Origin of the sequence: Pseudoalteromonas sp. CnMc7-15 (assembly GCF_022347925.1) — a bacterium.
Taxonomy (GTDB): Bacteria; Pseudomonadota; Gammaproteobacteria; order Enterobacterales; family Alteromonadaceae; genus Pseudoalteromonas; species Pseudoalteromonas ruthenica.
In genome coordinates this window covers 1-56,139 of record NZ_JAKRFT010000008.1, presented here as the reverse complement: position 1 = coordinate 56,139, position 56,139 = coordinate 1, and the positions used below count along the sequence as shown (strand labels likewise).

Here is a 56,139-nt window from a genome sequence, read left to right as displayed (position 1 = left end):
CGGGGCTACGGGTATCAATATAAAAGGACAGTGATTCATCTTTAAAAAGTCGATCTGTACTATCAACTTGACTACCTATAGTACGCGTGTTGATTAGCTTATTATCACGTAAATGAAACGCTTTGAGGCTGTCTATTAATGGGTTATCAATGGCAATAATATACACGCTGGGTGGGTGTTGGTGAGAGCTTAAATTCACCCGCAGCCAGCCATAACGCACTTTGTTGCCCAAGTTGATAAACGGCTTATTAAGGGGTTGCCAATGGGGTGAATTTTGCGCTGTTGCTAAGGAGTCTGCTTCGGTATTGATACTCATGCTTGAGGCGAGTGCTGAGCACGACCACAGCAGCATCATCGCCCAAGCAAGCACACGCATAACTAACGCAGCTCCACATTAAACAATTGGCTAAAATTATGTTTGGTCTGCGCGATGATCTCTGCTTCAGTGCATGCGTAGCGTTGAGCTAAGTGGGTGACTACGTAGCCAAGGTGATGGGGTTCACAGCGCCGTGACTTTGGTTTTGGCCGTATTGTCCGAGGCAAGAGGTAAGGAGCGTCAGTCTCAACTAGTAATCGCTCCCTAGGAATATGCGCCAAGGCTTCATTGAGCGCTTGCGAGCGACGTTCATCACATACCCAGCCTGTGATCCCTAAATACAGGCCCAACTCAAGATAGTGCTGAGCCTGTTCAGCATTGCCGGTAAAGCAGTGCAAAATTCCACGCGGTTGGTACTCTCGCAGCAGTGCTAGCATATCCGCACTAGCATCACGTTCATGTAAATACACGGGCAGCGCTAATTCATTTGCCAAAGCTAGCTGGCGAGCAAAAATCTCGCGCTGTACAGGTCGCGGTGAGAAGTCGCGGTTGTAGTCGAGGCCGCATTCACCAATAGCCAGTACTTCACTTTGACTGGCTAGCTGGGCGATAACTTGCTCGAACTCGGCGCTTGCATCTTTTGCATTGTGGGGATGAATACCGGCGGTGCAAAACAACTGATGGCGACGTGCCAGCTCAACTGCATGCTGGCTATCGCGCTCGTCACAACCAATCACTACCATATTGGTGATACCTGCGTCGCGAGCACGAGCAACCACAGCGTCAGTATCTGCTGCAAATTGGCTGCTTGTGAGATTGACTCCGATATCTATCATGGCAGCTACTTAATCAACGCGTTTAACACGGATAGACTTATTTGCACCTTGTTTTTTCAGTAGGAAAGAGTTGAACATGCCACGGCTAATAATCACTGTATCATTGCTATTCAAACGAAAATGTTCGGTGCCAATTTGGCGCCATTTTTGGCCGTTGTCTAGAGTCAAAATAAGCTCACCATAAGGGGCTTCATCAACTTGGCTTACACGCGCGCGAAGCTCGTTATTATCGTCTTTTTGTTCTTTTTCTTTTTTATGCTCTAGGCCAAAGTCTGCTTTATTGACTTTGCTATGTTTTGCTGGCGCACCGGCAACACTTGCGGCTTGCGCTTTTTTATTACTTTGCGGTGCAGCGTTGGTGTTTTTCACTTCGCCTTTAGGCATGGCATCAATAGGTTTGCCGGCCATGATGTTGTCGTAGCACAGCAGGCGACGAAAATCATTTTCAATAAAGCTACAGGCCTTTAGCGCTTGAATATTCACGCCGTCATTGGCTATGGCTGCGGGAGAAAGTGTTCCCACCCAAGCGGTGAGCACGGCGGATACTAAATATTTTTTCATTGTTTTTCTTCCTGTGGTGATTTAGCGCTATAAAAGGCGGCCAAAATCAGGCCGAGCTCAAATAATAACAGCATCGGTAAGGCGAGCAAGGTCTGTGATAACACGTCGGGGGGCGTTAGAAACATCGCGACCACAAAAGCCCCAACCACGATATAAGGGCGCTTTTGCTTTAAACTCGCGGTGGTCGTTGCCCCACTCCAACAAAGCAGCATGATGGCTACCGGGATTTCAAAGGCAATACCGAAGGCGAAAAATAGCTTTAATGCAAACCCTAAATAGCTGCTGATGTCTGGCGTCAGCGTCATAACCTCAGGGCCAATACCGGTAAAGAAGCTGAGTACGATGGGTAGGACAACGAAGTAACAAAAAGCGATACCACCGTAAAAAAGTAAGACGCTTGAAAGCAAGATAGGGATCAGCATGCGCTTTTCGTGTTGATACAGTCCCGGCGCAATAAAAGACCATACTTGATGCAAGATAAAGGGGATGGCAGCAAATATGGCAACAAAAAGTGTAAGCTTAAAAGGCGTAAAAAACGGTGCGGTAACATCGGTGGCGATCATCTGGCTGTTTGCTGGCAAATGTGCAAGCAGAGGCGCTGCAACAAAGGCGTAAATGTCGTTGGCAAAATACACGAGCGCAACAAACACCAACAATACGCAAAGCAATGAGCGCATCAAGCGATTACGTAATTCGACCAAGTGGGCAATAAAGCCGCTCTGTTGGGGTTCACTCATCTTTGTTACTGCTGTCTTTTTTTGGTGCGTTGTCATAACTGCGAGTGACTGATTGCGCCGCTTTATGCAGCTCTGCCACCGAGTCTTTTACATCGTCAGGAAGGTTTTCCATATTTTGCTGCTCAGCCTTTTTAAGGTTCTGATGTAGCTCATGTACACGCAGTTCCTCGTTGACCTGTGCAGAAATATTGTTGGCCATGCCTTTGGCTGTTTTTACCCAGCGGCTTACCGTTCGAATGGCCACAGGTAAGCGTTCTGGACCAAGGACAATAAGACCTACTACGAACACCACCAATAATTCCCACATGCCCATGGGTGGCTACACCTTATCTTTGTCTTTTTGACTAGGGTTTTCTTCAGCCTGTTGTTTCGATTCAGAAATTTTAGCGTCATCTGATTTTGCATCGAGCTTATTATCGTCATCCGATACCGCTTTTTTAAAGCCTTTTACAGCATTACCTAAATCACCGCCTATATTACGCAGCTTTTTAGTGCCAAAAAGTAGCACGATGATCGCCAATACGATCAACAACTGCCAAATACTAATACCGCCAAAACCCATAACTGTCTCCGAAATGTCCTACTAAACTGTGGCGAAGTATACCGCGCACAAAGATGATGTCATAGTGCTGTTAGCCTTTACGCCAAGCAGCAAACAGCGCTGCAAACCCGGCGACGGCACTGACTGCTGAAAATACAGGATGTTGCGCAAGCGCGACTAAACAAGCAACGATCAGTCCTGTGCAGCCAGCTAACGCTAAAATAATCGCTTTGTGATTGGTTGCTGGTGGCGCAGGAGGATGCTGTTGACGCCTCAAATTATGGTAGATCAGATCCGGTAGCTCAGGAAACTTCTCTGCCCAAAATGGTAAGTTGGCGTACATTTGTTTGGCGACCGCCCAAGGCCCTACTTGTTGTTTAACCCAGTCTTCTAAGAAGGGTTTGGCGGTTTTCCACAGATCTAGCTGAGGGTAAAGCTGCCGCCCTAATCCTTCGACATAAAGCAGTGTTTTTTGCAGTAGTACGAGCTGTGGCTGCACTTCCATATTAAAACGTCGAGCGGTATTGAATAAATTAACCAATACATGACCAAACGAAATTTCCGCTAGCGGCTTGTTAAAAATGGGCTCGCAAACAGTGCGAATAGCAAATTCAAACTCTTCAATACTGGTATCGGCAGGGACCCAGCCGGAATCCACATGCAGCTCAGCAACCTTACGATAATCACGATTGAAAAAGGCGATAAAGTTTTCCGCTAAATAGCGTTTATCTTCTTTATTTAAGGTACCAACAATGCCACAGTCGATGCCGATATATTGCGGGTTGTGAGGGTTATCAAAGGAAACAAAAATATTGCCAGGGTGCATATCCGCATGGAAAAAGCTATCGCGGAATACTTGGGTAAAAAAGACCTCAACGCCACGTTCCGCCAATAGCTTCATATTGGTACCTTGCTTTAATAAGGCATCGGTGTCGGATACGGGAATGCCATATATACGTTCCATAACCAGCACATTGGTGCGGCTAAAATCGCTATACACAAAGGGGATATAAAGTGATTCCGAGTCTTCAAAATTACGTCGTAGCTGAATCGCATTGGCGCCTTCGCGCATCAGGTCGAGTTCATCGAGAAGGGTTTTCTTATACTCCTTAACAACCTCCACCGGACGTAAACGGCGGCCTTCTTTAAGTAGTTTGGCGACAACTCGGGCGCATTGCTGCATCAGCGCTAAATCGGCATCTATTTGCTTTTTGATGTTAGGACGAATGACTTTAACGACCACATCTTGGTGGTCACCGTCGTTGTCAATGAGAGTGGCCGTATGCACCTGCGCAATTGATGCGGAAGCCAAGGGAGTCACATCAAACTCACTGAACACGTCGCTGATATCATTAACTTCCAGTGCTTGCTCGATAATGGCTTTGGCCTGATCACCTGCAAAAGGAGGAACTTGGTCTTGTAGCAGAGCCAGCTCACTGGCGATTTCCGGTGGTAGCAAGTCACGACGGGTAGAGAGCATTTGCCCAAACTTAATCCACACCGGCCCTAATGTTTGTAGCGCTAAACGTAAACGCACGCCTGCGGGTTTATCCTTATGGCGATTACGTAACCAAAAAATACTGCGTCGAGCCAATTTGGCAAACCAAGGAAGCTTCTGCTGTGGCAGCAGTTCATCGATGCCATACTGCAATAAGGTTTTAGTGATGAAATACAGTCTTGCCGCAGACAAAGGGCACCTCTTTACTGTGTTTGCTGAACGTGCGTCAACAACGCATCTATACGTTGTTCAAGATGCTGGACGTCGGATTTTAGCTGGCGACTCTGGCGCGTGAATTGTTCTAATTCTAGCGGGTGAATACTCACTTTAAGCTCATCCTGCAAGAGCGTGAGCACGATATGGTCGAGTTTAGTGAGGCTCTGCTGAGCTTGCGCTTTACCTTTACTGAGAGTTTGCCATAGCAACTGTGCTGGCGCATCACCGATATATTTAGACCAGTGCTCGGGCCAATCAATATCCAAATCATTAAAGGCTTGGCTGTAGGCTTGGGCCAGATGAATATCGCCTTCAAGGTCGAGCTTATCTTGGCGGATGAGCTGGGTGAGCAAAGAGGGATCCTTTAGCTTCATTAATGTATCAGTATCAGCGCTAATAAAGCATTGGTGTTGCTCGGGTGCTTCATTATGGGCTTGCAGCATTAGCCCTGCATCACCATAGTGAACACTTACATACTGCTGCCAGTCACGAATGTGCAGTACCAGCACTTGAGTGTTTATCTGTTGCAGCCTTTGCTGCAACTGCGGATCAAGCAGTATCAGTCGATTAGCCAGCTTTTCAGCGCTGGCTACAGCAAAGTGAGAGAGCATATTTGCCTCTTAAAATTTAAAGCCACGGTGGAGGGCAACAATGCCCCCGGTCATATTTTGATAACTGGTTTGCTCAAAGCCCACTTCTTTCATCATGGCTTCCAAGGTGTCTTGGTCCGGGTGCATACGGATTGATTCTGCTAGATACTTGTATGACTCACTGTCATTGAGTACCGCTTTACCGACCTGCGGTAAAATGTTGAATGAGTACATATCATACAGTTTAGTAAGCACTTCATGTTCAGGCTTGGAAAACTCAAGAATCAGTAATCGTCCACCGGGTTTTAATACGCGAAACATCGAAGCGAGGGCTTTGCTCTGATCAGTCACATTACGTAAACCAAACGCAATGGTGATCACATCTATGCTGTTATCGGGAAATGGCAGCGCTTCGGCGTTCATTTGTACATATTCAATGTTGCTGACTAGGCCTCGGTCGCGCAGTTTATCGCGACCCACTTTAAGCATCGAGTCATTGATGTCGCCGAGAATCACCTTGCCAGTCTCGCCCACTAGTTGGCTAAACTTAGCGGTTAAATCGCCTGTACCACCGGCCAAATCTAGTATGGTTTGCCCTTTGCGGGCTCCTGAACTGGCAATGGTAACCCGTTTCCACAAGCGGTGGATGCCAAAAGAGAGCAAGTCATTCATTAAATCGTATTTGGCAGCAACAGAGTGGAAGACATCCGCTACATGGTTAACTTTGTCGCTTGTAGCAACCGTTTTATAGCCAAAGTGGGTGGTTTTTTGCTCAGCTTCTTTCATCTAATTTAAGCCCAGAGGGAGAGTTTGTCATAGTGTACTTGAGGCCCTGTAACAGCTCAAGGATTAAGCCGTTTTTAGCAAGCGCAGAAGCTAATGAGTGGATGAGACGAGGGCGCTAAAGTTAGGTTCTTGCTGGCGATGTATGGTTTGGCATTGAAACGCCACACCGGGGAGCTGTTTACCACTGCGTGAACTTACAAAGCGAAGCTTACTGATGCCGGCTTGTACTTTTTCGGCAATGAGGTCCACGGTTTGTGCCTCGACGTCGGCCATCATAATGGTAAATTGCTCATTTTGGGTGCGCCCGCAAAAACCACTTTCTTTGACATATTTGTCTATTTTGGTGGCCACTTTTTCGAGCATTAAATTACCAATGCTGTCGCCGTAGTCATGACAAAACTGTTGATAGTTTTCGACATCAATACGGATCAAAGAGATTTGATGCTGCTTCTTGGCCCAATACTCAAATTTTTTATCGAGATAATGACGGTGATAAAGGCCGGTGAGTGGGTCGAGATGGTGTTTGTCTTTAAGGCGTTTTAGTTGCGATTTAGTACTAAGGTATTGCTGTTTTATTTGTTCCAGTAGTTGCTTAAACTTTTGCATTTGCCCTTTTAACACTAGGGTATGCTCGGCTAACTTACGCAGCTGGTGTCGGCTTTTATCAACATCATGTTCATCTAAAGCGCGAGCACAACGATCAATTTCGAGGTGGTAATGGTCGATGTGTTTTTGATTGCTTTTGCTATTGCGCTCTAGATTACCTATCAATTCGCTAATACGTTCAACCATAGCGGTCTGCTTTTGATGATCCGGTGTGAGATATTGTATATACAACTCTTCCATTAACACTGAGTCAATGGTGCGGCCTTCGGTTACAGCAGCTTGTAAGGCCTCACTCAGTGCACTTTCGCCTTCACTCACATGCTGGTACAGCACATGGTAATTTAAAGGTGTTGGCGGCAGCGCATGCAGTTCGAGCAAATGACAGACTTGGGTCATTTTCTCTTGCGCGTTGGCCATGGAGTCATGGAACATCATAATCACAATCACCAGGTTGAAATGGAGGTGCAGCCAATCCTAGCTTGCTTATACATCCCTTGGCGGTATTAAAAAGCAAATTGTTCTCTTTTGGAATACTCTGGTTACATAATTGCGACCAAGCGCCCACTTTATGCGCAGAACCGACATTTGGACGCTGGTCGCAAGCGGTTGGCTCGCGCGCTGTGGTAGGCTAGAGTATGGCGAAATGCACAATCAATGAGAATAAAGCATGAACCTAGGAACACATATTAAGCAACTGGCATTGGCCTGTGCGATTCCCCTTGCTTTGAGTGGCTGCGCAAGCTCAGCACACAAGACCAATACCAATAATCAGTTCACCACATTGGCTGAGCAGGTTGTCAGTTATCGAGAAAGCGTCAACCCGTATAAGCAAGAGGTTGACGGGTATTTGCTCCCCAATTTATCGCCTGAATTCTTAGAGCAGCAATACCAAGATAAAACAGCATTATTGAATAAGCTTAAAGCTATCGATAAAAGCACGCTCAGTGAAGAGAATCAGATCAATCTGCAAATATTGACTGCGCAGGTGCAAAACAGTGTCGATGAGTATGTGTTCAATGCGCACTATATGCCCCTTACCTCCGAATATGGTTTTCACTCATCCTTGTCATTTATGGTGCAGCGTGGAGATTACAGTTCTGCTCAAGGGTTTGAAACCTACTTAGCGCGCCTGCGCCAAGTGCCTCGGTTCTTTGAGCAAAACATCTATTGGATGAAAAAAGGGCTCGAAACAGGGTTAACGCAACCTAAAGCCGTGCTTGCCGGCTATGAGGAGTCGATAAGCGCGTACTTGGTCGATGATGTCACCGAGTCTGCGTTTTATGCTCCTTTCAAGCGTAACACTGCAGGGGTGAGTGATGAGGCCTTTGCTGAGCTGCAAGCGCAAGCTAAGCGCGTTATCGGTGCACAGGTATTGCCAGCATACCAAGGCTATTACGATTTCTTTACGCAAACCTATCAGCCAGGTGCACGTGAATCGATAGGGATTTCTGAAGTGCCAAATGGCAAAGCGTATTATGCTAATCGAGCGCGTCATTACACCACCACGCAGATGACTGCGAAAGAAATTCATGAGCTCGGTCTGCAAGAAGTGGCTCGTATTCGCGGCGAAATGCAGGCGATTATTGATGATTTAGGATTCGAAGGCAGTTTTGCTGAGTTTATTGAATTTTTACGTACCGACCCACAATTTTACGCTAAAACACCGGAAGAGCTATTGAAAGAAGCCTCATTCATCGCCAAAAAGATGGATGCGCAGCTGCCTAGACTATTCAAGCAGTTACCACGCAAACCTTACGGTGTCGCTCCGGTGCCAGCGAGTATTGCGCCAAAATACACCACAGGTCGTTATGTGGGGGCAAGCAAAGATGATGAGCCTGGTTACTACTGGGTTAATACCTATGCACTGGATAAACGGCCATTATATGTTTTAGAAGCTTTGACCCTACACGAAGCCGTACCGGGTCACCATCTACAAATTGCCCTCAATGCTGAGCTTGATTACCTACCTAGCTATCGACGCGACGCCTATTTATCGGCCTTTGGCGAAGGTTGGGGGCTGTACAGTGAGTATTTAGGCTTAGAAGCGGGCTTCTATCAAGATCCCTACAGTAATTTTGGTCGTCTTACTTATGAAATGTGGCGTGCAGCGCGTTTAGTGGTCGATACAGGCATGCACATGTTCGGTTGGAGCCGTGATAAAGCGCTGAACTTTATGCGTGATAATACCGCGCTGTCGCTGCATAATGTGAAAACCGAGACTGATCGCTATATCTCATGGCCGGCCCAGGCGCTGTCATACAAAATTGGTGAGCTCACCATTAAGCGCTTGCGCGCTAAAGCGGAAAACGCTTTAGGCCATGATTTTGACGTGCGCGAGTTCCACTATCAGGTCTTGCGCCATGGCTCAATTCCTCTTAATGTACTGGAACAACAAATAGATAACTATATCGACGAGGCACTTGCTAACAACCAAAACGGTGCCAAAGCGAAGTAAGGGAAGGGCGCAACTGCGCCCATAAGTATACTAATAAGGCGAGCTATGCCGATTATTTTAAAGCGTGTGCTACTGACGATACGCAATCATATTGACCAACTTAGTTGGCAGGTTGTGGTGTTTGTCACCTTGGCACATATGGCACTCACTTGGGTGCTATTGTCAATTGCTGGGGAGCATGCGCTTACCTCTGCGAATGCCTTTTTTTATTATTATGTCGTGACTACCTCAACGGTGGGTTACGGCGACTTTAGTCCGACTACAGAGATGGGCCGCTTATTGGTGGCTTTGGTTCAGATCCCCTTCGGTTTGGCCTTGTTCGGCATGTTGCTGGGTAAAGCAGGGCAGTCCATCACACATTTAATAAGGCGCGCTATGACAGGTGAAAAAGACGTGACTCATTTTGCTAATCACATCATTATTTTTGGTTGGCACCCAGTGCGTACCAGAAAAATGGTGCGCTATATTCTTGCTGATGAAAAACGGGTAAAGCGTGAAATTGTACTCGCGGTAACCGATGATATGGAGCACCCGTTTTTCTCTGAGCCCGATGTCAGCTTTGTTAAGCTCAGTAGTTACACCGATGAAGAGCAACTTAAACGCGTAGGCATTGCCACAGCAGATAAAATAATTGTTGAGGGAGCCGATGATAACCAAAGCTTCACTACGGCGCTAAAGATTAGCAAGCTGGTAAAGGAAAGTGCCCATATTTGTGCTTATTTTGATGATGAAAGCAAGGCACAGATGCTAGGTGAACATTGTGCAAATGTGGAGTGCAGCTCTAACCGCACAGCGGAAGTCTTAGTGCGCTCTATGGAGGACCCAGGGGCGAGTCGGGTGCAACAGGAAATTATGTCTAGCCTGCATGGGGATACCCATTTTTCTATGATGATCCCCAACGATGTCGGCCAGTTTACCTACAACGATATTTTTACGGTATTCAAACACCAATACGACGCCACTATTTTAGGGATTGCTCATAATCGCAGCGCCTTAGATATGGATTTAAATCCGCCGTTGGATTATGCCATCCAAGGTGGCGATATCATTCACTACATTGCCCCTGAACGGGTGTTGGCATCCGAGGTTAAATGGCCTTAACTATTGCTTGTACTCATAGCAGTTCTCGCTGTTGTACAAGTAAATAGCTGCCAATATTGGACTGCGGGCCCGGCCCCATGGGCTCGCGGTTGACGCTCTTTCCCCTAATGCGCTGAGCTGTATCGCTTGCTGTGAGAAGGGATGTATTTTCATCGCGGTGATAAAGCTCACTGCAACTCGCACTTTCGCTAAATAAAATGACGTCTACGGAGAAGGATATTAGCCCTGCACCCCATGCTTTGTTAGCTGAGTGGGCCGACATGGCTGATGTGCGTGCTTACTATTGGCTTTTGCGCTACACGTTTATATGAGCGATAGCGGCAATCAAGCGTTATTTATTTTCAATATACGTGAACCTTTGTAAGCCATAGCGCGTCTTGCTAATAAACACCTGGAAAAGCTATGAAACAATCTTATACGGCATTGCTGGTCTTAGCGGCGCAGGGCGGTGATAAGCAGGCGTTTAACGAATTATGCGAGCTTCACTATCAAGCGAGTTATCGTTTTGCTTATAAGCTGTGCCAATCTCCCCAAGATGCTGGTGATATTACTCAGGAAGTATGGAGTAAGGTAGCCAAAGATATACGTTCGTTGCTGGAGCCCGGAGCATTTAAAGCTTGGTTATTTCGTGCTATTTACCGGCGCTTTATTGATGTAATACGGCGTCAGTACAAAGAGCAGGGTATAGCCGAAGCACCGTTAGTGGCGGCGCAACCTATAAGTTTGGAGCAAAGCCTAGATATGTTGAGTCTGATAGCCAGACTGCCCTGGGGGGAGCGTCATACAGTGTATTTGTTTTACCTTGAAGAGCTAGCCATTAGCGACATTGCAGTGGTGTTGGATATTCCTCAAGGCACAGTGAAGTCACGCTTGCACAAGGCCAGAAAAAGATTAAGCCAATGGGCACAGCAATAGGAGAGAGCGTTATGAGTGTTGAGCAACAAATTAAAGCGAGTTTACACAGTGAGCAAGCGCAGTTAGATCAGATTTTATCTCGTGAACAGGGCTTATTTAATCGCCTTGGGCACATCTATAGTGGCTCTATGCGCCGCTGGGTTTGGCTTTCGACGCTGCTTGCACTACTCGCGACGGCGGCTTTTATTTATGCTGGTTACCGATTCTACATGGCCACCGTTATCAACGAGCAGGTATTTTGGGGAGTGTGGTTTATCGCTGGGCTGTTGGTGCAAATAGCCATCAAATTGTGGCTATTTATGGAAATGAACCGCACTTCAATATTACGTGAAATAAAGCGCAGCGAGTTAAACTTGCAGAGCGCGGGCGCGGCGTCGCCACAATCAAACTAATCACTGTGCATGCGTCGGCAGGGCATGTGTGAACGGTTCAGGTAATACAGGCCGACTGGGCGTCGGCCTGTGAGTGCGGTTAGTCTAGTGCTTTAAAGCGAATGGCGGTGCCGCCGCTTGGTGCCAAGCGCAGGGTTAAGCTATCTTGGCTGCTCACGTTTTCGGTGTGAATGTCCATGCTGTAGGGGTTGTTTACCCACTCAGCATCTTCACCATCGGCATATATCTGCGCTTCAAAACGCTTCCCTGGCTCAAGGAAGTCAAGTTTAATAGTGATGTCTCGAGCTTGCTCATCGGTGATAGCACCGAGGTACCAATCCTTGCCAGAGTGGTTATCGCGTTGACGCTCTTTACGAGCAAAAACCACATATTCACCCATTTCGCCAGCAATGGCTTGGCTCTTTTCCCAGTCGGTCGGTACATCTTGGATAAATTGAAATGCTGCTGGTTTGGCGAGATAGTTCCGTGGCAAATCGGCGGCCATTTGAATCGGGCTGTATAACACCACATACAGTGCTAACTGCTTTGCCAGCGTTGTTTGCGGACGATTAGTGTCAGCCCCTAAGCCGTTGAAGCCCATATCGAAAATGCCCGGTGTAAAATCCATAGGTCCGGCGAGCATACGCGTATAAGCCAGCATCGGCGTGTGCGCGGGGGGGTTGGGCGGCGTTCCCCAGGCGTTAAACTCTTGGCCTCGGGCTCCTTCGCGAGTAATCCAGTTTGGGTAGGTACGGCGCAAGCCGGTTGCTTTAATTGGCTCATGGGTATTGATACTGAGCTGATACTCTGCGGCAAGTTTAATATTGTGGAGATATTCATTGACCATAAATTGGCCGTCATGCCACTCATAGCGAGCAATGCCTTGTTCATCAAGGCGCTTAATATTGCCACCATCGGCAACATAACCGGTTTTGATCTGGCTAACACCATGGCGCTGATAGAGGGCGAAGGCGGCGTCCATTTGCTGACGATAGTTACTAACATTGCCTGAGGTTTCATGGTGACCAATCAATTTTACGCCACGCTTTTCGCCGTATTTGGCAATGGCCTCAATGTCAAAATCATCGTAGCTCTCGGTAAAGCTAAATAAGTCACCGTTATAGAACCAATCACCATCCCAGCCTTGGTTCCAGCCCTCAACCAACACTCCATCAAAGCCATACTCACTGGCGAAGTCCATATATTTGCGGGTGTTTTCGGTGGTGGCTCCGTGCTTGTCGCCACTGCCCCAGGTGTTTTCATTGATGTGCATGCCCCACCAAATACCGACATATTTACCGGGTTTAACCCAAGACACATCACCGAGTTTATTGGGCTCATTGAGGTTTAAAATCAGGTGTGAGTTGAGTAATCCAGTGGCTTTATCAGCAATTTGGATGGTCCGCCAAGGAGTGGTGAAACCATTTTTTGTTTTCACTGCGATGCCATCGGACCAAGGAGTTAAATCGGCCTTGAACGTGCCTGGTCGGCGTTGGTTCAAAGTCATGCCCGCGTAGTCGACCAGTGCTGCCTCGTGAATACTGAGGTGAATACCGTTTTGCATTTTTACAGTGAAGGGGGTGTGTACATGGGCGGCTTCAGCAGTGTTAGTGCGGTTGTAAACGTATTCATAGCGATTCCAGCCTCGAGCTGGGATCCACAGCGCTTCATTGTCTTGGCCAGCAAGGGCAAATTCGGTGAGCTCATCGGTAATACGGTAATCTGGGCGCTCTTTACCGGTAAGCTCATAGCGAAATCCAAGGCCGTCATTAAACACTTTTACGCGTACGGTATAAGACTGCTCAGCTGCTTCTGGGTCGCTAAAAGTAACCGCCAACTCATTATGGTTATCGCGAATTAAACGTTGCTCACCCCAGGGTTGCTGCCAGGTGATGTCGGCACTGTGGCGTTCGCTGTGGCTAATAGTTAAGTCATCACTTAGCGGGGCGGCATGGGCAAAATAAAAACCCAGTTTAGATGAGTTTATCACCGCTTTGCCAGCGTAACTCACATGATAATGTGGCGCCCCTTCGTCGCTTAATGTAAGCGTGATTTTGCCATCGGGAGAGCTAACATCGACTGTTTTTGCCAACGCCAAAGGTGAGGCCAGTAGTAAGGGAAGTAATAATCGCATCAACCTATCCTGCTTGTTATACCCGAGGCTAAAGCGATGGCTGTCACGTGTGCTGGCAAACGCAGGCCTACAGGTACTTGTATTGGAAGCATTAAGAGTAAGGGGGTTAGCGATGAAATACACGACTCTGCATACGTATTCACATATTACATAGTGAGAGTCAGGGCGAATAGTCGCCCATCTGATTAGCCTTGCTGATTGAAGGCCTTGGTCATAAAAGGTGGCTCCGCGAGCGCACCTTGGTGTACGCCCGGCGTGTAATATAAGGTGTTGAGGGCGTCAGGGTCACAGGCTCTAAAGCCGTCAAAACCCAGGCCTTTGCGTGCTAAGGTGACTGACCACAGCCCCGATGGGTAAATCGGCTGTGGAAAAGGCAAGGTTTGCAACGCGCCGAAACCAACCTGCTTGATGGCCGCTCGCATTTCCAGCAGCAATGGCATATGCATAAGTGGGCTTTCACTTTGTTGCACCAGCACACCGCCTGGACGTAATGCTGCAAGGCAACTTTGATAAAAAGCATGATTAAACAAGCCTTCGCCGGGGCCTACAGGGTCAGTGCCATCGACAATAATGACATCAATCGACTCGGCTTGCGCATCGCGCATGTATTTGATGCCATCATCAAAGAGCAAGGTGGCACGGGGGTCATCATTGGCACTGCACAACTCAGGGAAATATTTCAGCGACATCTCAGTGACAACTTGGTCAATGTCGATTTGCGTGACAGTTTCAACACTGTCATGTTTTAGCACTTCGCGCAGGGTTCCGCAGTCACCACCGCCGATAATCACCACGTTTTTTGGGTTCGGGTGGCTAAATAGCGCTGGGTGGGCGATCATTTCATGATAAAAGAAGTTTTCTCGGCTACTGACCATAGTGCAGCCGTCGATCACCATCAGGTTACCAAAATCGGTGGTTTCATACATTGCCACGTGTTGAAACGGAGACTGTTGCTGTTCAAGCAACTTATTAATACGCAGTGAGAACGCGCTACCGTCACGGTCGCTTACCTCGGTAAACCAGTGGTTTTTATCTAAACTTGTCATGTGCTCAATAATCGCCAGTAAAGTGGAGGGACAATTTTGCCAGTGAGCGTCATAATGCTCAATGAAATTTTAGCCCAATCCGTACGATTTTCTATTCGCTAGGAACACTTTAAGGTATTACACTAGCGGCAAATTCACAGGTCAATATTGAGAGTGCTTTATGCAATGGGGTTACCAGGCTGCTCAGGCCGTATATAACGTAAGTCACTGGAGCGACGGTTACTTTGAGATTAATCCGCAGGGCGAGCTCGTGGCGTACCCGGATGGCGATCATAGTCGCCCAGGTTTGCCTTTAAATAAGCTGGTGGAAAGCTTTAAAGACCAAGGTCTGACGTTACCGGTATTAGTGCGCTTCACCGATATTCTGCAGCACCGAGCCTCACGGCTTATTGGTGCCTTTGCTAAGGCGAATGAGGCGAAGCAGTATCAAGGCGGCTATACCTGTGTTTACCCAATTAAAGTGAATCAACAGCGCTCGGTGGTGCATAAGTTATTGGCCCATGATAGCAACCAAGTCGGTTTAGAGGCGGGCTCTAAGCCAGAGTTAATGGCGATATTGGGACTGGCACAAAAAAATATCACCATAGTGTGTAATGGCTATAAAGATAGTGAGTTTTTGCGTCTCGCATTAATTGGTCAAGCCATGGGCCACAAGGTTAATATTGTTATCGAAAAGCTCTCTGAATTGGATGCCTTACTCAAAGAAATGGCGGCCATGAACCTTGAAGCAGCAATAGGTATACGTATTCGCCTCAACTCTGTGGGTAAGGGCAAGTGGCAAAATACCGGCGGCGAAAAAGGCAAGTTTGGCCTGACAGCCTCGCAGGTACTGCAAGCTGTCGAACTGCTACGTCAACAAAGCAAGTTACATTTGCTGGAACTCGTGCATTTTCATATTGGCTCACAGGTTGCCAATATTCGCGACATTCAACGCGCGCTCAAAGAGTGTGCACGCCACTACGCGCAACTATCGCAAATGGGCGTGCCGCTAAAAACCGTTGATGTCGGTGGTGGTCTAGGTGTGGACTACGAAGGTTCGGGGTCGCGCAGCAGCTGCTCTATGAACTACACCGTGGAAGAATACGCGCGCAATGTGGTGGCCGCATTTAGTGAGGTAAGCGACAGCCATGATTTAGCACATCCACATATCATTACCGAGTCAGGACGAGCACTGACGGCTCATCATGCCGTGCTGATTACCGATGTGGTGGACGTTGAGCGCATCCCAAATAACGATGTAGCCATCGACCAGTACCAAAATTTGCCTTCTGTAGTGATAGAAATGCAGCACACCTGTGAAGCGGTGAGCAGTCGTATGGCCTTGGAGAGCTATCACGATGCCATGCACTTATTTAGTGAGGCTCATAGCCAGTATGTTCATGGCATGCTGGGCATTATGCAGTGGTCGTTAGTGGAGCAGCTTTACTTCCGCACCTTACATAAAGTACGTGATTGCTTACGGGATTCGGTGCGTGCCCATCGCGAGGTATTGGATGACCTTAACGAAAAGCTCGCTGATAAGCTATTTGTGAATTTCTCGCTGTTTCAATCACTGCCTGACGTGTGGGGTATTGGCCAATTATTCCCGGTACTACCCATAGAAAACTTAGATAAGCCATTGGAGCAGCGTGTGATTATCCAAGACATCACTTGTGATTCCGATGGTCAAATTCGCGATTATGTTGACGGGGCGGGGATTGAAACGAGCCTGCCGATACCGCGTTATGAATTCGGCCAACAGTATCATGTCGCTATGTTTATGGTGGGTGCGTATCAAGAGATTCTTGGCGATCTCCATAACCTTTTCGGTGATACCGACTCGGTGCATGTGCACAGTGATAATGGCGAGTTTAAATTAAGTCATAAACTCAAGGGCGACAGTGTTCAGGACGTATTAAAATTTGTGCATTACGATAGCGATGACTTAGCAGCAGTCTATCACCAGCGTATCAACGCGCTTGATATCGATAGTGACATCAAAAAGGCGTATATTGAACAGCTACAACAAGGTCTGAGCGGATACACCTATTTCGAAGATTAACTTTGTTGTTAGTAACACCAACAGATCGGTTTTCTGTTGTCGATAAAAAGCGCTATTATTAGCGCTTGTTTTTTATACCTATATAGGAAAGTCGTTTTGCGCGCTGTAGTAGCTGTAGTTAGGCAAGTTTTAAGTGTTAGTTTGTACACGATTAACACTCTGTTTTGGTTTTTCCCCATTGTGCTTTGCGGGTTACTGAAATTATTGCCAATCAAGCCTTGGCAAAAGTTAATGAGTGCGGCGGCAAAAGCCATGGCAGGGTTATGGGTGGGTGGTAACTCATTGAATCAAAAATTGCTCACTCCCTATAAGATGACAGTGAGTGGCCTTGATAAGCTACGCAAAAAAGATTGGTATCTCGTGATTGCCAACCATCAAAGTTGGGTCGATATTTTGGTGATGCAGCGTATCTTTCGGGGCCGCATACCATTTTTGAATTTCTTTTTGAAAAAAGAGCTACTGTACGTGCCTTTTTTAGGCCTAGCTTGGTGGGCATTAGATTTTCCTTTTATGAAACGCACCAGCAAGTCGCAATTAAAGAAAAACCCTAAACTGCGTGGTAAAGACATCGAAACCACACGCAAAGCCTGTGAAAAGTTTAAAGAAATGCCGGTGTCTATTGTCAACTTCGTAGAGGGAACGCGCTATACCGAGGACAAGCATCAGCGCCAACGCAGTCCGTTTAAGCATTTACTGAAGCCTAAAGCGGGTGGTGTCGCGTTTGTGCTGCAAGCGATGGGAGAGCAGATCAGTAAGATAGTGAATGTGACCATTCATTACCCCGGCGGCATCCCCACATTTTTGGACTTGGCTGCAGGCAAAGTGAAAGAGGTTGCTGTGCATGTTGAGGTACTCCCGCTTGATAAAAAGTTGGTGGGTGACTACAGCAATGACAATGAATTTCGGGTATCTTTTCAGCAGCACCTTAATGATATGTGGCATGACAAAGACCGTGTATTTGACGATTTAGCAAAGCATAACAGGAGTTAACTATGCTCAAGCGATTTCTACCCAATTGGTTAGCAGGGATTTTAGCTGGCTGTGTGTTGCTAGTGAATACACTGGTGTGGGGAGTAATCGTATTCCTCTTAGGCTTAGTGAAGTTAGTGTTGCCTCTGCATGTAGTAACCGTATTATTACATAGCGCCTACAATGGCTGGCGTGGTGGTAATCGTTTAGGGTTAAAGATCGGCTGTGAGAACTTTGATGTGTCGTTCAACGGTGAAGTGCAAAAAGGCGCTTGGTATTTACTGATATCTAATCACCTTAGCTGGCTTGATATCGTTGTACTTAGTGCGGTGAATGAGCTACCCGCACCGAAGTTCTTCCTCAAAGATGAGTTAAAATATGTGCCACTGATTGGCAGCGGTGCATGGGCTATGGGTATGCCCTTTATGAAGCGTGCGAGCAAAGAGCAAATAGCCAAGAACCCAAAGCTCAAAGGTATGGACGTAGAGCGAACCAAACGCAGTTGCCATAACTTTAAACAGTATCCATCGTGTATCGTTAATTTTGTCGAGGGTTCACGTTTCACTGCGAGTAAACATCAACGCCAAGAGAGTCCATTTCGCCATTTGCTAAAGCCCAAGGCTGGCGGTATCGCCTTTGCACTGCAAGTGCTAGGGGAGCAATTTGACGGTCTCTTAGATGCAACGTTGCACTACCAATCACAGGGCAGCCATATCTGTCGCGATTTTTTAACTGGCCGACTTACTCATATTGAACTCTCAGTAGAGGTGCGAGAAATTGCGCCACAACTAGTGGGGGATTATCAGCAAGACAAAGCCTTTCGCGTTGAGTTTCAAAAACACCTCAATGTTATGTGGCATCAGAAAGATGCGTTGATTGCTCACAATCATGCGCCTGTCACTGAGGTGTGTCCTGATGTTGCGAACTCAACAGGTGAACTATGAATGAGAGCCAGTTACAAACCCTAGTCGAGCCTTGGTTTGAGGGCATGGAGCAAGCCAGTTTATTCAGTGCGATTACCGCCACAGGTTTGGGGATGCTGGCGATTCTGTTGCTGTATTTTTTCCTGCGCAGCTTGATGTTGCCAGGTGTACAGTCGCTGGCCGCCAAGTTATCACCAGAGCGCATTACTATGCTGGCGCCGTTGCTACAAAAGCTGAATCGTCGCGTCGCCGGTATTATTTGCTGTGTGGTGTTTTTAGCCTTTTTCCAGAACGTTTTTCCAAGCACCGAGCTGGTGGGTGGCGTTGTACGGACCTTAGCGCAGATAGCGCTTATTGTTTATGGCGGCTTTATCGTCAGTAGTGTCGTCAGTGTTGGTGGTGCTATCTATAATCAGTTTGAGTTTGCCCGAGAAGTCCCGATTCAAGGTCTTATCCAGCTGGTAAAGCTGGTGACTTTTATAATCTGTGCCATCTTAATCTTCTCATTACTGCTGGAGAAGTCTCCCACCTACATTATCTCTGGCTTTGGTGCTATCGCAGCGGTCACTATGTTGGTGTTTAAAGACACGATTTTGGGCTTCGTTGCCAGTATTCAAATTGCCGCTAATCGCTTGGTTACCTACGGAGATTGGATTCAGGTTGATAACTACGGCGCTGACGGTGAAGTTATCGATCTTGGCCTGAACACCGTTAAAGTGCGCAATTGGGATAACACTATCACCACCATTCCAACTTATATGCTGGTGGCCGGCTCATTTAAGAATTGGCGCGGTATGCAAGAGTCTGGTGGTCGCCGGATAAAGCGCTCGCTGAATATCGATATGAACAGTATTCGCCTCGCCGACGAGGCATTGCAGCAACGTATCAGCGACAGCATTAATATTGATGATTATGTCAAAGCCAGTAACTTGCCGGAGCAGGTCACTAACCTAGGGTTATTTCGCCGCTATGCCGAAGGCTACTTGAAGCAGCATGAGCGCATCAACAATGAACTGACCTTAATGGTGCGCGAGATGCAGCCACTAAACCACGGCCTGCCTATTGAATTTTACTGCTTTAGTGCCGATAAACGCTGGATCTCTTATGAGCACTTGCAGGCTGAGATTATGGATCATTTGCTCGCGATGCTGCCTGTGTTCGAATTACGCCCATATCAGAGTATTACTGGGCAAATGAGTAGCCCAAACTAACCGGCGGTTAGGGCAACTTTGCCAGCAGTAGCCCTAGCGCTGCAAAACTGGCGATTACCATAAGTATTGGCGGTTTATACTGGCGCAACACCCACAGCCCGATAATGGCAAAAAGACCATACCACCATTGGCTTATGCCTGCGGGGATGATCGGGTTGTATAAAGCGGCAGCAATAAAGCCCACCACTGCAGCATTAATGGCTTTGCTTACCCCAGCAACGAGTGGGTTGCTCAATAACGACTGCCAGTGGCGATGAAAGCCGATAACCAACAAAAAACCAGGCGTAAAAATGGCTAAGGTGGCTAAGGTAGCACCTAGCAAAGGCGCATGCGGTGTCATGATAGCACCAAGGTACGTAGCAAAGGTAAACATCGGCCCAGGAATAGCCTGAGCGGCTGCATAGCCGGATAAAAATGCATCGCTGTCAACATCCGTTAGAATAGTGTCTAACAGCGGTAACACCACATGGCCGCCGCCAAATACCAAAGATCCCGCTTGATAAAACTGCCCAGCCAGTTGCCAATAGCCAGAAGCCGCGCTAAAGGTAAGTAAAAACAGCACTGAAAAGAGCAGTAAAGCCGGCCAGTTAAGTCGTGTAGGCGACTCGGACTCGGCGCACTCCATCGGTTTTAATAACCAAGCACCGGTTACGCCAGCTACGGCTAAAATGGCCAGTTGAGTGTAAAGGGAAGGAACAAAAATAAGTGCCAAGGCACTGAGCAATGCTAACGCTTTTGTTTGCCAGTTAGGGCAAAAGCTTTTAGTCATCGTTATCAGTGCATCAGTAACAATGACGACTGCGAAAAGTTTTAGGCCAATGATCAACCCAGACAGCCCCCAGCCTAATTGCTGCGCGCCAACAGCCAATAACACCATAATCAACATAGAGGGCAAGGTGAAGCCAACAAAAGCAACGATGCCACCAAGCACGCCCGCATGGTGTAAGCCAATTGCGAAGCCTACCTGCGAACTGCCGGGACCTGGTAATAGCTGGCTGAGCGAGATCAAGTGCCCGTACTGCTGCTGTGATAACCATTGCTTGTTTTCAACGAAGTGGCGTTGAAAGTAACCTAAATGTGCTGCTGGGCCACCAAAGCTAGTGCAGCCGAGGAGGAAAAACTGGTAAAATAACGATAAAAGTTTCATCGCTAAACTATACTTCGATTAGTTGTCATTAATATGACAGTACAGGCACAGCGGTGTTAGTTGCAAGGGGCACAGGTGGTAGTAAGAACACGCGTCTTTTTTTTGCTGATAGTTACGTTGGTATATTCGCTTTGTGCCAGTGCTCGCACGGTTGTTAGTGTGGCCGTCGATCATGCGCCGCCGTATAGCAATACCGAATCGAGCGCACCTAAAGGGCTGATTATTGATATCCTGCGCCCTATAGCACAAGAGCTAAACTTCGATATCAACGTAATTGCATGCCCGTTTTCTCGCTGTGTTTACTTACTCACTCATAATGAAGTCGATATAATGGGCGGGCTAATACGTACCCCTGCTCGTGAACAACAACTGCAGTTTGTTACGCCAGCTTACATGGCATTGCACTCATCATTTAGCTTTTATTCACTAAAGACACCCAGCTTTAACATCGAGCACTACAACGATTTGTATGGGAAACGTATTGCGGTGATGCGCGGAGCGGCGCACTTTGCGCGCTTTGACAATGATGAAAAGCTGATAAAAGTACCAGTGACGTCAGAGCAAATCGCTTTAGATATGTTACTTAAAGACCGCGTAGACCTGTTTATTGGCGTTGAAGCGACGGCAGAACATGCCATGGGCGTACTGCAACGTCCGGCACATCAACTTATGAAGCACCCATATAGGTACCAAGACGCCATTTATGGTCATATGGCGTTTGCATCGCGTTTTGCTGGCAGCACACTGGCTGAGAAAATTAATCAGCAGTACCAGAAAATGCTTAACAGTGGCGAGTTAAGTGCGTTGGTCAAACCTTATGCGCTACCTCCAGTGATGCCTCAAAACGGAATTAATTAGCACGGTTTTAACCTCTAGTTCATTAATCTTTGCTAGTATCACCCGCATACCCAACTATTTAGGAATTCACAATGGTTAAACGTATGACTCGTTTTTCTACAGTGGCTACAGCAGTAGCGGTAACAGTGGTGTTGTCAGGTTGCCAAGCAACCAATACGCAAAAAGGTGCAGGTATCGGTGCCGGTATTGGCGCCGTACTAGGTAAAGCGACGGGCGACCATGACGACAAGCGTATTTTTATCGGTGCCGCCATTGGTGCCTTAGCGGGTGCTGCGGTAGGTGACTACATGGATAAGCAGGAGCAGGCTTTTCGAGATGAATTAGCGGGCTCGGGCGTGGAAGTGGTACGCGAGGGCGATAACATCCGTTTAGTGATGCCTTCAAATATTACCTTTGCCACCGATCAATCTTATATCTCTAGTGGTTTCCACCGTACTTTAGACGCAATTGCCAGTGTTATGAACAAGTACGAGAAAACCTACCTGAGCGTTCAAGGTCATACCGACAGCACCGGCGCCAGTGATTATAACCAACGTTTATCTGAGCAGCGTGCTCAGAGCGTTAAAAATTACTTGGTGAACAAGCAAATTTTAGCGGCGCGTGTGAGCACTCAAGGCTTTGGCGAAAGTCGCCCTGTTGCGGATAATTCCACGGCTAACGGTCGCGCCTTGAACCGTCGTGTAGAAATCCAAATCGTGCCTAACGTTAAGAACTAGATAACTGCGAAGGCTGATTAAATTGCAACTCGCATAGGCGCTGATACAGCGCCGATTGTTGCAATAATGTCGGGTGGTCACCAACGGCCACCACTTTACCTTGGTCCATGACCACGATGCGATCCGCATGCATCACCGTACTTAAACGATGGGCAATAATTAGCGTTGTGCGGGATTGCATGAGTCGGGTCAGCGCGGCTTGCACATGAAACTCACTTTCGGCGTCTAAAGCGCTGGTCGCTTCGTCTAAAAGTAAAATATTAGGGTCTTTTAAAATCGCACGAGCAATGGCAATGCGCTGTTTTTGCCCTCCCGATAGGCGCACCCCCCGCTCCCCCAAAAAGCTACTGTAGCCATCAGGTAAGTCGTTTATAAATTCATGTGCATAGGCTTGCTTCGCGGCAGCGATAACTTGGGCTTGTGTGGCGTCTTCGCGCGCATATGCGATATTGTGATAAACATCGGCGCTAAACAGCACTGGATGCTGGGCCACCATGGCCATTTCGTCACGAAGCGCGTGTAAAGACAAAGTGCTAAGTTCTTTGTTGTGCAACTTAATTTGGCCACTGCTCACGTCATAGAAACGCTGTAACAACTCAAACAAGGTGCTTTTGCCCGCCCCCGAAGGGCCGACAATTGCAATGGTCTCGCCAGCGTTAATGGTTAAGTTAAAGCCATTCAGTGCGGGTGTGTTTGGTCGCGAGGGGTAGCAAAAACTCACCTCATTAAAAGCTAAGATGGCCGTTTCGCTTTGCTTGTTATCAAAGCGGGCCGGATTAGTTGGGTCGATTATATCGCTGCGTACTTGCAGTAGTTCTACTAGGCGCTTAGCGGCCCCTGCTGCGCGTTGCAGTTCGCCATATATTTCCGCCACTGTGCCTACCGACATCGCCACCACCACAGCATAAAAAACAAAGGCTGCCAGCTCACCGCCTGTCATAGCGCCATTGAGAACATCCACGCCGCCGCTGTAGAGCATAAAACTGATCCCCGAGAAGGTGATAAAAATCACGAGGGCTATCAGGATGGCGCGCTGAAGTATTCGTCGTTTGGCGACTGAGAAAGCTTTATCTACTTCACCATTAAAAGCGTTTTGCTCCATCGCTTGGCGGTTAAAACTGTGAACAGTTTTGATGTTTTGCATGACCTCGCCAGCATAGGTGCTGATATCAGCGATAGCGTCTTGGGAGCTACTTGCTAACGTGCGTACGCGGCGGCCGAATAACTTCATAGGTAAGAGCACCAGCGGTACACACAGTAGTACGATCAACGTCAGCTTCACATTAGTGATAAACAACATAATGATGCCGCCGATAAGCATCAACGCACTGCGCAGTGCCATGGATAAAGACGAGCCGACGATGCTTTGCAGTAAGGTGGTATCGGTGGTTAGGCGCGACATAATTTCGCCGCTGCGATTCTCTTCAAAGTAACTTGGGTGCAGGGAGACAATACGCGCGAACACCGCCTTGCGAATATCGTTACTAACGCGCTCACCTAGCCATGACATCATGTAAAAGCGGCAGAAAATTCCCACCGCCATGATCGCGATTAAGGCAATAAGCACCATCACAGATTGTCGTAGCTGAGTAATTGAACCAGCAATAAAGCCGTCATCAATCACTTGCTTGAGCCCCTGTCCCAACGAAAGGTTAATACCTGCGGTCAGTAGTAGCGCTGCGAGGGCGGCGATAACCACCCACTTATAAGGCCACACAAATTTAAAAATAGGGCGGAGGTAGCGCAAAGCGCTTTTTTCGTTAGCGGCTGTGTTCATATGCGTACTTTGCTGCGGATTAAGTGCTCAGTGTATCAAACCTGTGCACTGGCGCCATGGTTGCTATGATACCAACGTTGCGTTGTTGGTGGTTTTTCTATACAACTAGAGTACAAGGACTAACCAACAGGAAGCCACCATGCAAGCAACAGGAACTTTTACCGTTAAATTAAACCCGCAACAAAGTTATGCCACTGGGGTAGACGGTATTGATTTAGGAAGAATGTCGATAGATAAAACCTTTAGTGGTGAGCTCCACGGTATTAGTCAGGGTGAAATGCTCAGTGCCCGCACGCCAGTGCAAGGCTCTGCTGGTTATGTCGCCTTAGAGCAGGTCACTGGGACACTGGCTGACAAAAAAGGCAGCTTCGTACTCCAGCACTTCGGTACCATGAACCAAGGCAAAGATACATTGATCCTTGAGGTGGTGCCGGATTCAGGTAGCGGCGAATTGCGAGGCTTGAGCGGGAAAATGACCATCAATATGGACAATGGCGCTCACCATTACGTATTTGACTACCAGCTAGGTAGTACTAATGAGTAGTGAAACGATTTTACACAGCGCGCAATTTAACCCCAAAGTGAAACAATACTGGTTGGTCTTGTGGTTATTGGTTGCCACTGTGACCTTGTTTGGTATTGTTTTTATCCCCGTTATTGCCATTGTTGTGTGGCTCGTATCAGGGCGTATGTTGGCGGCTATGTCGGCAACCTTGAGTGAAAAAAAGCTGTTTGTTAAACGCGGTATTTTGGTGCGCACTGAAAAAACCATTCCCCTTGATAAAATTACCGATGTGGGGTTAACGCAAGGGCCATTGATGCGACTGTTTGGTATTCATCAATTGAGTTTTGAAACAGCGGGCCAGTCGGGTACCGGTGCGTTAGTGTCACTCATTGGAGTGGTGGATGCACAGCAGTTCCGTGAGGCCATTTTGGCGCAAAAAGAGCGTTTAGCTGAGCACCAACAAACACAATCAGAGTCTATGTCACAACCTAGCGACCAAGCGCTGTTGGCACGCTTGGTCGAAGTTGTAGAACGGATTGATACGCGACTCAAGCATCTTGAGCAGCGTTCAGATTAACTTATCAGCTGACGACTACCGGCATTCACCGATAACTGCTTTGAACGTGTTGAAAGCACTTGGTAATTGCTGTCTTTTACCGTGTTGATGTAATGCCACTGCGCCTGTGCCTGCTCGGCGGTGAACGTCACCGTAAGATAACCCCGATCCACTAAGTTATTATAGGTAAGGTCGTCAATCAGCAAGGTGATGACCTGCTCTATTTGTGCTACTGCCTGCGGATCCTGAGTGTTCAGGGATAAATAACTTTCAAGTCCAGGGGAAGAAACCGAAGCGGTGGCAAACTCAACGCCAGCCGCTTGGTTAGCAGCAATGGGGTTAGTGGCGTCGGTTCGCAATTGACCTGCCCAACCATTATGGGTATCGCCAGCAAGTACAACTAAATCCTTTTGCGCAGCTACGGCGCTGGCGAGTAATATCTCGCGCTCATAAGCGTAACCGTCCCAGGCATCAAGGTTGTAGGGTACTTTGGTTTCTACCCGGGCGCGCTCGTTGGTACTGACAGTGGGATCCCCAGCTAGTATGCGTGTTTTTATTTGCGCCAACTCAGCGAACAATGCATTGGCTTGGGTGAGCAGGGCGCTTGTATCTTCGCCACTAGCCAAGGCTACTTGCAGGCTCCCGAGCAGCTGTAATACTTCCACCGGCATATGCATCTTCGTCATCAGTACCTGCTGTGCGAGTACTTGCCATTGGCAGTCAGAGGTCATAATGCCATCTTGTAGCCAAGTTAATTGCTCGCTACCTAAAAGAGCCCGTGATGAGGAGCTAATAGCACTGGCAAACTGCGCTTGTCCTGGGGCGCTAGCAAGATCAAAATCAGCAAAGCTAAGTTGCTCATCGCGGGCCAGTACGCGGGTATCCAGCATGTACAAAGACACTAGGTTAGCAAAATCAAAACGACGATAAATACGCTCTTTGTCGGCCACATTACGTATGGGCATCCATTCGAAGTAAGCTTGTAAGGCATAAAGCTTACGTTGAGTGAAATCCCCTTCGTCCTCACTATGATTTTGGGCACCATCACGCCAGGTATCATTGGTTATTTCATGGTCGTCCCACACCACAATAAATGGACAATGGCTGTGCGCTGCTTGCAGGTCGGTATCTGTGCGGTAGTGTGCATAACGTTTACGGTAATCTTCAAGCGATAACATTTCTGTGCTGTTATCTTGCGGTAGTAGGCGCCCAAGGGCCGCTGCATCGGCAGTGGCATAACCGTCATTACCGTACTCATAGAGGTAATCGCCAAGGTGTAATACCGCGTCTAAGTCGGGTTGTTTGGCAACCTCGCCATATACATGAAAATAGCCAGCAGGGTAGTTTGCGCATGAAAGCACGGCGAACTTAACTTGCTCGATATTGCCTGTTGGCAGCGTTTTCCCCTTACCCGTAGGAGAGGTTTTGCCATATGCCTTGAAGCGGTAATAGTACTGAGTGTTAGCATCGAGACCTTGTAAGTCCACTTTCAGTGTAAAATCACTGTCGGCACTTACCTGCGCCTCGCCATCATGGCTGATGTTGATAAACTCGGGATCGGTCGCCGCCTGCCATTGCACTTTGAGGCTGCTAACTGGCTGTTGCGGTGTTACTCGAGTCCAAATAATGAGGGCATCGCTGAGTGGGTCGCCGCTGGCGACACCGTGATCAAAGCTCACATCGACGCTATCGTCATCGTCACTATCGAATACACAGCCACTGAGGCCGAGCGATAAAACGGCAGCACCAAACCCGGCTGCCGATGCCTTTAAAAAACTTCTCCGCGTTAACGTCATTACTCTGTACCCATTAACCTAAAAATACAGAGCATATCGGAGTCATGTTACTGTTAGGTTAAAACACCTGACAAATATGATCGGCCTTACAGGTTATGACGGTGACATTTTTGTAGCCAACGCGCGTGAGCTGCTCGGCACTTAGTGTCGCCCGCGCACTGCTGGCACAGTGTAAGTAGATAGGGCGGTTGGCGTCTTTTTCAATTTCCATCAGCTTCATTTCCAATAGCCCCCGAGGAATATTAATAGCGCCAGTGGCGGCTTTGGTTGCATGCTCGGCGGGTTCGCGTACATCAATCAATAAGCCATGATTATCACTTAGCTCCGCTTTCGCTTGCTCGGCGCTAATGCGGCGTTGATTAGGGGTGATGGTTTTTAGTAAATCTGGGATTGGGGTCAGCATATTATTCCTCCATGCCTAGCTTTTTTAATATATACATCATAGGACACCAACCGCTAAATGCTGATTGGATAAGATTAAGGGCAATAAATACAGTAAAAAATAGCCAGTTAGAGTCGACGAAATGCGCCAGCAGTAAGGATATCAGGACCATAACGCCAGCAATCAGTCGCAGCGCAGCAGATATATTCATAGCAATACACCTTGTTAGAGATGAGAGACTATATTCAGTATATTAGTAAAATCTAAATTAGCAACAATTAATATTAGACAAGGCTAATATTCCTTTCTATACTTCTGCCATTCTCAGTTCACAACAAGAGCGACACGTGGATTTCAGTAAAATAGCCGACAGCGCTGAGCAGGCACAAAGCCTGCTGAAGATTCTGGCAAATAAAAACCGTCTAATGATCCTATGCAGTTTGCAGCAGGGTGAACTCAGCGTATCCCAGCTCAATGATGCAGTGCCGTTAAGTCAGTCGGCATTGTCACAGCACCTCGCTGTATTGCGTAACGAAAACATGGTGACCACGCGGCGTGAGAGTCAGACCATTTACTACCAGTTGTGTGATGATAACGCTAAGGCCATTTTGCAGACTTTATACACGCTATTTTGTCAGGAGTAGGCTGTGAACGCCTTGGATAAAACAGTAAAAGCGAGTTTGAACGGCCCTTTTGCGTTGGTGGTTTTCATTGTGGCCTTAGTGCTTGGTGCCTTGGCCTTAAGCTATACCCCGCGTGAGGAAGAGCCACAGATCACCGTGCCTATGCTTGATATCACGGTGGCCGTGCCCGGAATTGAGGCGCCACAAGTCGAACGGCTGGTGACCATCAAACTAGAGAAGCTGCTGGCGCAAATTCCAGGGGTTGAACACATCTATTCCACCACGGCTAATGAGCAATTAGTGACCACACTGCGTTTCGAGGTAGGTCATTCCCGCGAGCAAGCTTTGATAGACACTTATGCAAAATTATATGCCTATCAAGACACCATGCCTCAGGTGGTTAAGCAGTGGCAGATTAAGCCCATATCGGTCGATGATGTGGCCATTGTGATGTTGGGCTTATATAGCGAGGCACCGCAGCTCTATAACGATTATGACCTCACCCGCATGGCCCAGGAGTTAGCCACCAATTTACAACGCTTGGCGGATACGAGCGAGGTAAAGGTGGTCGCTGGGCGTAAACGCAGCGCCTATGTTTATCTCGATATCAGCGCGCTCAATGCCCATCAAACCACGGTACAAGATGTTCTCTATGCGCTAGAGGTATCAAATCAGCTGCATGAAGTGGGTCGAGTCAACGATGCTCAAGGCCCATGGCGGGTGCATGTTCAAGCCGGTGATGCATTACGTGATCAAGCGCAGCTCAGTGAGTTAGTGGTTAATGTTGTCAATGGTCAGGCAGTGCGCTTAGATAGCGTCGCCGAGATCACCGTCGGCCCCAGTGAGCCCAGTCATTACCAGTGGTTACAGCACGGCGATCACCAGCAACTGCCCTTAGTGACCTTAAGCGTGGCAAAGCAAGGGGGTAGTAATGCGGTAGCGGTTGCCGATGCGGTGCATCGAGAAATGGCGCGTTTGCAACGACAGCTGTTGCCGCCAGAAGTCAAAGTGGTGACGCTACGCGACTATGGCCAAACAGCGAATGACAAAGTCAATAACCTCGGCGCCAGCCTGGCTTTTGCCATTATTACCGTGGTGCTCTTTATTGGCGTGTTTCTAGGGTGGCGTCCAGCGATCGTGATCGCCTTGGCCTTGCCTATTTGCTATGGCCTCACCCTCACCTTAGATTGGGCATTTGGTTACACCATTAACCGCGTCACCTTGTTCGCGCTCATTTTAGCCTTGGGGCTATTAGTCGATGACCCAATCACCGGAATAGACAATATCAGTCGCTACCTTAATCGCTCTGGTGATCGAAAAGATAACATCGTCGCTGCCATCAGCGAAATTCGCACGCCGCTGTTGATGTCAACATTGACCATTATGGTGGCCTTCTTTCCACTTGCCTTTATTACCGGAATGATGGGTCCCTATATGGCGCCCATGGCGTTTAACGTGCCAATCAGTGTCGCGCTATCGACGCTGGTGGCATTTTTCGTAACGCCATGGCTAGCTATGCGTATCCTCAAGCCAGAGCAAGGTCTGGCGCTCAGGGAGCCAAGCAAAGCGATGCAGAAATACACGCAATTGCTGGGTTATATCCTTAGCCAACCACGCAGAGCCAAATGGGTGCTGTATACGGTTTTAGCGTTATTTGTATTCAGTGCCAGCTTACCAGTGATGCGTGCCGTACCGCTGAAGTTACTGCCCTACGATAATAAAAGTGAGGTGCAGGTGCTCATTGACATGCCCGAAGGGACGGCATTGGAGCATACTGCGGCGGTAACCCGGCAGGTTCAGCGCAAGGTGTGGCAGCTTAATGAGGTCAAGGCCATTGCCGCGTACGTCGGCCAGCCTTCGAGTATGGACTTTAATGGTATGGTGCGAGGTTATTACCGCCGCGTTGGCGAGCATCAGGGGGAGTTACGGGTATTACTACACGATAAATCGCAACGCCAGCATCAGTCCCATGCCGTGGTGTTACGGCTGCGTGATAAGCTGGCCGAATTTAATCAAGACGGGATCACTATTAAAGTGATTGAGGTGCCGCCCGGACCTCCGGTGCTGAGTACTTTGGTCGCCGAGGTCTATGCCAAACCGTTTATTGATGCGCAACAGCATCGTGAGGCCGCACGCCAAGTGATGGCGCGGCTGCGCCAAGAGCCCCATGTTGTTGAAGTTGACAGCTCCATGGCCGCCGCGCAAACACAGCTGCGCTTTGTTACCAACACTAGCAAAGCGGCACTGTCGGCGGTAGCCAGCGCCGATATCGCTACGGCGCTAAGGGTGGCATTAAAAGGTCAGCAGGTCGGTCAACTTTATGTTGATGATGAAATCAACCCGCTGCCTATCGAGGTGACGCTGCCATATCGCCACCGTACGCAAACACATGTTGGCGCCCTGCAGGTGAAAGGTCAGCGCAATATTAGCCAAAGTAGCTCGGAGCTTGGTTTATCTAGCGCTCCTCAGCCTATGGTGGCGCTGTCCGAGTTGGGCGAGTTTAACTCATTAGCGCGACCCCAGCCCATTGTGCGCAAAGACTTACAACGGGTTATCTATGTCATGGCTGAACTCAATGGCCGTACCCCGGCGGAAGTGATTGCCGATGTCAGTGCCGATAAGGACGTGACAGAATTACAAAGCATCCCTTGGCAGCAGCGTACTTTTGTTGATTCGGGTGGCACTCAAGCATGGCACCTTGGCGAGGGGATTGATGTATCTTTTAGCGGCGAAGGGGAGTGGCGCATCACCATTGATGTGTTTCGCGATATGGGCATTGCCTTTGCCTTTGCGTTGGCGGCCATTTTAGTGTTGTTGCGGGTGCAAACAAAATCCATGAGCTTGGCATTAATTATTATGTCGGCCATTCCGCTTACCATTATTGGGATTATGCCCGGCTTTTGGTTACTGAATCAATTGGGTGAGCGCGCTATTGCCGGCGCGCCGGAGCCGGTGTTATTTACCGCCACGGCGATGATTGGCATGATTGCCCTGGCCGGTATCGTCATACGTAATTCACTGATCCTCGTGGAGTTTATTGAACAATCACGACGCCAAGGTGAAGCCATTAAAACGGCGCTTATTAACGCTGTGCAGGTACGTATGCGGCCAGTGCTGTTAACCGCTGGGACCACCCTGCTGGGCAATATAATGATCATTTTTGATCCCGTCTTTAGCGGTCTCGCAATCGCGATTATTTTCGGCATTCTCGCCTCAACCCTATTCACTTTGCTGGTCGTGCCTTTGGTGTATTACCTAGTCTTTGCAAAAGAGGAAGCAAACAATGCGAACTAAGTTAACAGCGGCGCTCGTCATAGCTATTTTAGCCGCCGTAATAGTGTGGTTTTCTGGGGTGCTTACTCAGCATATTGCGCCAGGAGTTAAAACCGATGAACAATCATACCGAGGCGCCACCCATCAGGTTGAGCTTAGTGCCATAAATGTGGCAGAAGTGGTGCCAGGGCAGGTTATTGCCAAGCAAAATACCCAAGTTTCAGCACGGGTATTAGCACAGATTGAGCGCTTTTTAGTGCGTGCAGGCGACACCGTAAAGCAAGGACAAGTGGTGATTGAGCTTGATAAACAGGCGCTACAAAGTCAAGTGCAGCAAGCCAAAGCGCAAGTAAATGCATTGCAAGCGTCATTGACGCAGGCCAGTAAACAGCTTCGCCGTGCTAACGAGCTATTTGCACAAGGGTTGATTTCGCAAAACGATATTGATGTAGCTACCGCCAAGCATGACAACCTCAAAGCCAGTGTTGAACAGGCCCAACAAGCGTTGCAACAAGCGCAGATTGCCTTACAGTACGCCACCATTAAAGCACCTATTGCTGGACGCGTGGTCGAGCGTTTCGCTGAGCCGGGCGATACCGCCAGCCCAGGGCAGGCGCTACTGGCCATTTACAACCCGCAGCAACTACAGCTTGAGTTTGCGGTACGTGAAGGCCAGGCATTAACCTTGGATATTGGCACACAGCGACGAGTTTCAATCGCCGCGTTAGCGCTACACGCAGACGTGCCGTTGGTGGAGGTGGTCCCCGCAGCGGACAGTGGTTCGCGCTCACTGTTGATGCGCTTTGCGGCGCCACAAAGTGCGAAGCTGCTGCCAGGCTTGTATGCGCAGCTGGAGCTGCCAGCGTCTTCACGCCAAGGAGTGCTGGTGGCCCGCGAGTGGGTGCACCAACATGGTCAGCTGGACATGGTCATGGTGGTAAAGCAAGGACAATTGCAGCGCCGTTATGTTCGTTTGGGGCAAATTGTGGATGATCAGGTCGAGGTGCTTTCAGGGCTGAGCCCCGGTGAGATAATAGCCACCGAAGCGCAGCCCGCAGCGCTATAAAAATGTTGCTATCTCAGTCAGCGATTTTTTCTGTAAAGCGTGGTTAGGCACCGTGGCATCGTCACTTGGGTAGCCAACCACGATAAGCATATAGGGACGTTCATTGTCCTTGTTACGGCCGCAAATTTCGCTCAGGAAGCTCATCGGCTTGGGAGTGTGCGTGAGGGTGGCTAGCCCGGCGCGATGTAAGCCTTGAATTAAAAAGCCTGTAGCGAGCCCAACAGACTCGTGAACATAATAATTGGGTTGCTGCTCATCGGTGTGTAAACCGCCTTTTTTCTGGCTAAATACCGCGATTAACCAAGGCGCATGTTGTAAATATGGCTTTTGCGCATCGGTGCCCAAAGGTTTGAGTGCATCTAGCCACTGCTGCCCAGCGCGGCCCTCATAAAACGAGCGCTCTAACTGCTCTGCTTGCTCGCGAATTTGCTTTTTTACGGCTTCGGAATTGATAGCGACAAAGTGCCAGGGTTGGTGGTTAGCTCCACTCGGCGCTGTGCCTGCCGCCTGAATGCAGGTTTCGATAATGCGTTTATCAACCGCACGGTCGCTAAAACTACGAATACTGTGGCGACGTTTGGCGGTGTCTAAAAACTCCTGCGCACGCGTCAGCATTTGCGCGGCAGGGTACTCAATAAAGTCGGTTAACGGGGTATGTTGGTGGGGCTGCATAGTGTACTCGCTCAATGGTGGTGGTGATTTTAGCCTAGGTCCGAATGGTATTTCTGTCTACATCATATTTACTTACATATTAACGTTGCGTTCATCTTTGTACCCGCTTTCCCCTGTGGTATAACCCTAGGCACTAATAATAAATATAAAAAGGAATACCCCGTGCTTTCGATTCAAGGCCTTACCAAAACATATGGCAATGGCGTGCAAGCGCTCAAAGGAGTGAATTTAACAATCCCTAAAGGCATGTTTGGGCTCCTTGGGCCGAACGGTGCCGGAAAATCATCATTGATGCGCACCATTGCAACCTTACAAACAGCGGATAGCGGCACCATCGAATTTGATGGACTGGATGTATTTAAACAGCCGCAGGAAGTGCGCCGCCGACTGGGTTATCTGCCACAAGATTTTGGCGTCTATCCCCGAGTTAGTGCAGCAGATTTGCTCGATCATATGGCGATATTAAAAGGTTTAGACAACGCCAAAGAGCGTAAAGAAGTGGTCGATGGCCTACTTGCGCACACCAATTTGTATGAGCATAAACTGAAAGCAGTGAGTGGTTTTTCAGGAGGCATGCGCCAACGCTTTGGCATTGCTCAAGCGCTGCTTGGCGACCCTGACCTACTGATAGTCGATGAGCCGACTGCGGGCTTAGACCCTGAAGAGCGGAATCGCTTTCACAACCTATTAGTTAGCTTGGGTGAGCAAAAAGTGGTGATCTTATCAACGCACATCGTTGATGATGTCAGTGAGCTATGCCCTAACATGGCGGTGCTAGCGGGTGGTGAAATTCTCTTGCAAGGCAACCCTATCGATTTGACCCATCAGCTTAATGGCCAGATTTGGCGAAAAGAAGTGGCCAATCAGCAGCAGGCGTTAGAGCTTGAGCAGCACCTACCGGTGATTTCTAAACGCTTGTTTGCTGGCAATACTATTTTACATGTATTTGCCGATGCGCCGCCGGAAGGATTTGAGGCCGTGCCCAGTAACTTAGAAGACGTGTATTTCTCGACTTTATACCAGCAACGTGCAGCGGCACAGGCGTAGGAGGGCACATGTTACTTAAAATGCTCACCTTTGAGCTGCGCTATTTTTTGCGCCAGCCATCTTTTTACGTTTGTAGTTTATTATTTTTCCTACTTTCGTTTGCCATGACTATGAGCGATAACCTCCCGTTGTGGGGTTCTAACGTGCATCTCAACGGCCCGTTTGTGAATGCGTTTGTGCAAGTTGTGGCGTTGAATTTCGTGCTTTTTGCGGTGGTGAACTTTGTCGCTTCATCCAGCTTACGCAACGATACTGAAAACATGCTAGAGCTGGTGTACACCAAGCCCTTTAATAAGCAGGCTTACACCTTGGGTCACTTTTTAGGCTCTTTTGTGGTGACTGCGGTGGTAATGCTGTTTGTACCTTTAGGTGTGTTTGCGGGGAGCGCTTTTGGCGTCATGCTTGGTTGGTCGCCAGCCGAGCTGCTGGGCGAGCAGCATTTATCTCACTACTTGCAGCCTTATCTGTTTCTCGCTTTGCCCACTTTGTTTGTGATTGCGGTGTTTTGTCATGTAGCGGCGCTGCGTTTTCGTACCATGATGGCTGTATATATTGCCGCTGTGATTCTATTTCTCACTTATTCGACTCTTTCGGTGTATTTTGAAGAGCCGTCGGTACGGGTGTGGGCGGCAATATTAGACCCCTTTGGTTATGGTGCATTTGCAGATGTAACGCGTTACTGGACCACGGTTGAGAAGAATGAACTGTTATTACCTTTTTCCAGCTACCTGCTGTATAACCGCGTGCTATGGCTCGCTGTCGCAGGAGTCGTGTTTGCGCTGCTAGGACTCAAAAGTGGTTATCAAAGCCAAGGTAAAGATAAAAAGCGCCCAGGTGTATCGCAATCAATGCGTAAGCGCGCGCAACAAGCATTAGCCAACAATATCTCGGTGCGAGTACAGAGCATTAATACCCGCAGTCAGTTTATGATGCGCACCCGTTTTGAGTTTGCTCAGGTATTAATGAGCCCAGCGTTTTTGATTTTAGCGACCATCACGCTGTTTATGCTGATTGCTCCGCTACTCGCACCAGGGGTCAGTTATGGCGTATCCAACTGGCCACTGACTCAAACTATGGTTCCGCTTATTCAAGGGGCCATGGGCGTGTTGATGGTCATTGTGTTGGTGTACTACTCTGCTGAAGTGGTATGGCGCGAACGCAACTCAAAGTTTGGCGATATTATCGATTCTTACCCAGCACATAACTTAGTGTTTTGGGGCTCGAAGTTAACCGCTGTGACCGCTGTATTAGTGATGTTATATGTAGTGGGGATGGCGCTCACTATTAGTTATCAGCTGATCAAAGGTCACTTTAATATCGAACTGGGTCAATACTTATTCCGCTTGGGTTACTTAACCTTGGTGCCTTTATTTATGACCACTGTGTTGGCCTTTTTCTTCCAAGTGATCAGCCCCAATAAATATGTGGGCATGGTACTGTTTATTGTCTATTACGCCGTAAGCTTGATCCTTAACAACTATGGCTTTAGTCATAACATGTATGACTTTGCCGGCTCCCCAGCCGCGCCTTATTCTGATTTGAATACTTACGGTCACTTTCTTAATGCAGTGCATTGGTACAATGTGTATTGGTTAGGTATGACCTTAGCTTTGGCAGCATTAGGCTACGGCTTATGGCACCGAGGTCCGCAACAAAGCCTATTGGCGCGTATACGACTGCTCAGTTATAACTTAGGCGGTAAAGGGCAAGTATTGGCAGTCTGTGGGTTGGTGATGTTTGTCGCCAGTGGCGCGTGGATATACCACAACACGCGGGTACTGAACGAATTTCACTCCAAAGACGATATTCAAGCTCTGCAGGTGCAATACGAAAAGCAATTGGGCCAATATAAAGAAGCGCCTGTGCCTATGTTAACTAAGGTGGATATTACCGCTGATATCTATCCGCAGCGCCGACGTATTGAAGCACAAGCCGATATCACGTTCACCAACCCAACTGAGCAAGTGATTGAACGTTTCTTGGTGAGTAAACCGCAGTACAGTGAACAATGGCAGGTGCAACTAGAAGGCGGTGCCTTAGGTGAAAAGATTGATGACTTAAACACTTGGTGGTTTGAGTTCGAAAAACCTATGCAGCCAGGGGAGGTGCGTCAAGGCACTTTAACTGTGGTACGTGCCCACCAAGGCTTTAAAGATAGCGGCTTTGATACCAGCTTGGTTGAAAATGGCACCTTTATTAATAACGCGGAACTATTACCGGTATTTGGCTATCGCCTTGATTACCAGTTATGGGATCGCAACGAGCGTCGCAAACGTGATTTACCCGAGCTTGAGCGTGCCAATGACCTCGAGGATAGTCGCTATTATGGGCAAAATTTCTTTGGTGCCAACGTCGGTTTTATTGATTTCAGCGCCACGGTGAGCACTGATATTGACCAATTTGCTATCGCCCCAGGTTATTTGCAAAGTGAGCAAGTAGATGAAGAACGCGGACGCCGGACTTATCGCTATGAGATGGATGCGCCTATGGTGGACTTCTACAATATTATGTCGGCCCGCTTAGAGGTGAAGAAAGAGCGTTACAAAGGCATCAATATTGAAGTTTATTATCATCGTGACCACCCGTGGAATGTCGATACGATGATCCAGTCTACCAAGGACTCTATCGATTATTTCACCAAAGAGTTTGGTCCTTACCAGCATAAACAGCTACGAATCCTCGAGTTCCCAGGTTACCGTGGCTTTGCGCAGAGCTTCGCAAACACCGTTCCGTATTCTGAACGTATTGGCTTCATCACCGACTTGCGAGACCCAGATGATATTAACCTGCCTTATTATGTAACCGCTCACGAGGTTGCGCACCAGTGGTGGGGACATCAAGTTGGTGCCGCCAATGTGCAGGGGTCGGCGGTCATATCTGAAACCTTATCTCAGTACAGTGCACTGCAAGTGATGGCGGAAAAATATGGCGAGCAGAAGCTGCGTAAGTTCCTCAAATATGAGTTAGATCGCTATTTACAGGGCCGCACTATGGAAAGTTATCGCGAGATGCCGTTATATCGCTCTGAAAATCAGCAATATTTGCACTATCGTAAAGGCTCGGTAGTGATGATGGCGGTTGCTGATAGGTTAGGCGATAAGCGCACCAATACGGCATTGCGGCACTTTTTACAGGAGTTTAAGTACCAAACGAACCCTTACCCCACAACTCTTGACCTGTTGCGTCACCTCAAAGCGCAAGCGAATGAGCAAGAACAGGCCTTTATTGATGATCAGTTTAAACGCATCACTTTGTATGAGCTAGCGCTAGAAGATGTAGTCGTGAGTGAAACAAATGAGCAAAGCGGTAAGTTTAAAGTGACCTTGAGCATTGATGCCAAAAAAGTATATGCCAATGGTGAGGGGGTCGAGACAGAAGAGCCCATGCAGCAGCTGGTGGATATCGGCTTATTCCACTTTGACCCTGAACAGTTAAGTGCCAATGATTCAGTAATTTACTTACAAAAACATGAGCTGGTCTCAGGCGCCAATACACTAGAGCTGTATGTTGATGAGCGGCCAAGTTTTGCAGGTGTCGACCCACTCATTAAATTAGTCGATCGTGATAGCGCTAATAACGTGAAAAAGCTATAAGCTTAACGATACCAATATCGGGTTATGATCTGAGCTCTCGCGTGCCAACGCTTGAGCTCTTTTTATTTCTACCCCTCGGGTCCACACTTGATCCAAAGCGTAGCCAAAAAAACGCGTGCGCTGGTCAGGGGATAAGGTCACCGGTGCTAACTGCAAAGGAGTTAATAGCTGCTTTACTAATTGTTGACGGGAGTCGCTCCAGGTATTGAAATCGCCAGCAAAAATAACAGGTCCGTTATGCTGAGCAATGAGCAGGGTTAAGGTTTTTAGTTGGCGTTGATAGTCTTCGGTGCCCCAGGTAAAGTTGATACCGTGGAGGTTCACTACAAGTAAACTGCCCCCCTGCGCTAGCGCATAACGGCTTATACTTGATGCCTTCGGTGTTCGCAGCCAGGGTTCGCGTTGGTAAAAGCGACAATAGAGCTGCGGCTGAAAATCACTGAGCAATAAGGTACCGGTTTGTTTTGACCACCCTCGGAAGCCGGGGGAAAAGCGTGCATAAGGCTTGATAGCAAAGAGTTGTTGGTCGCGAAACGCCTCCTGTAAAAGCACAAAGTCAACGCCCTGAGACAGCGCTCTTAAATCCGGTAGCAGCTGTTCATGTTGTGCTTTATAAATATTCCAACTGAGGACTCCAATACGCTGTGGTAGGACGTCAGTGTGCGTGGTGATTGGTTTTCTGAGTTGCTGCGCGCATTGCCGTGGCGTTGAGACAATGCCCTGGATGTCTTCACTGGCAGCTGGTAACACCCACTGTTGCCAAAGTAGAAATGCGCTGTAAAACACCAAATATAAACTGATCACGACAATGATGTACCTTGAAGGGCTGCCAATGGGCTGTGCTATAGTGGCAAAAAAATATCAGGTTGCAAAGTATGGCACACAGAACAATTTCGCCTTTAGTGTTAGGGTTTTGGCGCATGCTCGATTGGCAGCGCAGCGCCCAACAAAACCTCGCGTTTGTAGAACAATGTATTGAGCAGGGCATTGTCGATACAGATCATGCTGACATTTATGGTCAATATCGCTGTGAGGCGGCGTTCGGAGAGTTATTAAAGCTCAAACCCAGCGTACGTGAACAAATTCGTATCATCACCAAGTGCGGCATTGCGCTGCAGCAGGGTAAGCGCGCTGTGCCCGGGCATGTTAATCACTATAATTCCAGCCGTGAGCATATTATCGCCAGTGCTGAAAAGTCACTGCAGCATTTTCACACCGATCGTTTAGATTGCTTGTTGATCCACCGCCCAGACTACTTAATGCAGGCAGATGAAGTGGCTGAAGCATTCAATACCTTGAGAGCGCGTGGTGATGTATTGCACTTCGGCGTTTCTAACTTTACCACCAGTCAGTTTGAGTTATTGCAGTCGCGGTTGGATTTCCCGCTGCAAACCAACCAAATTGAGTTCTCTCCCTATCAGATGAATGCGTTAGATGAGGGTACTTTAGATCAGTGTCAACGTTGGCGCATAAACCCGATGTGTTGGTCGCCGCTGGCGGGCGGCGAGATATTTACGAGTATGACTGAAAAGGCACAAAGGTTACGGCAAACACTAGAGCAAATCGCACAGGAAATCGGGGCAAGCGGCCTAGATCAAGTGGTATATGCGTGGTTGTTGAAGCACCCAAGCCAGCCTGCTGTGGTGTTAGGTACGGGGAATATTGAGCGTATTCGCAGTGCAATTGGCGCTCAGCTGCTAGAATTAAGCCATGAGCAATGGTATCGAATATGGCAGGCATCTAAAGGCCATGCAGTACCTTAAATATCACATCTGGGTGTGGCTAATTGCAATGAGTCTTAGCTTTAGCCTTGTTGCGCAGCCCCAGCTACAGCTTTATACCGAGCACTGGCCGCCCTACAACTACCTTAATGAGCAGGGTCAGGTGGTTGGCCGGGCAACGCAAGCTGTGCGTGGGGCTTTAGAAGCCGCCAATATTGATGCTGATATTCACCTTACTACTTGGGCGCGAGCCTATAATTTAGCTAAAACTCGCGCTAACCACGGTATATTCGCAATTTATAAAACCGCACAGCGGCACCAGTTATTTCACTGGTTTTGTCCCATCAGTGCGCCCACTCCTATGTTTATCTACAAGCGCAGTGATGATCAGCGCATAAAAGTGCATTCATTGGCTGATGTGAAGCAGTATACGCTCGCAGTGAGTCGAGACGGCTGGACTCATCAGCATTTGCGGCAACAGGGGTTTAGTGATGAGCGGCACTTAGATGTGGCGGCTAGTATTGAGGTCAGCATGACTAAATTTCTAGCTGGAAGGTTAGATTTAATTTTAAATACAGAAGCTGCGATGACCTTAGCGCTGCGCCAAAGGGAGTTATCGGCCAATACAGTAATCAAGGTGTGGGAGTTACAGCAAAGTCAACGAACGCCATTATGCTTGGCAGTGAATAAACACTCTGATCCTCAATTAGTGCAAGCTCTAAAGCAGGTTTTTGATGAGAAAAATAAAAGATAAAGGGCCTGACGGCCCCTGGTTTGCAGCAACAATAAGTCGGTAAATACCTACAAATCAAAGTCCATACTGTAGGACACGTAGGCTTTCAAATCGTCATCAGCATCAAGATCAGTTTGCAACAGGCCAAGTGTGAACCCGGCTTTACTGATGCTAACGCCATAATCTAAGTAACTATCATCTTCACCATACCACTCCCGAACGGTGTCACCACTAGAATGGCCTAAGTGGAATGCGAGCTCAGTGTCGGTGAAAACTGGAAAACTAGCATTGAGCTCTAAATAAAGCATATCTTCTTCACTGGTGGCATCGTCTTCGGCATTAAGTAGGTAGCTCGCCCCTGCGCTCAGCCATTGCCAGCTTAGTGAACCATAAACCTCACCAAAACCAATGTCGTCAGCGGCATCAGGGTAGGCATAATAGATATAACCAACGTCGTAATCGATCTCTCCCGCTGTGCCGCCAAAGCCAGCGTACAAATCCATTTCATAACTAGTGCTTGCGGCTTCGCCGAAATCAATATTGGATAGCCAAGTTCCCATATAGAAGCCACTGTCCGTAGCATAATCTAAGCCGCCCGATACTGCGGCTTGGTCATCACTTTGTGTGATCCCTCGCCAATAATAGTTTGAACTAGCCGCCACATTCGCAGTTAGACTGTTCTTAGCATGGCCTGTCATAGGCAACAGGGCGAGACAGAGTAGCCCCGAGACTTGCCAGCGTGTTGTTTTTATCATTGTTTCATTCCCGTTTTCGCGCTGTGTTGGCATAAACAGGGCAAAGGCCATGCCAGAGTATGAAATAAATTAATAATTAAATATTTTTCAACAGCTTGGTATTGATTTTTGGAAATGGCCAGATTTCACAAAGTGATCTGTTGCACGACCCTGGTGCATATTTTATGCGGATGCACCGAGATAATTCACACCACCGTGACTCGTTATGCGCTGGTACTGTTGCTGCAAACCTGGGGGAGGCGCTTGATAAGCTGGAGCGCCGAGCGGCGCTCTGTATGGGATGAGGGGTTAACCGAAAATGGTGCGCATCAAGGTGAGGGTATCATTGATGCTGCGGCCTTTCTCCACTTCGGCGATGATAGAGTCGCGCTTGGCGCGAATATGCTCTGGGATATCATCTTCGGCTAAAGCTCTATCTACCAGCGTTGCTGCAGACTCTTTGCTGCGCCTAGGTGCTTTGCTGGAAGATGAACGCTTCGGCTTATGGAGCAGCTTGTAGTAGTTTGATTGCTGCGCACTATCCTCGGCGAAATAGAAAAATAAGCATGGTAAGAGTGCTTTGTTGGCACACAAGCGTTGCTCTAGGTCATTGTCGCCGCTGGCCATAGTGTACCAGGGTAGGCGAGTTATAGTGCATACCAGCTCCTGCCAATATCGTTCGAAGTCGCGGTTACTCAATTTGGCAATACCTAGCGCAGCGCACAAAGTATCTAATTTAGCTTGGCTGGCAGGAGTGAATACATCGGGTCGGCGCATGGCTAACAGGCGCGTTGCCGGAGCAAGTGTAGGCTTTTCATCGGCATCGATGAAGATGCTTTGATAGGCTGTAACAAAGGCACTGTAATGCTCGCGCGTTACCTCTCCTTGTAGTGGAATGTGCGCCAAAGCCTGATCAAAAAGAGCTGGGAAATCAGCCAGCAATTGGTGAAATGCTTTATTGCTTCTCGTTGCAGCAAAGAGCTCGACATCAAAGCGGTAGACTGCTGGGTCATGGCTGTTGAGGTGTTTACCCGCGACTACAAGGCGGTCCTCTTTACTGAGTTCAGCTAACGACTGTTCCCGTAACCTGTCGATGTAGTCACATAAGGCTAAGTGTTCATCTAATAAAACGCGTGATTGCTGCTGTTGCAGGTATTCACATAGCACTGGCCAGGGAGTAATACGTAAGGCCTTCAGTTGCAAAAAGCTAATGGCTTCAGTAAGCAGTGTGTGTAGCTTTTTTACACAAGGGAGCTGCTGAGGCTCTAGTAACTCGTAGTTTAGGCGGTTATTGAGTGCGTCAAGTAACTCATAACACCAACCTAAGAACTCGTCTGGGTGGTTTTCAACCTTCACCGCCATTAGATTTAGGCTGATATCGGTCGCCTGTTTTAAAATATTTTGATAAATCTGACTTTCTTGTTCACCCAGCGCCATTTTTGATGGGGATATAAGCAACTTCTTCATGCTTGGTACTACAACTCCACTTGATACAACACAGCCCACTTTGAGCGGGGCTGTGCATCATACTGACATTGTGTGTTGATGCAATATTGACTTTGCTGTTTTAAGTAGCTTGGAGGCTTATCTACTATAGGGAGCACACAGATAATCATAGCGTTGTAGGTTGAGCCCCCATTGACGATATGAATCCGTGTGCGTAAAACCAAGTTTTTGCAAAATGCGTACAGAGCCCGTGTTGGCACTATCTACTTCGGCATAAATTCCCGGTAATGCGAGGGTGGTTAGCCCATATGTCATGACGCTTTGTGCCGCCTCATAGCCAAGACCCTGTTGCCAATACTGAGGAAGCATGCGGTAGCCTAAATCAGCAAGCTGTTGTTGTGGGTTGAACTTAAAACCACAAAACCCAATTAACCTGTTGTGTTGCTTGTGTATCAAGGCATAACGAGCGTAACCATAACGTTCATATTCGTGTAACCAAACGTCTTTGGTGAGGCGCCGAGCCTGTTCGCTGGTGCTTATCTGAGCGGGGTCTCCGGTATACCGAGTGACTTCGGTGTTGGCATTAAATGCGCGCACTGCTTCGGCATCAGCAAGTCGGAAATGACGCATCTGCAGCCTTGGTGTGTCTATTAATAGGGTCATGTTAGCTCCTTTTCGTTTGACAACCAGTGTAATGGCACGTAAAAAAGCAAAACAGACACAGTGAAAATGAAAAATAAGCAATACAGATGCCTAGTTTTATCTATCAGCGAGAGGCCGAGGTACTAGCTAAGTCAATTAATAATGGTCAATTAAAACAGGGGGATAGGCTTCTTTCTGTCCGGGATTTCGCTCGTGAAAGAAAAGTTGGGATATCGACAGCTGCTAAAATTTATGAACATTTGCAAAGACAACAACTCATTGAGGCCCGGCCGCGCAGTGGTTATTACGTTTGTGCTCGTCAACAAAGCACTGCGCAACAAAACTTTGGTGATAAATTAATCCCAAGTGAGCTGATTTCCATGCCGTTACACAAAGCGGTGCAATACAGTTTTAACGATGCAGATATAGTGCCGCTATCCTGCACTGGGCCAAGTACGGTATTAGACAACGAAGCGCTACTCACGCGGGCGCAAAAGCGTGTGCGCAGGCAGCGCCCATTTAAATTACTCCAAGACAATCGTGAAGCCGGTATTGATTCGCTGCGCCAAGAAATTGCGACACATTATGCGTTGAGTCAGCAGCTTATAAATCCAGCCGAGGTCGTGATCACCCATGGACGCAGTTCGGCACTTACTTTGGCGTTAAAGGGATTAGGGTTGAGTGAGCATAAGGTGGCAGTTGAGTCTCCAAGCTCATTTTTTATATTGGCGCATTTGCACCACAGCGCTCAAGCTTATGTGGGTGTCCCTATACAGCCGGACTTCGAAACCGAATTGGCATTATTGGAGCAGGCTCGACAAGAGCATGACATTCGCGCTTATATTTTTAACCCTAATTATCAAGATCCGACAGGGCGCCTGCTGAGCGAACAACAAAAACGTGCATTGTTGGCTTGGGCGCAGCGCCATGATGTTGCGTTAATCGAATATGACCGTGGTGAGCTTAGTTTTAGTGAGTTTCGACCTCCGTCAATTGCGAGCCTCTTAGATGAAGATAGCTCTCTAGCGGTGATCAGCATATGTGACTACAGTGATACATTGTCGTTTGCTCTAACCTTGGGGTATATGCTCTGCCGTAATTGCGCTGCTGATATTATTTTGACTAAATCAGTGCTTAGTGAGGCAAGCGACATCGCGAGCCAAGAGCTGGTTACTCATTTGTATCACAGTGGTGACTATCGCCGTTTAACCCGACGTTTACGAGCGCAACTATTAAGGCAGTACCAGCAGGTTGATGAAATTTTCAATCACTTTGGCGTTGCGCATTTGTACCAAGACATCGGTGGTGGGCCAAGCTTATGGTTTGAGCTTCCTCAAGGGGGCTGCAGTGATGAGCTATGGCAACGGTTGATTACCCGGCGTATCGCCATTGCGCCTGGCGAACTCTTTATGCCACAAATCGATTATGCGCGTTTTTTTCGTATGACCTTCGCCCTACCTTGGGAGAAATCCATGGCGCAAGCAGTGCATACGCTGGCTCAGCAACTATCATCCTATATTCATGAACTTTAACTACAATTACACAGATAACTACTTTAGGTTATGCTAAACACATTTGCTTTAATGGAACGAGGTTCACCATGAAGACCCTAGCCAAGGTTTTGGGCGTAATCATAGTCGTAATTATCGGCTTACTCATCGCCATTCCTTTCTTTATTCCTGTCGATGCCATCTTCAATAAAGTGTCAGAGCAGGTACAAAACACCACAGGGCGCACACTGACGATTGCCGGCGATAAAGACTTAGCGATTTTCCCTTCACTACGATTAGAGCTTAATGATGTTAGCTTTAGCAATATGGAAGGGGGATCGCGAGCCAATATGGCGACGATGAAACAATTGGATGTGCATATCCCCTGGAGCACCTTATTCTCTGGCGAAGTGAAGCTGGATAAGTTTGTTATCCGTGAGCCGGATGTGTTGCTGGAAACAAATGCCCAAGGCCAAGGCAATTGGCAGCTCTTTGATAAGGTCGCAACTGAGCAATCGCAACAAAGCACTGAGCAAGGCCAAGTCAAGCTGCCAGACAACTTTGATATTGAGCTTGGAGAAGTGGCTATTTATGGTGGTCAGTTTACCTATCTGGACGGGCAAACTGGAAGTAAACAACAAATTAGCGACTTGGAATTAGCGGTATTACTTAAATCGTTACGCCAACCTTTAGAACTAGAAGGGGGTATAACGTACATGGGTGAGCGGTTTAACCTTGATATAGAATTGGATAACCCAATCAAAGCCATCGAAGGTCGACCATTTACGCTTACGCAAAACTTAACATCTGCGCTTGTTGATATGGAATTTAAAGGCAACATTGCTGAGCAGGGTGGAAATATTAGCGGCACCTTGATGTTGCAAGGGGATTCGGTGAAGCGCATTGCCAAGTGGCAAGGCGTTGAGCTTAATGCCAAAGACAACGCGTTTAATGATTTCCGTGTAGAGGGCAGTATGCAGCTGCAAGGGCAGGCTTTTACTATTAATAAGCTCGTGGCGACGTTAGATCAGCTTGCCATTGAAGGTATGAGTACGATTCACCTTGGCGAGCGTTTAGCGCTTACTGCCAATGTAGATTTGGGCATGCTAGATTTAAACCCTTACTTACCGGAGCCTGCCGCGAATACCGAGCAACCAAGTAACGATGATTCTCAGGCTCAACCCTTAGAGTGGGATGATACGCCGATAGACCTTTCTGCCCTGAATGCCCTTAATGCCGATATTGTGGTTCGCTCAAGTGGCTTAAAAGCGCGTGATATTACACTCGGTGAGAACCAATTCAGTATTAAGCTTGATAATGCCGTAGCCACTCTCAGTATGGATAAATTCGCTGCCTATGAAGGCCAGGGAACCGGCAAGGTAACGCTGAACGCAGCGCGACAGCCTTACCACATCGATACTCAGTTTGACCTCAGTGGTATAAATGCTGAGCCTCTTCTTAGCGATGCGGTGAAGTTTGATAAGTTAATGGGTAAAGGGGCGCTCAATTGGCAACTGACTACCGAAGGGCAAAGCCAACAAGACTTCGTTGATGCGCTGGCTGGCAAATTAGCATTCAGTTTTGCCGATGGTGCTGTTAAAGGAGCGAACATTGCTGAATTGGTGCGAAAGGCGAAGGAACTCATTAAGGGAAATACATCCGCACTTTCACAAGGCCTTAATACTGGTTTTGATAAGTCTCAGCAGACAGACTTTACCGCTTTAACGGGGAGTATGAACTTTACCAAAGGCGTTGGCGTCAACTCAGATTTGTCGTTGCTAAGCCCGCTCATTCGTATTACTGGTGAAGGCCAAGTGGATCTCCCCGCGACCAAGGTAAACTACCGCTTAGTAACGGGGATTGTGGATTCAATCGAAGGTCAAGGCACCACCGATGACAGCACCGGTTTCAAAATTCCGGTTCGTATAAAAGGTCCTTTCCATGACGTGGCGGTTAACTTGGACGTTGGTGAGGCAGCCAAAGAGGAAGTGAAAGAAAAAGCCAAAGAAAAAGTAAAAGACAAACTCAAAGGCTTGTTTGGCGGCTAATCCCCCCCATATATACATGCAGCATCAAGGCACTTTTGTGCCTTGATGCTTTTATAAGCAATTGATGGTGCGAAAAATAGCCTGTTTTCGATAATTTTCAGTTCTCACCTTAGGGCTCTCAGAGCCTTTATTAACCGAGCTAAGTAAAGAAATTAATTAAAAATTAGCCTACCTTTTGCCCGCCATTACTGATACAATTGCCCGCCCTCAGCACACAAGTAACCGAAAAGTTGCCTGTTAATTGAGCGGATAATTTATTTAATGCCTTAATTTTTAACGGAATTATGGCGAGTTGTAACTACACCGGAGCACATTAAGATGATCCAAATGCAAACTCAGCTGGACGTTGCAGATAACAGCGGCGCCCGCAAAGTGCAGTGTATTAAAGTCCTTGGCGGTTCACACCGTCGTTACGCATCGGTTGGTGACATCATTAAAGTTGCTGTTAAGGAAGCGATTCCTCGCGGCAAAGTTAAAAAAGGTGATGTTAAAAACGCGGTTGTTGTGCGTACCAAAAAAGGCGTTCGTCGTCCAGACGGCTCTTTGATCCGTTTCGATAGCAATGCGGCTGTTATCTTAAACGATAGCAACCAGCCAATCGGAACCCGTATCTTCGGCCCTGTGACTCGTGAACTTCGTACTGAAAAGTTCATGAAGATCGTTTCACTAGCACCAGAAGTACTATAAGGAGTCGATCATGGCAGCAAAAATCCGTCGTGATGACGAAGTAATCGTACTGGCCGGTAAAGACAAAGGTAAGCGCGGTAAAGTGCTTTCAGTTGTTACTGAAACTGGTCGAGTATTTGTTGAAGGCGTAAACCTTATCAAGAAGCACCAAAAGCCTGTTCCTCAGTTGAACCAAGCTGGCGGTATTGTTGAGAAAGAAGCGTCTATCGACGTATCAAACGTTGCGATCTACAACTCGGAAACGGGTAAAGCAGATCGTGTAGGTTTCAAGATTGAAGACGGTAAGAAATTACGTATCTTCAAATCTACTGGTAAAACTATTTAATAGTTGGAGTAGACGATGGCGAAACTGCATGAAGTATATAAAGACAAAGTAGTCGCTGAACTTCAAAAGAAGTTTGGTTTCAGCTCTGTCATGCAAGTCCCTCAGATCGAAAAGATCACATTAAACATGGGTGTGGGCGAAGCCCTAGCTGACAAGAAAATTCTAGAAAACGCTGTTGCTGATCTAGAAGCAATCTCTGGTCAGAAGCCTCTTATCACGAAAGCACGCAAATCAGTTGCTGGCTTTAAGATCCGTGAAGGCTACCCAATTGGTTGTAAAGTAACCCTACGTGGCGAGCGTATGTGGGACTTTTTTGAGCGTTTGGTTTCAATCGCTATCCCGCGTATTCGCGATTTCCGTGGTGTAAGCGCTAAGTCTTTCGACGGTCGCGGCAACTACAGCATGGGCGTACGTGAACAAATCATCTTCCCAGAAATCGATTATGATCGTGTAGACCGTGTACGTGGCCTAGACATCACTATCACTACTTCTGCGCAGAATGATGAGGAAGGCCGTGCGTTGTTAGAAGCGTTTAACTTCCCATTCAAGAAATAAGGGTAGGGTTATGGCAAAGAATTCAATGAAAGCGCGCGAAGCAAAGCGCACTAAACTAGTTGCCCAATACGCTGAAAAGCGTGCGGCACTAAAAGCTATCATCAGCGATGTTAATTCATCAGATGAAGAGCGTTGGGACGCGGTTCTGAAGCTTCAGACTCTTCCGCGTGATTCAAGCCCTGCACGTCAACGTAATCGTTGTAACATCACGGGCCGCCCACATGGTTACCTTCGCAAGTTCGGCCTAAGCCGTATCAAAGTTCGCGAAGCAGCTATGCGCGGTGAAATTCCTGGCCTTAAAAAGGCTAGTTGGTAATAGAATCACGGGAGTAAGACAATGAGCTTGCAAGATCCTATTGCGGATTTGTTCACACGTATCCGTAACGGCCAGACTGCGAAGAAGGTTTCTATCTCAATGCCATCTTCAAAGCTGAAAATAGCAGTTGCTAAAGTACTAACTGATGAAGGTTATGTTTCTGGTTACTCAGTAACAGAAGGCGCTAAACCTGAACTAAACATCGAGCTTAAGTACTTCGAAGGCAAAGCTGTAATCGAAAACATCCAGCGTGTTAGCCGCCCTGGTCTACGTATCTATAAGAAACGTGACGCATTACCTAAGGTAATGGGTGGTCTAGGTATCGCTATCGTATCAACTTCTAAAGGCCTGATGACTGACCGTGCTGCGCGTAGCGCTGGCGTGGGCGGTGAAATCATTGGCTTTGTAGCGTAATCGGAGGGGACTATGTCGCGTATAGCAAAGGCACCTATTAATGTTCCAGCCGGTGTAGAAATCACGCTTAAAGGCCAGGACATCACAGTTAAAGGTAAGAATGGTGAACTTAGCCGTGCTATCAACGAAGCGGTTGAAGTTTCATTCGAAGACAATGTAATCACCACTAAACCTGTAGAAGGCGTTGCTAACGCTTGGGCTCAAGCTGGTACTGCACGTGCACTTATCAACAACATGATTGTTGGTGTGAACGACGGTTACGAGAAGAAGCTACAGCTAGTTGGTGTTGGTTACCGTGCTGCGGTGAAAGGTAAAGTACTAGATTTAACGCTAGGCTTCTCACACCCAGTCAACTTCGAGATCCCAGAGGGCATCACGATTGAAGCTCCGAGCCAAACTGAGATCGTTGTTAAGGGCGCAGACAAGCAGCTAGTTGGTCAAACTGCTGCAAACATTCGCGCATACCGTGAGCCAGAGCCTTATAAAGGTAAAGGTGTTCGCTATGCTGACGAATACGTGCGTCGTAAAGAGGCTAAGAAGAAGTAAGGTAGGACGATGGATAAGAGAACAGCACGTCTACGTCGCGCTAAGCGCTCACGTAGAAATTTTATTGAACAGGGCAAAATCCGCCTTGTTATCCACCGCACGCCACGTCACATCTATGCTCAGGTTATTAGTGCTGAGGGTAGTGTACTGGCTGCTGCTTCTACTGTTGAGAAAGCAATTGCTGAAACAGTTAAAGGCACTGGCAACATCGAAGCTGCTCAAGCAGTGGGTAAAGCAGTTGCAGAACGTGCGGCTGAAAAAGGCGTTAACGAAAGTATCGCTTTTGACCGCAGTGGCTTTAAATATCACGGCCGTGTGAAGGCGCTTGCGGATGCAGCGCGTGAAGCCGGTCTGCAATTCTAGGAGTAGACAATGGCTAACGTAGAAGCAAAGCAACAACAGCCTGATTTGGCTGAAAAGCTAATCGCGGTAAACCGTGTGTCTAAGGTGGTTAAAGGTGGTCGTATCTTTAGCTTCACTGCACTTACAGTAGTAGGTGACGGCGCAGGTAAAGTAGGTTTTGGTTATGGTAAAGCACGTGAAGTTCCAGCTGCTATTCAAAAAGCAATGGAAAAAGCACGTCGTAACATGATCAAGGTAGAGCTTAAAGGCAATACACTTCAGCACCCTATCAAGGGTCGTCACGCTGGTTCTAAAGTGTACATGCAACCAGCATCTGAAGGTACTGGTATCATCGCCGGTGGTGCGATGCGTGCAGTACTAGAAGTAGCTGGTGTACAAAACGTATTGTCAAAAGCCTACGGTTCGACTAACCCGATCAACGTTGTTCGCGCAACTATCTCAGCACTAGAGAACATGAAGTCTCCAGAAGCAGTTGCTGCGAAGCGTGGTCTTAGCGTTGAAGAAATTTTGGGGTAAGACACCATGGCAAATACAGTAAAAGTAACTCAAGTACGTAGTTCAATCGGCCGCTTGCCGAAGCATAGAGCTACATTACGTGGCCTTGGTTTACGTCGTATCAACCACACTGTAGAGCTAGAAGATACGCCTTCAGTACGTGGTATGATCAACCAAGTTTCTTACATGGTTAAGGTTGAGGGGTAATTCGAATGAATTTGAATACACTTTCACCTGCTGCAGGTGCAAAATCAGCCGGCAAACGTGTGGGCCGTGGTATCGGTTCTGGCCTAGGTAAAACTGGTGGCCGTGGTCACAAAGGTCAAAAATCACGTTCTGGTGGTAAAGTACGCGTTGGTTTCGAAGGCGGTCAAATGCCTATGCAACGTCGTCTACCTAAGTTTGGTTTCACTTCACGCAAGTCTCTTGCGACTAAAGAAGTGAATCTATTCGAAATCGCTAAAGTTGAAGGCGATGTGGTAGATCTAAACGCGTTACAAGCAGCTGGTCTGGTTAAGAAGAACATCCAGTTCGTTAAAGTAGTTAAATCTGGTGAAGTTTCTCGCGCCGTCACTGTTAAAGGTCTTAAAGTGACCAAAGGTGCACGCGAAGCGATTGAAGCTGCCGGAGGCAAGGTAGAAGAGTAAGGAAGTACTTTATGGCTAAACCAGGTCACGATATGCAAAGTGCACAAAGCGGGCTTGCGGAGTTGAAGCGTCGTTTACTATTTGTACTCGGTGCTATCATTATTTACCGTTTAGGTTCATTCGTGCCGATCCCTGGGATTGACGCCGCTGTACTTGCCGAATTCTTCGAGCAACAGAAGGGCACCATTGTTGAAATGTTCAACATGTTCAGCGGTGGTGCGCTTGAGCGTGCTTCGGTACTTGCACTGGGTATTATGCCCTATATTTCGGCCTCAATTATCATGCAGCTACTAACGCATATACATCCTGCGATGGTAGAGCTGAAAAAAGAGGGTGAACAGGGGCGTAAGAAAATCAGTCAGTACACGCGTTATGGTACGCTCGTGCTTGCTACGTTCCAATCAATCGGTATTGCTACTGGCTTACCGAACATGATGGACGGGTTAGTTGTTAACCCCGGCTTTGGTTTCTATTTCACTGCTGTAGTGAGCTTAGTAACCGGCTGTATGTTCTTAATGTGGTTGGGCGAACAAATTACAGAGCGTGGTATCGGTAACGGTATCTCAGTTCTGATTTTTGTTGGTATCGTAGCTAACCTGCCGTCTGCTATTGGTTCGACAGCCGAAATGGCGCGCCAAGGTGAATTGAACATTTTGGTACTGGTATTGATTGCGGTAATCGTGTTTGCCGTTACTTACTTGGTGGTTTTCTTTGAACGTGGTCAACGTCGTATTGTTGTTAACTACGCAAAGCGCCAACAAGGTCGTCAGGTGTACGCTGCTCAAAGCACACACTTGCCGTTGAAAGTAAATATGGCTGGGGTTATTCCACCAATCTTTGCTAGTAGTATCATTCTGTTCCCTGGTACAATTGCAAGCTGGTTCGGCCAGGGTGAAGGTCCTGTAGCTGACGTGTTACAAGCCATTTCCACAGCATTGACTCCGGGTCAACCGCTGTACGCAATGGTCTTGGCTGCTGCTATTATCTTTTTCTGCTTTTTCTACACTGCGTTGGTTTTCAACCCGCGTGAAACTGCAGACAACCTGAAAAAATCTGGAGCTTTCATTCCAGGTATTCGTCCAGGTGAGCAGACATCGAAATACATTGATAAAGTAATGACACGCCTGACATTGGCAGGTGCCTTGTACATTACCTTTATCTGTCTAGTGCCCGAGTTTATGACCATGGCATGGCAAACGCCATTCTACTTCGGCGGTACATCAATCTTGATTATCGTTGTTGTGATCATGGACTTTATGGCACAAGTACAGACCCATCTGATGTCACATCAGTATGATTCTGTGCTGAAAAAAGCAAACCTTAAAGGCTATGGCCGATAAGGTCGGTTTACGGAGTTGAGTAATGAAAGTACGTGCTTCCGTTAAGAAAATCTGCCGTAACTGCAAAGTAATCAAACGTGCCGGCGTTGTACGTGTGATTTGCAGTGAGCCTAAGCACAAGCAAAGGCAAGGCTAATTAAACAAGTCATGCAGGCTGAGTGGTATGCTCGGCCTGTGTTTTTCATTGTAGTTTGGTCATCACTTGAGTATCCTAACGGGCTTTTCGAGAAGATGATTACCAAATTTAAACTATAGGAGATGTGTTAGTGGCCCGTATAGCTGGCATTAACGTTCCTGATCATAAACATGCGGTTATTGGCTTAACCTCAATTTATGGTGTAGGTAAAACCCGCGCTAAGGCGATCTTGGCAGCGGTAGGTATCGCAGAAGATACTAAAATCGGTGAACTAAATGACGAAACTCTTGACACGCTTCGTGAAGAAGTTGGCAAGTACACTGTAGAAGGTGATCTTCGTCGTGAAGTTACTTTGAACATCAAGCGTCTTATGGACCTTGGTTGCTTCCGTGGTTTACGTCACCGTCGTTCGCTACCACTACGTGGTCAGCGTACTAAGACTAACGCGCGTACTCGTAAGGGTCCTCGCAAGCCTATCAAGAAATAAGGTGGGGTAAATTATGGCTAAAGCACCAATTCGTCGTAAGAAGGTCAAAAAGCAAGTTGCTGATGGCATGGCTCACGTTCATGCGTCTTTCAACAACACTATTGTTACGATTACAGACCGTCAAGGTAATGCACTTTCTTGGGCAACTGCCGGTGGTTCAGGTTTCCGTGGTTCACGTAAATCTACACCATTCGCTGCTCAGGTAGCTGCAGAGCGTGCAGGTACTGCTGCACAAGAATACGGTTTGAAGAACTTAGAAGTATTCATTAAAGGTCCAGGTCCAGGCCGTGAGTCTGCTGTACGTGCATTGAATGCTGCTGGTTTCCGTATCACAAACATCACTGACGTGACGCCAATTCCACACAATGGTTGTCGTCCACCGAAGAAACGTCGCGTATAACAATAGGTTAGGAGAAAGAACATGGCAAGATATTTGGGCCCTAAGCTCAAGCTAAGTCGTCGTGAAGGTACTGACCTGTTCCTTAAGAGCGGCGTACGAGCTATCGACTCTAAGTGTAAACTTGAGACAGCACCTGGTCAGCACGGCGCCCGTAAGGGTCGTTTATCTGACTACGGTCTACAGCTACGTGAAAAGCAAAAGGTTCGTCGTATGTACGGCATCCTTGAAAAGCAATTCCGTAACTACTACAAAGAAGCTGCTCGCCTTAAAGGCAATACAGGTGAAAACCTACTTCAGCTTCTAGAGCAACGTCTAGACAATGTTGTATATCGCATGGGTTTTGCAAGCACACGTGCTGAAGCGCGTCAGCTAGTAAGTCACAAAGCGATTATGGTTAATGGTCGTGTTGTAAACATTCCTTCTTTCAACGTTACTCCTGAAGATCAGGTAGAAATTCGTGAGAAGTCGAAGAAGCAAGCACGTATCGTTGGAGCTCTAGAATTGGCTGAGCAACGTGAGAAGCCAACTTGGGTTGAAGTTGACGGTAAGAAAATGGAAGGTACTTTTAAGCGCCTACCTGAGCGTTCTGATCTGTCTGCGGACATTAACGAACAACTAATCGTCGAACTTTACTCGAAGTAAAGTTAAGAGTTAAGAGAGGATAAAATGCAGGGTTCTGTAACCGAATTCCTAAAACCAAGGTTAGTCGATATCGACGCTATCAACCCAACTCGTTCAAAAGTGGTACTAGAGCCGCTTGAGCGTGGTTTTGGTCACACTCTAGGAAACGCTCTACGTCGTATTCTGTTGTCATCTATGCCTGGATGCGCAGTTACTGAGGTAGAAATTGATGGCGTTTTACATGAGTACAGCGCGAAAGAAGGCGTACAAGAAGACATCATTGAAATCCTGTTAAACCTTAAAGGTCTAGCAGTTAATATCGAAGGCAAAGATGAAGTTTTTCTGACCCTGACTAAATCTGGTGTAGGCCCTGTGACTGCGGCAGATATCCAGCACGATGGTGATGTAACAATCAGCAATCCTGATCACGTAATTTGTCATTTAACAACTGACAATAGCGAGATCAGTATGCGCATCCGTGTTGAGCGTGGTCGTGGTTATGTACCAGCTTCTAGCCGCGTATCCTCTGAAGACGATGAGCGCCCAATCGGCCGTTTGTTGCTTGATGCATCATTCAGCCCAGTTGAGCGTATTGCGTACTCGGTCGAATCAGCACGTGTTGAACAACGTACTGACTTAGACAAGTTAATCATTGATATGGAAACAAACGGCACTTTAGATCCTGAAGAAGCGATCCGCCGTGCGTCGACCATTCTTGCTGAGCAATTAGAAGCATTCGTAGACTTACGTGATGTTTCTGAGCCAGAAGAGAAGGAAGAGAAGCCAGAATTCGATCCTATTCTGCTTCGTCCAGTTGATGATCTTGAGCTAACAGTTCGTTCAGCAAACTGCTTGAAAGCCGAGCAAATTCAATATATCGGTGATTTAGTACAGCGTACCGAAGTTGAGCTTCTGAAAACACCTAACTTAGGTAAGAAGTCTCTAACTGAGATCAAAGACGTGCTTGCATCACGTGGTCTGTCTCTAGGCATGCGCCTAGAAAACTGGCCGCCAGCAAGCTTAGCTGAGTAATCTAAATCACTATATTTAGTTTAGTTAGAAGGATAGGGTCATGCGCCATCGTAAGAGTGGTCGTCAATTAAACCGTAACAGCAGCCATCGCAAAGCGATGTTCAGCAATATGGCTGGTTCTTTGGTGAAGCACGAAATCATCAAAACAACATTGCCTAAAGCGAAAGAGCTGCGCCGTGTAATTGAACCTTTAATCACACTGGCTAAGACTGATAGCGTTGCAAATCGCCGTTTAGCATTTGCTCGCACGCGTGATAAAGAAGTTGTTGGTAAGTTGTTTAGCGAGATTGGTCCTCGCTACGAAGGCCGTCCTGGTGGTTACACTCGTATTTTGAAGTGTGGCTTCCGTGCAGGCGACAACGCACCAATGGCTTACATTGAACTAGTAGATCGCCCAGTTGCGAGCGAAGACGTTCAAGAAGACGCACAGTCTGCAGAGTAAGTCGTAAAAGACACAAAAAGCCGAGCTTATGCTCGGCTTTTTCTTTTTATGGCCAAAATTAAATTTCAGCTCTTCTATATATAGCTATTTAGCTAAACCCTTCTCTATATAAAACATCTTAAATGTAGCAATTTAGATCTTAAATAGATCTATAACTGTTAAATACAGTAGTTTTAGTTTTATTTTTGTTCAAACGATCCATTTTTTGCAGTTTTCTTTAAAAAAGGGGTTGCGTGGAAATCGAATCTCCCTATAATGCGCATCCACCGACACGGCGGACTGCTTACAAACAAGCACTTCAACAAGCACTTCAACGAGTTGGGTGAGTCAAGTAAAACTGAGTTTTAAAAAGCGCATTGAAAAATGCAAACTTCTTAAAATAAAGTGTTGACAATAAAACAGGGTTGAGTAGAATGCACAGCCCTCGAGACGCGAAAGCAGATCGAAACGTTCTTTAAAAATATGAAGCAATCATCTGTGTGGGCACTCGTACAGATTGAGTTCTAACAGCCGATTCTAGTTCGCTAGATGACGCAAACAAATTTAGAGTCTCATTTGAGCTGAGTGACCATAAGTTATTAAAAGATTCAGCCTTGAGCTGTTTTGATTTTACTTTTTTAAAAGTGAAAGTAATAACGCACAGTCAATTCGTTCT

At 47.5% G+C, this 56,139-nt stretch carries 60 protein-coding genes (1 of these 60 only partly in view); 38 read left to right on the top strand and 22 right to left on the bottom strand.

From position 1 onward, the window contains the following. The 10 genes from MHM95_RS17655 to MHM95_RS17610 all read right to left on the bottom strand — a co-directional run. On the bottom strand, positions 1 to 376 hold the 5' end (the start) of the coding sequence (locus MHM95_RS17655; RefSeq protein WP_239385913.1) for a sensor domain-containing diguanylate cyclase. Its footprint begins 1,412 nt before the window's first position; the window shows 376 of its 1,788 coding nt (coding positions 1-376); it begins with the start codon at positions 374 to 376; its stop codon lies beyond the left edge, outside the window. A gap of 2 nt (positions 377 to 378) precedes the next feature. After that, complete coding sequence (locus tag MHM95_RS17650; RefSeq protein ID WP_022943901.1) at positions 379 to 1,152, bottom strand: TatD family hydrolase; 774 nt, start codon at positions 1,150 to 1,152, stop codon at positions 379 to 381. A gap of 9 nt (positions 1,153 to 1,161) precedes the next feature. Beyond that, the gene (locus tag MHM95_RS17645; protein WP_239385912.1) at positions 1,162 to 1,713 is read right to left on the bottom strand and encodes a hypothetical protein; all 552 of its coding nucleotides are present in this window, start codon (positions 1,711 to 1,713) and stop codon (positions 1,162 to 1,164) included. Continuing rightward, positions 1,710 to 2,450 (bottom strand): twin-arginine translocase subunit TatC, encoded by a 741-nt coding sequence (gene tatC / locus MHM95_RS17640; RefSeq protein ID WP_022943903.1) that lies wholly within the window; start codon positions 2,448 to 2,450, stop codon positions 1,710 to 1,712. The genes MHM95_RS17645 and tatC overlap by 4 nt, the downstream gene beginning before the upstream one ends. Beyond that, a complete protein-coding gene (tatB, locus tag MHM95_RS17635) occupies positions 2,443 to 2,763 on the bottom strand; it encodes a Sec-independent protein translocase protein TatB (RefSeq protein WP_022943904.1) in 321 nt (106 codons plus the stop codon). The genes tatC and tatB overlap by 8 nt, the downstream gene beginning before the upstream one ends. 6 nt (positions 2,764 to 2,769) lie before the next feature. Next, on the bottom strand, positions 2,770 to 3,012 hold the full coding sequence (gene tatA / locus MHM95_RS17630; protein WP_239385911.1) for a Sec-independent protein translocase subunit TatA: 243 nt from the start codon (positions 3,010 to 3,012) through the stop codon (positions 2,770 to 2,772). A gap of 70 nt (positions 3,013 to 3,082) precedes the next feature. After that, positions 3,083 to 4,681, bottom strand: a complete 1,599-nt coding sequence (gene ubiB, locus MHM95_RS17625; protein ID WP_053911687.1) for a ubiquinone biosynthesis regulatory protein kinase UbiB — start codon at positions 4,679 to 4,681, stop codon at positions 3,083 to 3,085. Positions 4,682 to 4,692: 11 nt separating this feature from the next. Next, positions 4,693 to 5,316 carry an SCP2 sterol-binding domain-containing protein gene (locus MHM95_RS17620; RefSeq protein ID WP_053911686.1) on the bottom strand — a complete coding sequence of 208 codons (624 nt, stop codon included), beginning with the start codon at positions 5,314 to 5,316 and terminating at the stop codon, positions 4,693 to 4,695. A 9-nt stretch (positions 5,317 to 5,325) separates the two neighbouring features. Then, the gene (gene ubiE / locus MHM95_RS17615; protein ID WP_022943908.1) at positions 5,326 to 6,081 is read right to left on the bottom strand and encodes a bifunctional demethylmenaquinone methyltransferase/2-methoxy-6-polyprenyl-1,4-benzoquinol methylase UbiE; all 756 of its coding nucleotides are present in this window, start codon (positions 6,079 to 6,081) and stop codon (positions 5,326 to 5,328) included. A gap of 90 nt (positions 6,082 to 6,171) precedes the next feature. Then, on the bottom strand, positions 6,172 to 7,122 hold the full coding sequence (locus MHM95_RS17610) for a diguanylate cyclase (protein WP_239385910.1): 951 nt from the start codon (positions 7,120 to 7,122) through the stop codon (positions 6,172 to 6,174). Positions 7,123 to 7,354: 232 nt separating this feature from the next. Here MHM95_RS17610 and MHM95_RS17605 point away from each other — a divergent pair, with 232 nt between their 5' ends. The 4 genes from MHM95_RS17605 to MHM95_RS17590 all read left to right on the top strand — a co-directional run bounded on the left by MHM95_RS17605 (position 7,355) and on the right by MHM95_RS17590 (position 11,550). After that, entirely contained in the window at positions 7,355 to 9,142 is a 1,788-nt protein-coding gene (locus MHM95_RS17605) for a DUF885 domain-containing protein (RefSeq protein ID WP_239385909.1), read from the top strand. Between the two features lie 45 nt (positions 9,143 to 9,187). Beyond that, positions 9,188 to 10,243: a potassium channel family protein gene (locus MHM95_RS17600; protein WP_239385908.1), complete on the top strand. Its 1,056-nt coding sequence runs from the start codon at positions 9,188 to 9,190 to the stop codon at positions 10,241 to 10,243. A 402-nt stretch (positions 10,244 to 10,645) separates the two neighbouring features. Continuing rightward, positions 10,646 to 11,158 (top strand): RNA polymerase sigma factor, encoded by a 513-nt coding sequence (locus MHM95_RS17595; protein ID WP_138547901.1) that lies wholly within the window; start codon positions 10,646 to 10,648, stop codon positions 11,156 to 11,158. Between the two features lie 11 nt (positions 11,159 to 11,169). Then, on the top strand, positions 11,170 to 11,550 hold the full coding sequence (locus MHM95_RS17590; protein WP_239385907.1) for a DUF6768 family protein: 381 nt from the start codon (positions 11,170 to 11,172) through the stop codon (positions 11,548 to 11,550). A 79-nt stretch (positions 11,551 to 11,629) separates the two neighbouring features. On the opposite strand, the gene MHM95_RS17585 is transcribed toward MHM95_RS17590, so the two are convergent. Further along, the gene (locus tag MHM95_RS17585; protein WP_239385906.1) at positions 11,630 to 13,663 is read right to left on the bottom strand and encodes a glycoside hydrolase family 97 protein; all 2,034 of its coding nucleotides are present in this window, start codon (positions 13,661 to 13,663) and stop codon (positions 11,630 to 11,632) included. Positions 13,664 to 13,848: 185 nt separating this feature from the next. Further along, positions 13,849 to 14,709 (bottom strand): polyamine aminopropyltransferase, encoded by an 861-nt coding sequence (gene speE, locus MHM95_RS17580; RefSeq protein WP_022943916.1) that lies wholly within the window; start codon positions 14,707 to 14,709, stop codon positions 13,849 to 13,851. 160 nt (positions 14,710 to 14,869) lie between these two features. Here speE and speA point away from each other — a divergent pair, with 160 nt between their 5' ends. The 4 genes from speA to MHM95_RS17560 all read left to right on the top strand — a co-directional run bounded on the left by speA (position 14,870) and on the right by MHM95_RS17560 (position 19,853). Then, on the top strand, positions 14,870 to 16,750 hold the full coding sequence (speA, locus tag MHM95_RS17575) for a biosynthetic arginine decarboxylase (protein ID WP_239385905.1): 1,881 nt from the start codon (positions 14,870 to 14,872) through the stop codon (positions 16,748 to 16,750). Between the two features lie 96 nt (positions 16,751 to 16,846). Next, complete coding sequence (locus MHM95_RS17570; RefSeq protein WP_045980274.1) at positions 16,847 to 17,740, top strand: acyltransferase; 894 nt, start codon at positions 16,847 to 16,849, stop codon at positions 17,738 to 17,740. A 2-nt stretch (positions 17,741 to 17,742) separates the two neighbouring features. Continuing rightward, positions 17,743 to 18,663 carry an acyltransferase gene (locus MHM95_RS17565; RefSeq protein ID WP_022943919.1) on the top strand — a complete coding sequence of 307 codons (921 nt, stop codon included), beginning with the start codon at positions 17,743 to 17,745 and terminating at the stop codon, positions 18,661 to 18,663. Further along, entirely contained in the window at positions 18,660 to 19,853 is a 1,194-nt protein-coding gene (locus MHM95_RS17560; RefSeq protein WP_045980275.1) for a mechanosensitive ion channel domain-containing protein, read from the top strand. The genes MHM95_RS17565 and MHM95_RS17560 overlap by 4 nt, the downstream gene beginning before the upstream one ends. 7 nt (positions 19,854 to 19,860) lie before the next feature. Here MHM95_RS17560 and chrA read toward each other — a convergent pair whose 3' ends face one another. Further along, positions 19,861 to 21,000: a chromate efflux transporter gene (gene chrA, locus MHM95_RS17555; protein WP_022943921.1), complete on the bottom strand. Its 1,140-nt coding sequence runs from the start codon at positions 20,998 to 21,000 to the stop codon at positions 19,861 to 19,863. A gap of 75 nt (positions 21,001 to 21,075) precedes the next feature. Here chrA and MHM95_RS17550 point away from each other — a divergent pair, with 75 nt between their 5' ends. Both MHM95_RS17550 and MHM95_RS17545 read left to right on the top strand, forming a co-directional pair. Beyond that, on the top strand, positions 21,076 to 21,858 hold the full coding sequence (locus MHM95_RS17550) for a transporter substrate-binding domain-containing protein (RefSeq protein WP_239385904.1): 783 nt from the start codon (positions 21,076 to 21,078) through the stop codon (positions 21,856 to 21,858). Positions 21,859 to 21,941: 83 nt separating this feature from the next. Further along, a complete protein-coding gene (locus MHM95_RS17545) occupies positions 21,942 to 22,574 on the top strand; it encodes an OmpA family protein (protein WP_045980297.1) in 633 nt (210 codons plus the stop codon). On the opposite strand, the gene MHM95_RS17540 is transcribed toward MHM95_RS17545, so the two are convergent. Further along, entirely contained in the window at positions 22,564 to 24,351 is a 1,788-nt protein-coding gene (locus MHM95_RS17540) for an ABC transporter transmembrane domain-containing protein (RefSeq protein ID WP_239385903.1), read from the bottom strand. The genes MHM95_RS17545 and MHM95_RS17540 overlap by 11 nt on opposite strands. 139 nt (positions 24,352 to 24,490) lie before the next feature. On the opposite strand from MHM95_RS17540, the gene MHM95_RS17535 reads away from it, so the two are divergent. After that, a complete protein-coding gene (locus MHM95_RS17535) occupies positions 24,491 to 24,895 on the top strand; it encodes a DUF3224 domain-containing protein (protein ID WP_022943926.1) in 405 nt (134 codons plus the stop codon). After that, a complete protein-coding gene (locus MHM95_RS17530) occupies positions 24,888 to 25,433 on the top strand; it encodes a PH domain-containing protein (protein ID WP_022943927.1) in 546 nt (181 codons plus the stop codon). The genes MHM95_RS17535 and MHM95_RS17530 overlap by 8 nt, the downstream gene beginning before the upstream one ends. Here the strand turns inward: MHM95_RS17530 and MHM95_RS17525 are convergent. Genes MHM95_RS17525 through MHM95_RS17515 form a run of 3 tightly spaced genes read right to left on the bottom strand, consistent with a single transcriptional unit; the run spans position 25,430 to position 27,801 of the window. Beyond that, on the bottom strand, positions 25,430 to 27,208 hold the full coding sequence (locus tag MHM95_RS17525; RefSeq protein ID WP_239385902.1) for an alkaline phosphatase D family protein: 1,779 nt from the start codon (positions 27,206 to 27,208) through the stop codon (positions 25,430 to 25,432). The genes MHM95_RS17530 and MHM95_RS17525 overlap by 4 nt on opposite strands. A 58-nt stretch (positions 27,209 to 27,266) precedes the next feature. Then, complete coding sequence (locus MHM95_RS17520) at positions 27,267 to 27,611, bottom strand: rhodanese-like domain-containing protein (RefSeq protein ID WP_138510120.1); 345 nt, start codon at positions 27,609 to 27,611, stop codon at positions 27,267 to 27,269. 1 nt (position 27,612) lies between these two features. Next, positions 27,613 to 27,801 carry a DUF2892 domain-containing protein gene (locus MHM95_RS17515; protein ID WP_022943930.1) on the bottom strand — a complete coding sequence of 63 codons (189 nt, stop codon included), beginning with the start codon at positions 27,799 to 27,801 and terminating at the stop codon, positions 27,613 to 27,615. A 136-nt stretch (positions 27,802 to 27,937) separates the two neighbouring features. Between MHM95_RS17515 and MHM95_RS17510 the strand changes: the two genes are divergently transcribed. From MHM95_RS17510 to MHM95_RS17500, 3 genes are read left to right on the top strand one after another with little or no spacing between them, the layout of a single operon-like run. Continuing rightward, positions 27,938 to 28,234 carry a metalloregulator ArsR/SmtB family transcription factor gene (locus tag MHM95_RS17510; RefSeq protein ID WP_022943931.1) on the top strand — a complete coding sequence of 99 codons (297 nt, stop codon included), beginning with the start codon at positions 27,938 to 27,940 and terminating at the stop codon, positions 28,232 to 28,234. A 3-nt stretch (positions 28,235 to 28,237) separates the two neighbouring features. Continuing rightward, on the top strand, positions 28,238 to 31,507 hold the full coding sequence (locus MHM95_RS17505; protein ID WP_239385901.1) for an efflux RND transporter permease subunit: 3,270 nt from the start codon (positions 28,238 to 28,240) through the stop codon (positions 31,505 to 31,507). After that, positions 31,497 to 32,552 carry an efflux RND transporter periplasmic adaptor subunit gene (locus MHM95_RS17500; RefSeq protein ID WP_239385900.1) on the top strand — a complete coding sequence of 352 codons (1,056 nt, stop codon included), beginning with the start codon at positions 31,497 to 31,499 and terminating at the stop codon, positions 32,550 to 32,552. The genes MHM95_RS17505 and MHM95_RS17500 overlap by 11 nt, the downstream gene beginning before the upstream one ends. Here the strand turns inward: MHM95_RS17500 and MHM95_RS17495 are convergent. Further along, entirely contained in the window at positions 32,547 to 33,224 is a 678-nt protein-coding gene (locus tag MHM95_RS17495) for a nitroreductase family protein (protein ID WP_138547912.1), read from the bottom strand. The two genes, MHM95_RS17500 and MHM95_RS17495, sit on opposite strands and share 6 nt — an antisense overlap. Positions 33,225 to 33,386: 162 nt before the next feature. Between MHM95_RS17495 and MHM95_RS17490 the strand changes: the two genes are divergently transcribed. After that, positions 33,387 to 34,271: an ABC transporter ATP-binding protein gene (locus MHM95_RS17490; protein WP_022943935.1), complete on the top strand. Its 885-nt coding sequence runs from the start codon at positions 33,387 to 33,389 to the stop codon at positions 34,269 to 34,271. 8 nt (positions 34,272 to 34,279) lie between these two features. Further along, positions 34,280 to 37,864 carry a M1 family aminopeptidase gene (locus MHM95_RS17485; protein WP_239385899.1) on the top strand — a complete coding sequence of 1,195 codons (3,585 nt, stop codon included), beginning with the start codon at positions 34,280 to 34,282 and terminating at the stop codon, positions 37,862 to 37,864. Here the strand turns inward: MHM95_RS17485 and MHM95_RS17480 are convergent. Then, a complete protein-coding gene (locus MHM95_RS17480) occupies positions 37,859 to 38,668 on the bottom strand; it encodes an endonuclease/exonuclease/phosphatase family protein (RefSeq protein ID WP_239385898.1) in 810 nt (269 codons plus the stop codon). The genes MHM95_RS17485 and MHM95_RS17480 overlap by 6 nt on opposite strands. 71 nt (positions 38,669 to 38,739) lie before the next feature. On the opposite strand from MHM95_RS17480, the gene MHM95_RS17475 reads away from it, so the two are divergent. Both MHM95_RS17475 and MHM95_RS17470 read left to right on the top strand, forming a co-directional pair. Continuing rightward, the gene (locus MHM95_RS17475) at positions 38,740 to 39,627 is read left to right on the top strand and encodes an aldo/keto reductase (RefSeq protein WP_053911666.1); all 888 of its coding nucleotides are present in this window, start codon (positions 38,740 to 38,742) and stop codon (positions 39,625 to 39,627) included. Further along, positions 39,614 to 40,339, top strand: coding sequence for a transporter substrate-binding domain-containing protein (locus MHM95_RS17470; protein ID WP_239385897.1), 726 nt, complete (start codon positions 39,614 to 39,616; stop codon positions 40,337 to 40,339). The genes MHM95_RS17475 and MHM95_RS17470 overlap by 14 nt, the downstream gene beginning before the upstream one ends. A 47-nt stretch (positions 40,340 to 40,386) precedes the next feature. Here MHM95_RS17470 and MHM95_RS17465 read toward each other — a convergent pair whose 3' ends face one another. From MHM95_RS17465 to MHM95_RS17455, 3 genes are all read right to left on the bottom strand, one after another. Beyond that, on the bottom strand, positions 40,387 to 41,073 hold the full coding sequence (locus tag MHM95_RS17465) for a TorF family putative porin (RefSeq protein WP_130145065.1): 687 nt from the start codon (positions 41,071 to 41,073) through the stop codon (positions 40,387 to 40,389). Positions 41,074 to 41,361: 288 nt separating this feature from the next. Next, complete coding sequence (locus MHM95_RS17460; RefSeq protein WP_239385896.1) at positions 41,362 to 42,519, bottom strand: hypothetical protein; 1,158 nt, start codon at positions 42,517 to 42,519, stop codon at positions 41,362 to 41,364. Positions 42,520 to 42,636: 117 nt separating this feature from the next. After that, a complete protein-coding gene (locus MHM95_RS17455) occupies positions 42,637 to 43,161 on the bottom strand; it encodes a GNAT family N-acetyltransferase (RefSeq protein WP_239385895.1) in 525 nt (174 codons plus the stop codon). An 86-nt stretch (positions 43,162 to 43,247) separates the two neighbouring features. Here MHM95_RS17455 and MHM95_RS17450 point away from each other — a divergent pair, with 86 nt between their 5' ends. From MHM95_RS17450 to rplQ, 19 genes are all read left to right on the top strand, one after another. Then, positions 43,248 to 44,672, top strand: coding sequence for a PLP-dependent aminotransferase family protein (locus MHM95_RS17450; RefSeq protein ID WP_239385894.1), 1,425 nt, complete (start codon positions 43,248 to 43,250; stop codon positions 44,670 to 44,672). A gap of 68 nt (positions 44,673 to 44,740) precedes the next feature. Beyond that, complete coding sequence (locus MHM95_RS17445) at positions 44,741 to 46,678, top strand: AsmA family protein (protein ID WP_239385893.1); 1,938 nt, start codon at positions 44,741 to 44,743, stop codon at positions 46,676 to 46,678. A 318-nt stretch (positions 46,679 to 46,996) separates the two neighbouring features. Continuing rightward, on the top strand, positions 46,997 to 47,365 hold the full coding sequence (rplN, locus tag MHM95_RS17440) for a 50S ribosomal protein L14 (protein ID WP_022943945.1): 369 nt from the start codon (positions 46,997 to 46,999) through the stop codon (positions 47,363 to 47,365). 10 nt (positions 47,366 to 47,375) lie between these two features. Further along, a complete protein-coding gene (rplX, locus tag MHM95_RS17435) occupies positions 47,376 to 47,690 on the top strand; it encodes a 50S ribosomal protein L24 (RefSeq protein WP_022943946.1) in 315 nt (104 codons plus the stop codon). Between the two features lie 15 nt (positions 47,691 to 47,705). Beyond that, positions 47,706 to 48,245: a 50S ribosomal protein L5 gene (rplE, locus tag MHM95_RS17430; protein ID WP_045980290.1), complete on the top strand. Its 540-nt coding sequence runs from the start codon at positions 47,706 to 47,708 to the stop codon at positions 48,243 to 48,245. A 10-nt stretch (positions 48,246 to 48,255) separates the two neighbouring features. Further along, positions 48,256 to 48,561: a 30S ribosomal protein S14 gene (gene rpsN / locus MHM95_RS17425; RefSeq protein WP_022943948.1), complete on the top strand. Its 306-nt coding sequence runs from the start codon at positions 48,256 to 48,258 to the stop codon at positions 48,559 to 48,561. A gap of 21 nt (positions 48,562 to 48,582) precedes the next feature. After that, on the top strand, positions 48,583 to 48,975 hold the full coding sequence (gene rpsH / locus MHM95_RS17420; RefSeq protein ID WP_022943949.1) for a 30S ribosomal protein S8: 393 nt from the start codon (positions 48,583 to 48,585) through the stop codon (positions 48,973 to 48,975). Positions 48,976 to 48,987: 12 nt separating this feature from the next. Then, the gene (rplF, locus tag MHM95_RS17415; RefSeq protein WP_022943950.1) at positions 48,988 to 49,521 is read left to right on the top strand and encodes a 50S ribosomal protein L6; all 534 of its coding nucleotides are present in this window, start codon (positions 48,988 to 48,990) and stop codon (positions 49,519 to 49,521) included. A 9-nt stretch (positions 49,522 to 49,530) separates the two neighbouring features. Further along, positions 49,531 to 49,884, top strand: coding sequence for a 50S ribosomal protein L18 (gene rplR / locus MHM95_RS17410; RefSeq protein ID WP_022943951.1), 354 nt, complete (start codon positions 49,531 to 49,533; stop codon positions 49,882 to 49,884). Positions 49,885 to 49,893: 9 nt separating this feature from the next. Beyond that, positions 49,894 to 50,400, top strand: a complete 507-nt coding sequence (rpsE, locus tag MHM95_RS17405) for a 30S ribosomal protein S5 (protein ID WP_022943952.1) — start codon at positions 49,894 to 49,896, stop codon at positions 50,398 to 50,400. Between the two features lie 6 nt (positions 50,401 to 50,406). Then, positions 50,407 to 50,586, top strand: a complete 180-nt coding sequence (gene rpmD / locus MHM95_RS17400) for a 50S ribosomal protein L30 (protein WP_081604373.1) — start codon at positions 50,407 to 50,409, stop codon at positions 50,584 to 50,586. A gap of 5 nt (positions 50,587 to 50,591) precedes the next feature. Beyond that, complete coding sequence (gene rplO / locus MHM95_RS17395) at positions 50,592 to 51,026, top strand: 50S ribosomal protein L15 (RefSeq protein WP_022943953.1); 435 nt, start codon at positions 50,592 to 50,594, stop codon at positions 51,024 to 51,026. Positions 51,027 to 51,037: 11 nt separating this feature from the next. Continuing rightward, positions 51,038 to 52,366, top strand: a complete 1,329-nt coding sequence (gene secY / locus MHM95_RS17390) for a preprotein translocase subunit SecY (protein WP_022943954.1) — start codon at positions 51,038 to 51,040, stop codon at positions 52,364 to 52,366. A gap of 22 nt (positions 52,367 to 52,388) precedes the next feature. After that, positions 52,389 to 52,502, top strand: a complete 114-nt coding sequence (gene rpmJ / locus MHM95_RS17385; protein ID WP_002959476.1) for a 50S ribosomal protein L36 — start codon at positions 52,389 to 52,391, stop codon at positions 52,500 to 52,502. A gap of 130 nt (positions 52,503 to 52,632) precedes the next feature. After that, positions 52,633 to 52,989 (top strand): 30S ribosomal protein S13, encoded by a 357-nt coding sequence (rpsM, locus tag MHM95_RS17380; RefSeq protein WP_022943955.1) that lies wholly within the window; start codon positions 52,633 to 52,635, stop codon positions 52,987 to 52,989. A gap of 13 nt (positions 52,990 to 53,002) precedes the next feature. Beyond that, on the top strand, positions 53,003 to 53,389 hold the full coding sequence (gene rpsK, locus MHM95_RS17375; protein WP_022943956.1) for a 30S ribosomal protein S11: 387 nt from the start codon (positions 53,003 to 53,005) through the stop codon (positions 53,387 to 53,389). Positions 53,390 to 53,410: 21 nt separating this feature from the next. Next, complete coding sequence (gene rpsD / locus MHM95_RS17370) at positions 53,411 to 54,031, top strand: 30S ribosomal protein S4 (RefSeq protein WP_022943957.1); 621 nt, start codon at positions 53,411 to 53,413, stop codon at positions 54,029 to 54,031. A 24-nt stretch (positions 54,032 to 54,055) separates the two neighbouring features. Continuing rightward, on the top strand, positions 54,056 to 55,042 hold the full coding sequence (gene rpoA / locus MHM95_RS17365) for a DNA-directed RNA polymerase subunit alpha (RefSeq protein WP_022943958.1): 987 nt from the start codon (positions 54,056 to 54,058) through the stop codon (positions 55,040 to 55,042). A 40-nt stretch (positions 55,043 to 55,082) separates the two neighbouring features. Then, positions 55,083 to 55,484: a 50S ribosomal protein L17 gene (rplQ, locus tag MHM95_RS17360; protein WP_022943959.1), complete on the top strand. Its 402-nt coding sequence runs from the start codon at positions 55,083 to 55,085 to the stop codon at positions 55,482 to 55,484. Positions 55,485 to 56,139: the final 655 nt, after the last annotated feature.

Excerpts from the sequence above, each read along its gene's own strand:
- MHM95_RS17545 (WP_045980297.1), top strand. The coding sequence starts at position 21,942 with ATGACTCGTTTTTCTACAGTGGCTACAGCAGTAGCGGTAACAGTGGTG.
- MHM95_RS17495 (WP_138547912.1), bottom strand. The coding sequence starts at position 33,224 with ATGCAGCCCCACCAACATACCCCGTTAACCGACTTTATTGAGTACCCT.
- MHM95_RS17595 (WP_138547901.1), top strand. The coding sequence starts at position 10,646 with ATGAAACAATCTTATACGGCATTGCTGGTCTTAGCGGCGCAGGGCGGT.
- secY (WP_022943954.1), top strand. The coding sequence starts at position 51,038 with ATGGCTAAACCAGGTCACGATATGCAAAGTGCACAAAGCGGGCTTGCG.
- rpsE (WP_022943952.1), top strand. The coding sequence starts at position 49,894 with ATGGCTAACGTAGAAGCAAAGCAACAACAGCCTGATTTGGCTGAAAAG.
- tatC (WP_022943903.1), bottom strand. The coding sequence starts at position 2,450 with ATGAGTGAACCCCAACAGAGCGGCTTTATTGCCCACTTGGTCGAATTA.
- rplE (WP_045980290.1), top strand. The coding sequence starts at position 47,706 with ATGGCGAAACTGCATGAAGTATATAAAGACAAAGTAGTCGCTGAACTT.
- MHM95_RS17560 (WP_045980275.1), top strand. The coding sequence starts at position 18,660 with ATGAATGAGAGCCAGTTACAAACCCTAGTCGAGCCTTGGTTTGAGGGC.
- MHM95_RS17620 (WP_053911686.1), bottom strand. The coding sequence starts at position 5,316 with ATGCTCTCTCACTTTGCTGTAGCCAGCGCTGAAAAGCTGGCTAATCGA.
- MHM95_RS17520 (WP_138510120.1), bottom strand. The coding sequence starts at position 27,611 with ATGCTGACCCCAATCCCAGATTTACTAAAAACCATCACCCCTAATCAA.
- MHM95_RS17470 (WP_239385897.1), top strand. The coding sequence starts at position 39,614 with ATGCAGTACCTTAAATATCACATCTGGGTGTGGCTAATTGCAATGAGT.
- speA (WP_239385905.1), top strand. The coding sequence starts at position 14,870 with ATGCAATGGGGTTACCAGGCTGCTCAGGCCGTATATAACGTAAGTCAC.
- rplX (WP_022943946.1), top strand. The coding sequence starts at position 47,376 with ATGGCAGCAAAAATCCGTCGTGATGACGAAGTAATCGTACTGGCCGGT.
- chrA (WP_022943921.1), bottom strand. The coding sequence starts at position 21,000 with ATGAAACTTTTATCGTTATTTTACCAGTTTTTCCTCCTCGGCTGCACT.
- MHM95_RS17500 (WP_239385900.1), top strand. The coding sequence starts at position 31,497 with ATGCGAACTAAGTTAACAGCGGCGCTCGTCATAGCTATTTTAGCCGCC.
- MHM95_RS17605 (WP_239385909.1), top strand. The coding sequence starts at position 7,355 with ATGAACCTAGGAACACATATTAAGCAACTGGCATTGGCCTGTGCGATT.
- rplN (WP_022943945.1), top strand. The coding sequence starts at position 46,997 with ATGATCCAAATGCAAACTCAGCTGGACGTTGCAGATAACAGCGGCGCC.
- MHM95_RS17585 (WP_239385906.1), bottom strand. The coding sequence starts at position 13,663 with ATGCGATTATTACTTCCCTTACTACTGGCCTCACCTTTGGCGTTGGCA.
- ubiE (WP_022943908.1), bottom strand. The coding sequence starts at position 6,081 with ATGAAAGAAGCTGAGCAAAAAACCACCCACTTTGGCTATAAAACGGTT.
- MHM95_RS17650 (WP_022943901.1), bottom strand. The coding sequence starts at position 1,152 with ATGATAGATATCGGAGTCAATCTCACAAGCAGCCAATTTGCAGCAGAT.
- tatA (WP_239385911.1), bottom strand. The coding sequence starts at position 3,012 with ATGGGTTTTGGCGGTATTAGTATTTGGCAGTTGTTGATCGTATTGGCG.
- MHM95_RS17565 (WP_022943919.1), top strand. The coding sequence starts at position 17,743 with ATGCTCAAGCGATTTCTACCCAATTGGTTAGCAGGGATTTTAGCTGGC.
- MHM95_RS17460 (WP_239385896.1), bottom strand. The coding sequence starts at position 42,519 with ATGAAGAAGTTGCTTATATCCCCATCAAAAATGGCGCTGGGTGAACAA.
- MHM95_RS17450 (WP_239385894.1), top strand. The coding sequence starts at position 43,248 with ATGCCTAGTTTTATCTATCAGCGAGAGGCCGAGGTACTAGCTAAGTCA.
- rpsH (WP_022943949.1), top strand. The coding sequence starts at position 48,583 with ATGAGCTTGCAAGATCCTATTGCGGATTTGTTCACACGTATCCGTAAC.
- rpsK (WP_022943956.1), top strand. The coding sequence starts at position 53,003 with ATGGCTAAAGCACCAATTCGTCGTAAGAAGGTCAAAAAGCAAGTTGCT.
- rpsN (WP_022943948.1), top strand. The coding sequence starts at position 48,256 with ATGGCAAAGAATTCAATGAAAGCGCGCGAAGCAAAGCGCACTAAACTA.
- MHM95_RS17465 (WP_130145065.1), bottom strand. The coding sequence starts at position 41,073 with ATGATAAAAACAACACGCTGGCAAGTCTCGGGGCTACTCTGTCTCGCC.
- rpoA (WP_022943958.1), top strand. The coding sequence starts at position 54,056 with ATGCAGGGTTCTGTAACCGAATTCCTAAAACCAAGGTTAGTCGATATC.
- MHM95_RS17485 (WP_239385899.1), top strand. The coding sequence starts at position 34,280 with ATGTTACTTAAAATGCTCACCTTTGAGCTGCGCTATTTTTTGCGCCAG.
- MHM95_RS17535 (WP_022943926.1), top strand. The coding sequence starts at position 24,491 with ATGCAAGCAACAGGAACTTTTACCGTTAAATTAAACCCGCAACAAAGT.
- speE (WP_022943916.1), bottom strand. The coding sequence starts at position 14,709 with ATGACAAGTTTAGATAAAAACCACTGGTTTACCGAGGTAAGCGACCGT.
- MHM95_RS17455 (WP_239385895.1), bottom strand. The coding sequence starts at position 43,161 with ATGACCCTATTAATAGACACACCAAGGCTGCAGATGCGTCATTTCCGA.
- rpmD (WP_081604373.1), top strand. The coding sequence starts at position 50,407 with ATGGCAAATACAGTAAAAGTAACTCAAGTACGTAGTTCAATCGGCCGC.
- rplQ (WP_022943959.1), top strand. The coding sequence starts at position 55,083 with ATGCGCCATCGTAAGAGTGGTCGTCAATTAAACCGTAACAGCAGCCAT.
- rpmJ (WP_002959476.1), top strand. The coding sequence starts at position 52,389 with ATGAAAGTACGTGCTTCCGTTAAGAAAATCTGCCGTAACTGCAAAGTA.
- MHM95_RS17600 (WP_239385908.1), top strand. The coding sequence starts at position 9,188 with ATGCCGATTATTTTAAAGCGTGTGCTACTGACGATACGCAATCATATT.
- MHM95_RS17475 (WP_053911666.1), top strand. The coding sequence starts at position 38,740 with ATGGCACACAGAACAATTTCGCCTTTAGTGTTAGGGTTTTGGCGCATG.
- rplR (WP_022943951.1), top strand. The coding sequence starts at position 49,531 with ATGGATAAGAGAACAGCACGTCTACGTCGCGCTAAGCGCTCACGTAGA.
- tatB (WP_022943904.1), bottom strand. The coding sequence starts at position 2,763 with ATGGGCATGTGGGAATTATTGGTGGTGTTCGTAGTAGGTCTTATTGTC.
- rplF (WP_022943950.1), top strand. The coding sequence starts at position 48,988 with ATGTCGCGTATAGCAAAGGCACCTATTAATGTTCCAGCCGGTGTAGAA.
- MHM95_RS17515 (WP_022943930.1), bottom strand. The coding sequence starts at position 27,801 with ATGAATATATCTGCTGCGCTGCGACTGATTGCTGGCGTTATGGTCCTG.
- MHM95_RS17525 (WP_239385902.1), bottom strand. The coding sequence starts at position 27,208 with ATGACGTTAACGCGGAGAAGTTTTTTAAAGGCATCGGCAGCCGGGTTT.
- MHM95_RS17610 (WP_239385910.1), bottom strand. The coding sequence starts at position 7,122 with ATGATGTTCCATGACTCCATGGCCAACGCGCAAGAGAAAATGACCCAA.
- MHM95_RS17530 (WP_022943927.1), top strand. The coding sequence starts at position 24,888 with ATGAGTAGTGAAACGATTTTACACAGCGCGCAATTTAACCCCAAAGTG.
- MHM95_RS17645 (WP_239385912.1), bottom strand. The coding sequence starts at position 1,713 with ATGAAAAAATATTTAGTATCCGCCGTGCTCACCGCTTGGGTGGGAACA.
- MHM95_RS17445 (WP_239385893.1), top strand. The coding sequence starts at position 44,741 with ATGAAGACCCTAGCCAAGGTTTTGGGCGTAATCATAGTCGTAATTATC.
- rpsD (WP_022943957.1), top strand. The coding sequence starts at position 53,411 with ATGGCAAGATATTTGGGCCCTAAGCTCAAGCTAAGTCGTCGTGAAGGT.
- MHM95_RS17590 (WP_239385907.1), top strand. The coding sequence starts at position 11,170 with ATGAGTGTTGAGCAACAAATTAAAGCGAGTTTACACAGTGAGCAAGCG.
- MHM95_RS17540 (WP_239385903.1), bottom strand. The coding sequence starts at position 24,351 with ATGAACACAGCCGCTAACGAAAAAAGCGCTTTGCGCTACCTCCGCCCT.
- rplO (WP_022943953.1), top strand. The coding sequence starts at position 50,592 with ATGAATTTGAATACACTTTCACCTGCTGCAGGTGCAAAATCAGCCGGC.